Raw genomic sequence first — 42,761 nt, 5'->3', positions numbered from 1 at the left:
CTCAATATCTAATGTAACCATCACCAAGGATGAAAACGATATGGTACTTTCAGTCGGTGACGGCAGCGATACACTCCGTATCAAGACTCAGTATACCGACTACTATAACCGTATCGAAAGCTTTGAATTCGCAGACGGAACCATCGCTCACGTTGACCTTAATAAGTCAGAGTTCGTGATCGACGTAGAACCGGAAACAGAAGTTGTTGAACAGACACTTACGGAATATCTCACCAATATCTATACAGATGAGATGGCAGGCACTGAGCTTACAGCTGACAATACAGTCATAGCTGAAGCATCTGACATAATCAGTGTCGGAGAAGATAGCAGCGAGATCTCGGATATGAGCAATATCCAGGCAATGATACTTGCGGAGAATATGTCAGCATTCAGCAATGAGAGCCAGATATCCAACGGTATCAATATCGGCGATATTACAGCAGATTCTTCTGCTCTGGATCAGCTCCTTGTAAACGCTTCAATGCAGTAAGTTATATTTTAAATAAAGAAAAACGCAGCAGTTCACTTTTGAACTGCTGCACTTTTTTATAATATTATCATAAAACTAAGAAAACGAAAAATAGTCAAAGGATCATAATATAATTCTCTTAGAGAAGACACACGAAAAAGTGTGAAAACTCTAAGGGAATTATTTTATGCCCATACGAAGTAAACTGGCAGATGAAGGACGCATAGCTTATGTTCAGGAGTATAAGATAAAAAATGCTCAGTGACAACCTGAGCATTTATATTGTTATTTTGCAGAGTGATTCATAGGTTATTCATTTTAACAAGTTGAGTATCTTTTCTTCACTCCACAGTTCATTAGAAAAAATAGATATATCTTCCTTGTGCTTTCAGATTATTCTGACAGGTTCTTTATTATTATCCCTCTTCACACAGCAGAAGTCTATCAGCTATTCACGGAAGGTTATAAAACACATTGAACTGTTACCGAACGCAGGCAGTCTTTTCGTCATCCAACGGACAACGGTGTTGGGAGTATAGCCTGTTATCGCTGCAACATCTGATACTGCCAGTACATCGGCATATCTGACCATTTGTCAAGCAGCTGTTCGCGGAAGCCTTTGAAGCTGAATTCTTTTAGCGGATTTTTTTCGTATTTATCATCTATTTCCTTATCTTCTGCCTGTAATCTTCAAATTCTATCTCCCCGTTTCCACCTTAGAACTGAGCTCAATAGCATAATTCGCCCATTCGGTAAATTCAGCCTGTGTCATCTTCTTTTTCATATATCGTGTTCTTTAAGAGTTGTATTATAAAGGAGTATAATTGACACATCAATAATATTCCTTAATCTTTTGATGTATTTATAATATATACATATATATATAAATATATATTAGAAATATATAATTCCAATCTATTGATTGAAATTTCATTGGAATGTAGTGCATAATAAACAGACTCGTATCACCGGACTCAAAATCTATGCTAAAGATTGTATTTTGATTTGACGTTATTTGACGTTTTATCATCATTATTAAAAGAACGGACAATAATTCGCCTAAAAAGTCTCAAAATTAAAACCTTATATATAGTTATGAGGCGGCAATCCTCATAGTCATACTCGTCATCATTAATGATTGTTTTTTTTAAATTTAGTTAGGAGATGAAATATCATGTGTAATCAGGATATAAGAGCGTATGCACTTGAGAAAAACGTTTTTTGGTGGCAGATCGCAGATGTATTAAAAAAATCAGAAGCGTCCATGACAAGAATGCTTCGTCATGAACTCAAGGATACTGAGAAGGCAATGATCAGACTCATAATTGATGATCTTGCTAACGCTAGTAGAACTCCAAGATCCGAGAGCTGCCAAATATCCGGCTCTACTGAAGAAAGGATGTGATATGTATTAGTTTAACTATGACATTAGAAATTGCAGAATCAGTACTATTCATGTAGTTGTTGATTTTTTGCAACTAACCATGCTTTGGTGTACGGGATGTATATTCTATAGAAATTTACGCCCCAAACCTCAAGAGGGTGGTTCACTCGTTTTATAAGCATTGGTTTACAAGTAATGATGCAGCTAGAGTTTTGCATCTGAAATTTAATTAAGGAGGAAAAACTATGAATGTAATAGTTTCTTTAGATTCTCAATCCTTTACAAGCAAACCCCAGGTTGATGCTGAGGTAGGTACTATTCGAAACAGGCTGGGTTCAAGTACGACACATAGTAAGCTCACACTCGAGCAGCTTGGAGAGTATCTCCACCGTGGATATACTATACAAGGAGCTTTATTGCGTGATAATCAAAACGTCGATGAGAGCACCGAAGAACGTTTTTTAGAACAGCAGCTATTTTATGTCGTTATCGATAATACGTATATAAGCAAGCTGATTGGAGTGAAATATAAATCTCCAGAAGCTATCGAAACTCTTGAAGCGATACTCAAAATATGTCGCAGAGCGGGCGTTAAACCGTGCATCATATACGAGAGTTTCACAAGCGGATCTAAAGATTTGCATGGAGCTACAATAAAGAAGTTTCTTGTTATATTTGCTGCTGATGAGCACGTAACAGACTTTGAAACTTCAAGAAAGATTATAGAGGCTCTCATCAGTTTATTTCCCACAGCTGATAAAGCCTGTAGCGATCCAGCAAGTATTTTGTATGGTACGTCTCCGGACAAGCCGATTTATATTTATAATGAAGCTAATTCAATAGAAAGTCTATTGAACTGCTCATCTGCTACGAAAAAGAGTACTTCAAAGAGAAGGCACCGTAAGGAGGATTGCACCGTGGCTGATATCAAAGTCAAAAGGTTATGGTAGTAAGAAGGACATAATTATGATCCGAACATCCTTTTGCAGATGCTAGACACTAAAGCTTTAAGCTATGATGAATAGCCTATTGCTTCATCTTGTCCTTTATGTCCATGGTATGCATATATTATCAAATTTGATACATATCATTTGCCTGAACCTTACGTTCTGGATCTTATAACGTTTCACAGATTTATTCTTAATTACTGTGGACATTAGGACAATAACATCATCAAGCTCTATACATAGGCAAAAGTATTGACAGGACAAAACAGGACATATCGAGACATTGATCACATAATATACTGTCATGCTCTTTCATACGACTCCCTCATATGCTGAATAGATTAGGGGAGCTTCATATATAGTGGCCTTGAGTAAGGTGTACGTAATAGAGCTTCTCGTTCTGCTCCCTGTGAGTTCGTGTAAAATCTTTGCTCAATCATAATATATGCTCAAAGATCAGAAGTTATGCGTGAGTTCCATATGTTATTCCATTTACAGTGAGTATCGGTTCTCCATGTTCATTAACTAAAACACTTACATGGCATTTCCTGAGTTGCTTCACATGCGGCAGAAGCTCTCTCAGCTTTTCAAGAGATACCATGTCGGTATTCTTAGCAAGAGTGATACTGCCAATGTCTGTCGAGCCGTTAATGCTATTGTTGCGTATCAAGCGTAACATAGCTCAAAAAGCCACATTTCTGACATGATGTATAACAGAAGTACTTTAGTATCCCGGTCAGATACTGGATAGACAGGTTCATCATTCTTAGGGTTTAAGAGTTATGTACCTCCTGCTCCACTTCCTATACTAATATATAAGGTTTTTACTGTTTTTTTTGAATTACTTATTTCAGCTTTGAATGTTGAAAACTTTATGTTGCAGTATAAATGATCGGTACATAATTCCATTTTAGAGGAGGATTTCTTATGATATAACATCAATTCTCATCAAGTACCTGATATACTTACCGTTCCTAGGACGGCTAATTATATCAAAATATTAATCCAATATTTAAAGGAAGGAGGCATAATCATGACTACACCAAAGAGAAAAGTGCTTACAATCAAAGAGGCAGCGAAGCTTATCGATGGACTGACAGAATACCGTATAAGGCAGATGTGTATTTCGGGGCAGTTAAACTGTTTCATGGCTGGTAAGAAGTACCTCATTCCAGAGGAAGCTCTTATGAAAGCTGTATTCGGACACTACGAACCCGAAGACGGTGAAATGCATGAACAAATTTGAAAAGGTTCATGGAAGCATTATCATATGCAGCGGATAAAGCAGGCTCAGGAGAATACATAGAAGTTACTAAAACTATCCTGTTTAAGTTTCTCTGAGCAGAGCAGTCGTAGTTATTCGCAAAAGCTGGCAGTGGGCCTTTTCGTGCGATTATCATTTTACACCGACTGTAAGTATTGACTTTATAGTAATAGGATGATATAATCAGCATGGAAAGGTACGCTGTAATATTACCAAGGAGGAAATATTATGGCAAGTATCAAAAAAAGAGGCAGCAGTTACCTTATCAAGGTAAGCTGCGGCTATAATTGTAAAGGCAAGCAAATGGTTCAGACTATGACCTGGAAACCTGAACCGGGAATGTCAGTTAGACAAATAGAAAAGGAGGTCAACAGGCAGGCAGTTCTGTTTGAAGAAGCCTGCAAGAAGGGATACCAGAGTTCAGCAGTAAAGTTTGAAGTGATGGGGGAAGAGTGGTTTAAAAACTATGCAAGGATCAATCTCAGAAAAACCACAGAAGAAAGAATGCGCCGCTTGTGTCCAAGAGTGTATTCTGCAATAGGTCATCTCCGCATGGATAAGATCACGCCGCGTCATGTTCAGGCATTTATCAATTCGCTTTCTGAGAAAGGTGCTAATATGCTTAACGGAAACCCACTATCACCTAAAACAATCAGACACTATCACAGCTTTATATCAGAAGTTTTTACTTATGGTGAAAGAATGGGAGTAGTCAGCGCAAATCCGTGTGAGAAGGTTATCCTGCCAAAAATACAATACACGGAAAAGCAGATATACACATCAGACGATATACAAAGGATACTTGTATTGCTTGAAAAAGAACAGCTTCAGTTCAGAGTATTTTTCACACTTATGATATACAGTGGTTTCCGCCGCGGCGAAATGCTTGGCCTGGAATGGAAAGATGTTGATTTCGAGAACAATATCATCAGTATAAGACGTACAAGCAACTACCTTAAACAAATCGGAACATACACTGATACTACAAAAACACAGCGTTCTCAGAGGACTTTGAAGTTTCCGGAACAGATCATGGAACTTCTGAAGCTTTATAAAGAAGAACAGGATATGAAGATATTACAGTACGGTGATAAGTGGGTCGAAACCGACAGGTTGTTTGTAAAATGGAACGGAGAACCGATGTATAACGAAACACCATATTCATGGTTAAAGCGATTCTGCGAGCGAAATAATATACCGTTCTATGGAATACACTCTTTCAGGCACACCTTTGCTTCGATTCTTGTCAATCAGGGAGTAGATATTGTTACGGTATCAGGAGCGTTAGGACATTCGTTAGTTTCAACAACAAGCAATATTTACTGCCATATGCTTGATGAAGCAAGAGCAAAGATCACTGAAGCTGTCAGCGCTGCACTGGATTTTTCAAACAAAAAAATAGAGCCAACAGGTGCCTGACCTATTGGCTTCTGAAATGCTTGATTCTTAATAAAGAACAAATAAGGAACAGATTGCATATAAGCAGAATCTGAAATCATGGGAATGACGATATATAGCCATTCCCACAGTTTAAACCTGGTGGAGGCGAGGGGAATTGAACCCCTGTCCGAAAATCCATTCATGCAACTTTCTACGAGCGTATTTTACCTATTATGATTCCCTGTGACCACCGCCGATAAACGGGCTGAAGTCTCAGGTAGTCCGTATACAACTGACGGACACGGACACTTCCGACAGTCGTTCACCGCTCATCGATGCCCAGGCGAGAGCCGCGGTACTCCCTCGGTGGACAGAAGCTGACTTAAGCAGCTACCAGTACTCTATCGTTTGTAGATACTGTAATGTTATTTCTTGCGTTTATATTTAAACGTGGCGCAGGTTATGGAGATCACGCCATTCTCCGCTCGCTTATCACACTTCAAGACCCCCGTCGAAACCTTTACGCCCCCATAATAAATGAGGGGAGAGGTTGGAAGCTGAAATGCTTCTTATAATATTATACACTGTTTGCAACCGTTTGTCAATTGCAAACAGTGTCGTTATTTGTTACAGCAGAGTTATTTCCTGTCTTTCTGCGTCAACGTGGGCAATAGAGCCGTATGGCAGTATGGCTCTGGGCAGGGCATGACCGAAGTTGACATTATAAAGTATGGGAAGCTCAGGGTTATTCACGGTCTCACGCCATACGTTCTTGTATTCCTCGTAGTATTTCTCGTTCATGGGCTTGCCAATGATAATGCCGTTTATATTATCGAAAACGTCCTCTGCTCTGAGAGCTTCAAGGTATTCTCTCAGCATTTCGGGAGTCGGCATGACCTCGCTTGTTTCCGCAAAGAGTATCTTACCGCGCCATTCCTCGGCAGTCGGGAAGATATTGTATCTTCGTGTTATCTCCCTCTGGTTTATGAAGTCCTCTCTGAGCTGCGAACACTTCTCAAACTCAGCGGAGAGAATATCGCCAAAACGTTCTATATTGCCTGCTATGAGCATTTCGCCCATACTGTCGATACAGCCGCCGAGGAGCTCGCCCTCGAATACGGGAGCTCCCTGTAAGAGCTCATAGCCGTGTTCTTCCTTGTGGGGCACAGGCAAAGTACCCACAGCGTTTGCAGAGAAGTCTGTCCTCTCCTCATACCATATATCCGATGGAGTTATAACCCTGCCGTGAAATGGCGCAAAGCAGCTCTCGAACTGAGCCTTTGAGTAGGGGAGCATATCTCCCGAAAGTTCGGCAAGGTCGCACATAAAGGCCTGACCGTAGAAGGTCTGCAAGCCCAGCCTGCGTAACATGAAGTGGTTATTGGTGGTATCGGAAAAGCCCAGAAAGAACTTTGGGTGCTGCTTTACGGCGTTTCTGAATTCCTCGTCCTCCATGAGATACGGGAAAGTCCGGAAGGTCTCTATGCCTCCGATAGCGCATATGATACCCTTTACAGAGTCATCGAGGAAGGCTTCTTTAAGGTCAGCGGCGCGGGCTTCGGGGTGGGACATTATGTAGTCACTGCCCATTAAAGCGTGCTTGGTGAAAACGGGTTCAAGTTCCAGCTCGCGGAGCTTTTTCTCGCCCAGCTCTTTTTCGTGAACGCAGTAGGGCTCGCCTATAATCCCGCTTGAAAGACATATTACAGCGACCTTATCGCCTTTTTTCAGAGGTTTCGGGAATATCATAGCTAAGTCCTTTCGTTACTGGTTGCGTGATTTGAGATTGCGGTCTATTTCGCGGTTGGCGTCGCGCTTTGCGATATCGGCGCGCTTGTCATAGAGCTTCTTGCCCTTGCAGAGACCTACCTGCATTTTTACTCTTGAGTCCTTGAAGTAAAGGCTAAGTGGGATAAGTGACAGTCCCTCCTGCTTGAGAGTGCCGTACAGTTTATTTATCTCGCGTTTGTGCATGAGGAGCTTTCTCACTCTCATGGGATCGCGGTTGAAGATATTGCCTTTCTCATAGGGGGAGATGTGCATACCGCGGACGAAAAGCTCGCCCTTGTCGATAGAGCACCATGAGTCCTTGAGATTTACGCCGCCCTGACGAATGGATTTTACCTCTGTACCTACCAGCTCTATACCTGCTTCATAGGATTCGATCACAAAATAATCATGGCGTGCCTTGCGGTTCTCGGCAATGGTCTTAGTACCTTTTGAACGCATAATATCATCTCCTGTTCATGTAAAAATTATACACTATACAGGCAGAAATGTCAACAGCGCATTGGTGCGGATATTCGTGAAAAAGGGTGTATGTGCGCAGCTATTGCAAACGGTGTTTTTATGTGGTATAATGTATGTGCAGATCATTTGGGCATTATCAATAATGATATGGAAAAATGAAAGGGGTATTCTATGGGAAGAGGTTATGGATTTCTGGATTTTCTTTTTGAAGGTATAGTTGCAACTGCGGACTATATTGCGGACGAAAGGCGTGAAAAGCGAGGCGAAATGCAGAGAAATAATGCGTTTCTCGGAGATATAAGCGGAAACAGGACTCTCGATTTTGCAGAGCAGCTCCGTCTGGACATGGAAAACGAAAAGGCTATGCGTGAAGCAGCCGAGCAGCAGAAGAGAGATAAATACAATTTCACCAACAGGAACACTTCTATGGATGATCTGTACTTCGGAGGAAATAACGGAAGCGGCGGTCAGAACGGTGGCTTCGGCAGCGGTAATTTATAAAAAGCAGGAAGCTGCGGCTTTATAGCTGCGGTTTCTTTTTTTCAGATTTTATTTATATACTCGTTCCTGCAAAATATACGTGACAACAGAAAAGCCGCAGTATTTCCATTGGAAATGCCGCGGCTCATTGATTTTATTTGTTTTCCTGTGTATCGCCGATTGTCTGTCCTTCTGTGAGGACTTCCGATGATCCGTCTGCGGAAAGAGACTTGTATATATTCGAATCCTTTGAGGTTTTGAGAGCTTCCTTGAAAAGCTGACGGAATTTCTTCCTTCCCTTGTCTGAGGAAAGGTCTGTTTTTTTCAGCTCACCACGGAATACCATTGAGAGCAGCTGTATATATGCTTCTCCGAGGGCTATGGTTATCACAGCAGCCGTGGAACCTGATATCAGCCCTCCTGCCACCGCGCCTACTCCCGTAAGCTTCAGAAGATTGGAAACGACTGTCCTGCCAAGCAGGGTGGCTCCGCCTGTACCCAGTGCAGAGGAAAGTATGCCCATCATGACGCTCTTGTCTGCTTCAAATCCGAAGAGCACCGTTATCTTTGCTATCATGGCTATCTCGGCAGAGACCAGCAGAGGCGCGTCAGCAAAGGGGACAGGAGCTGCTCCGACTCCCAGCGCAGTCACCGCAGCAAGATTAACTACGCTCCTGCAGTTTTTTTGCTTCTGCTTCAGGCTGACTATCTGTACCGAGGTCAGCGTATCGGAAATAAATGGTGCAAGCTCTTCGGTCTTTTCCACCAGCTTGTCCATACCGAATGCCTTTACCGTGGTGCGGCTGTCTATGGCTTCTTCACGGGCGAGAACGGGTATAACGGCATTTGCAAGGCTGTCCGAGCTCTTTATGACCTTTGTCAGCTGGTCAGCGCGGCTTTTAACGATAGACTGGGTGAGAACTATAATAACGGGAACACTGCGTTTTTCGCCGTCGCTGCCGAATGCGGTGAGCTGACGGAGCTCGTTGATATAGTTTATCTCTTCCTGCTCTATCTTGCTTGCCATGGTATTGATGCAGTACCATATGCAGTGTATGCACCTGTCGTCATTTCCGTTGCCTGCATCTATGACGGACTTGATCTGCTCCTTTATGGAGCTGCGCTGTACGGCGTCCAGCTCAAAGCCGGGAGTGTCGTATATCCTCAGTGGTATATCCGTACGGAAGTTCTCGTCAGGGAACAGCCTTATCTCTGAGGTAACAGGGAAGCCGATGCCTGTATCCGCAAGATTTCCGCAGAAGACCGAGTTTATGAGTGTGCTCTTGCCGACACCTGTTTTTCCGCAGATTATAATATTAAGGTGACTGAGATCCTCCTTGTAGCTTTTCATCTTGCTGATTACCTTGTCGGCGAGTTCCTGCCCGGGGATACCCGCATCCTCTTTATCGGGAAGAACGTCCTTTTTCTTCAGCACCTTGCCTATGACCTTTTTTGTGAGCTGCGGGAGCTTTTTCTCCCTGCCGTCCTGTTTGTTCATCAGATTTTTTCCCCCCCGATCTTACATTCTGCCATTATAATATCACGAAAAATCCCTGATGTCAAGGGCAATGCACAAAAAGCGGCTCTCCGTTTTGCTGCGGAGAGCCTTGATACTATATATTATAGAGGAGTGAATTATTTTATCAGTCCGTTCAGGAGCTTCAGCTGTATAGCTACGGCATCCTGAATGGTAACTCCGTCGCCTGTGTCGTCAACATCGGCGTTATATCTTCCCTGAGCAGAGAGCTGGAACTTATCCGGCTGAGTGATAGCCTGAATGATAAGCAGAGCATCTGCCAGGTCTACCTTTCCGTCGCAGTTTGCGTCGCCGCTGCGTTCCGTCTCGGTATTATTCTTGCTGTTGTTATTGTTCCTGCGGGAGATGTTGCTGTGACTATACTTTGTCTTTGCACTTACGGACTCTGCTGTGCCGTCGCTTTCCGTATAGATGATATACATCTGTATGGTCATGATGTCGTAGAGGTCACCGCTTATGCCGTTGTGGTTGAAGTCACAGCTGCCCGTGATATTATCCCATATCTCTGAAGGCAGAGAAGTTGTCTTTTCATTTTTGTCGAGGATAATATCTGCCAGATAGGAGTCTGATAACAGATAATCCTGATGGTCGGCGACTCCGTCCCTGTTTACATCGGGAACGGGCTCTTTGCCCTTGAGAACGCCCTCATAGTAGTTCTTGAACTCCTTTTCAAAGGTAGCGGCATTGAAGCTGAGAAGGCGGTTGTAATTCGGGTCAAGTCCCAGCCTCTTGGTGCAGCCGTCCAGCTGATCGCCGATGCAGTACTCACTGGCATAGGGGATGATGTCCTCGTAATAGCTGTTGTCGTAATACTCGGGGAACATCGGCATATGCAGTATGAAGTAGTCTGCAATGAAGCTAAGCGTGTCGGAATAGAATCTGTTATTCCTGAATTCGCCGTATATATCCGTTGCGAAAACGGCTTCGCACTTGCTGCGGATATTCTCGGGAATGGATATGACATTGGGGCGGATCTCTTCAACGACGGTGCCGTTGATCCTTATATAGTAGGCACCGTGGTTATTGCCATAGATTATAAGGTAAGTAAGGTCGTTGATATTCACGATGCCGTTGCCGTCCACATCGAGGTCGATGTCGTTATTGTCGATCCTTTCCTCGACCAGATAGTAGGTGGCAAGGAGGGCATCTGCGTACTTATATAATTCAGAAGCGAATATATATCCGCTGCTTGTATTTTCGGGATTTTCTACGACAACTGAGCCATGGACATAATCGGGATCGTAGGTCTTCGGATCTATATCCTTCCTGCTTATCTTGTTATTCAGCAGATAATAATCAGATAAGATCCAGCGGTCGTCCTCGTCTATCCTGCCGTTGTTGTTATAGTCGGCATTTTCGGCGATATAACTGCTGCCCTCATCTGATACCCCGTTTGCACCGGAAGAATTTCCCGGCTCTATATATCTGCTTAGCAGATAGCAATCGGTCAGATCGAATACTCCGTCCCTGTTTAGGTCGGTTACCCGTTCGTCTTTTTCCAGCGCTTCGATATGATCTGCAAGATGTGAATATCTTGCGGGATCGATGGCGTAATCAGCATATGGTGCGGATGATAGGGAAGTCATAGAGACTGTGATTGCTGATAGGAAAGCTGATATGTTTTTCATATCGCTGCTCTTGTCTGACGAAGAGGCTGTGGTAGTTGTTATGCACGGCTCATTTGTCGCAGTCCTACTGCCTTGAACAGTTCTGTCCGCTGATGCCGGTCCTGGTGCTTCCAGTGCAGGAGAAGCCTTCTGACCGTTTACCGTAGAGCCCGTCTTGTCCGCAGTCTTGTTGGTGGTATAGGCTGCAGTTTCCGATGCCCTTGCAGTAGTTACGGCGGTGAGACCGTCTGATAAAGCAGTAGTTGTGATGTGCTGCGGTTCAACTGTTGTAGCTTCCGTATCGGTAGCTGCGGTAGTTTCCCCGCGGAAATCATTGCCGCTGATCTTGTCAGATCTGTCCAGGTTCGCCCACAGGCCCACAGCAAATATGCAGGCTGCAGCGGCAGCAGCGGCTCTGAAATATACCGGAACAGATCTTTTCCGCTTTTTGTCCTCGGCAGAGGCAACGTCTGCCCTCATAAGAAACTCGTATTTATGCTTTGTCTGAGGAAATCTGAAAGAATTCTCGATCTCCTTTTTTAATTTCTTATTCAAGCGTCAGTCCTCCTCTTTTTTAAGATCATTTTTCAGCTTGCTGAGTATTTTTCTGATACGCCTGCTTACAGCGAATCTTGACATACCGAAAAGGCTGCTCAGCACACCGATCGGAACTTCATTTATGTATCGGAGAATAATAAGCTCCTTATCCTCATCGGGAAGTTCCTTTATAGCGTTTCCGAGAGCGACATTCGTAAGAATGATGTCCTCGTAATCCTTATCGTCCGGAATACTCTCATCAAGATCTTCCCGTGGTCTTCGGTGGAAAGAATCCTTGCAGAGATTAGAGGCGATAGTATAAAGGTAATGAAGTTCTTTGCCGATGTCGTGATAATGAGGGCTTTCGAGGAACCGAAGAAAAGTCTCCTGTGTCAGGTCTTCCGCAAGATCACGATCATGGATTTTATAATAACAGTAGCGGAAAATTTTGTCATACTGATCGTTGATATCCACTGACACATTCAAACCTCCCTTCATAATGATTAACTGTAAAGGCACAGGAAATGTGCAGGAATAATTGTAAACTTTCTGTGAACGAATTATTTTCCACTATTATTATATCATATTTCGGCGCTCAAATCCATAGCTAAAGAAAAAAAGCTCTCCAAAAATTGGAGAGCTAGAGTGTATTATCTGCCGAATCCTGCGAATACCTTTGACAATTCGTCGGGATATTCCATATTTTCCGTACTTATGCTGTCTGTCATTTCCTGCCATTTGGCTTCCGATACTTCATTTCCGTTTATTGTCAGAGCTACCGAACCGTCGCCATTGTATTCCTTATTCATGTCGTAAATGAGTTTTACGCGGCCCTGACTGACGTAATATACTTTATAGTTCTGGGAATTCCACGGTGTCTGAGTGAAGACCAGACCGTCATGTGCGCCTGAGTTAACGGTGAGATAGTCATCGGAGGCGCAGCCGATCTCGTATCTCTCTCCGTTGAAGAAGTAAAGCTCGTAATGCTTTCCGCCATCACCCAGGGTATAGATGATGAACAGTTCGGGAATGCTGTCACCGTTTACATCGTATACGGTATAATCACCCGTTGCGAGGGAGCCGTCATACTTCTTCTCGAATTCGTACAGGCAGTCGGCAATGCAGCCGTCATACAGCGGCGCATCTGAAATATCATAGTCCGGTCTGTATGAATTTATCAGGTATGCGATCTCGTTTGCCCTTTCTTCAACCACACCGCAGGGGAGGCAGAACTGGCCGTTATAATATGATGTGCAGTTCCTGCGTGATACGTGTTTGCCGTCTATCCATACGGAAACCGGGAATATGCTGTCGTCACACATTTTTTTCTGTCCTTCGCTGTCGATATTCACTACGACTTCGTAATCATAATTAGACTCCTCGGAAGGTCTTATCACTTCGGCTGAGAGAACATTATCGCCTGTCAGCAGTATCTCTCCGTCCTTGTCTTCGCCTTTGCGGAAGACGATTTCCTGCGCTCTTTCGGGTGTGGGAGCTTCAAAAGCTGTATTTTCCGGAGCTTCCGTGACGGGTTCGGATATTTCGGTGATCTGCGACTCCGCGCCCTTGTGCCTTCTGAGCAATACGACGCCTCCTGCAAGACTGCCGATAACTGCAAGGCAGGCTGCTGCTGTACCGATGTATCTCCACAGAGAATGGCGGCGTCGGTAGGGCTCCGAGCCGCTGACTGTGTCATTGTCGGAAAAATCTGCGGCAATTATGTCATTTTTCCTTTTATCGTACTTTCTTATGCTCATTTCGAGAATATTCTTTTTGTCCCTTTCCCTGACGGGCGGGATATTCTCTGAGATATGTTCTATCTGCTCCATATCGGCATTTTCCAGATAGCCGAAATCTATTTCTTTTTTCATGATTCTGCCTCCTTCAGGTCTATGTCGAGCTCGGCAAGCTTGTTTTTCAGACGTCTTAATGCTCTTGTACAGCGTACTCTGACAGCGGGAGATTCCATGGAAACTATATCGGCGATCTCCGATGAACTGAGACCGTAGTAGTATTTCAGCATTATTATGGCAGTATCCGGATGTCCGAGCTCGTCGATGAGCTTCAGCAGCGTACTGCGCAGTTCAGCTCTTTCGGTGCTTTTTTCAAGGTCTGTGCTGTCCGCTATGCAGTCCGCACCCGAGCCTTCCATGGGGACGGTCCTGCCGCTTGCGGCTGAGATGCTGCGGAAAAAGCTGACAGCCCGCCTTGCGGCAACAGTGCCGATAAAGCCTTTTATATCGCCGCAGTATGATGTTTCGCTGTCAAAATGTTCAAATATATCCGCAAATACGTCGCTGACACATTCCTCGATGTCCTCTTTGGACGCACAGCTCCTCAGCTTGTTGAAGACTATGGCATAAACATAGCTGAAATACTCGCCGAACAGTCTGTTTTGTGCATCTCTTGTCGATTTTTCATATAGTTTGCGGTATTCCTTGTCTGTCATGGAGATATGCCTCCTTTATATAAAAAGTAGTTATGCGCATTTCCGCTTTCATAAACCTTACTCGCAGCAGATGGAAAAAGTGCAACACATTTCGGCAAAAAATTTTTACCTTGAGAAATGGCTGCTGTAACACAAAAAGACAGCCGCATCAAGCGGCTGTCGGTAATTGTTCAGTCCACAAATTCCATGGTGAAAAGCTTTGAGAGCAGACTGCCTGCGTAAGACTTCATAAGTGCCTCGTAATCTGCTGCCTTTACATCTCCGCCGACTCCGAGTATCTCGTATATCACATCGCCTTCGCGGAGCTTCCTGTGGAGCTCGCTGAAGCCGCAGCGGAGATAAAAGTCCTTTCGGCTGACGCGCTGCTGGTAATTATCGGAGTTTTCGTCAAGCTGCTCTATGGCGAGGAAAAGCCTGCGTCCCTTGTAGATCTTCCGTGCCGAGCGGAGAACGGCGCTGCCTATGCCTATCCCGCGGCATTCCTCGGAGACAGCAAGGTAGAATATATATGACAGGTCGCGGTGATTTACAATATAGAGCAGGCCTGCCCATTTGCCGTCGCAGCTTATGCTCCAGAAGTCAACGCCCTTTTTCTTTGCCTTCAGCACCAGCATCAGGAATGGCGCTCTCTCCTCGTCGGGAAAGGCTCTCATGTAAAGCTGCTTTATGCTGCGGAAATCGGGGCTGTTTGGTTTTAGCTTTGTAAAACTCAGTTTCATTGCTGACCTCCTTTCAGCTTCTTTCGATACAGTAGCAGACTTCTCCCTCGGGGGCAAGTCCCTGCTGTCTGAAGCGTTCGACATTATCTGTGATATGCATGGCTGATTTTTCCAGCACCCGTCCCGACTTTGTGTTTTCGGCACGGTGATAGGCTTCCAGCCGTCTGAAATCAGTGCTTTTGAATATGCTTCCGATCACTGCGGACAGAGCTTCTCCCGCATAGCCTCTGCCCTGAAAAGCAGTTCCTATGCAGTATTCTATCTCGGCGGTACAGAGCTCGTCATACACGCGGCAGAAGGCTATCTGGCCTATGTTCCTGCCGCTTTCCTTTTCGATTATCGCCCAGCGGTAGAAGCTTTCGGAGCTGTAGCCTTTTATATATCTGTCCAGCAGTTCCTGTGCAGCTTCAGCGGTAGTATATGCGGGTTCGCCGTATTCGGTCTGCACGGCAGGATCCCCGGCCCAGTTGAGGAGCATATCCCCGAGGTCGCAGGCCTCAAATCTGCGCAGCCGCAGCCTCTGAGTATCTATGGTCTGTGTGCCGCAGTGACGCATGACGTTCCCTCCTTTGAGTTCTTTCTTATTATCAGTATAACACATAATTATGAACAAAACAACCGTTGCAGCCGATATTATGGGTGTCGGAGATATGAAAAAGCTCCTCACGTTATGTGACGGTGAGGAGTAGCGTTTATTTCTTTATACGTACAAAGTAGCTGTCATCGGTCTCGTGGTGGATATAGCCGCCGTTTTTCAGCATTACCTTCAGTGAGGCGGGATTGCTTTTGAAAACATGGAGATAAATCTCGTCCTCGGGGACTGTCCTGCGGGCTTCTTCGAGGAGGAGCTTCAGTCCTGTCGAGGCACAGCCCTTTCCGCGGAACTGCGGAGCTATGTAGTATCCGATATGTCCCGAGCCGTTCACGAGGGACTCGCAGAGATGGTGGCGGAGCTGGAATTCGCCTATGATGATGCCGTTGTCCCAAAGATAATATGTGGTTGCGGGAACGTACCCTTCCGGAAGTCGTCTGCCCTCGGAATTTGCTATTATTATGTCAAGGGCGTCGTCAAAATCTTCCCGCTTTATCTGATAGTTGGTATTGATATATCCGTTTTCGTCACAGGGGATATTTCTGATGAAGAGAAATTCTTCTTCGGCGTCTTTCTTGTTTGCTGCTTTGAGGATCATGTCTTTCAGCCTCCTTTTCCTTTATTATAGCACTTTTCGGCGACTCTTGCAAGTGAGGGAGCGTGGATTATTTGTTTTACAGCAAACTTATTCAAATTATTGACAAAAGTAGTGGAAAGTGCTATAATAATATTATATGTAATATAATGACGTAGTAGTGCGTTTTTGTAAATTATTTTTCTTTTTGTCCGGCGAAAAAATGCTTTGTCGTGACGAAATGTTCAAGGGGTGAGATTATGGCAGGCGGCATCAGGACCAAACTTCTTTATCAGGACTGTGACTCTTTTATGCAGGCAGGTCTGAAAAAAAGAGATAGAATAAATGAGGAGCAGCTTAAGTTCATAAACAGCAGTAAGGATAAGGGATTCCTTCCGATAAGATGGGAAAAAACTTCGGCAAGGAATGTTCTGAGATATAATGTCAGCAATATGACGGCGCTTTCGGAATATGTAAAGCAGAATATGTCCCAGGATAAATACTTCGGTATAATATGTCAGTTTCAGAGGATATATGAGTTCTGCAGCAAGACGGAAGGATTATCTGTGGATAATCTTATCTTGAGCGATTTGAAGAATCTGTATTTCGATGTGGATAAGCAGAAGCTCTATGTGGCTTATCTTCCTCTGAACGAGCATCTGTACAAGTGCTCCAATGTGGTGAAGTTTCTCAGCAAGCTTCATAAAAGCGCAAGAGTCAGCGTGACAAACGGCGTTGTGATGCAGAAGTACAGATTCTTCCTTGAGGACAGTATGTCAAAGCAGACCAGCAAGTCTCCGAGAAACGGCGGACTTTCGTATGATCAGCTCTATTCTCTGCTCCATGACGTTCTCCTCCTGACGGTGGAAGAAGAGCAGAAGTCCATTGTTACCCAGGCTCCCAAGGAGGAGCCCGTTTCCACGGATACTGTCATTGTGGACAGGAATTCTGCGGATGATGAGGAGGGAGATCACACTGTACTTGTCAACAGGAAAAACGAAGAGTGCCTCGCCTTCCTTAAGGATGAGAACAACAGGGAGTATCCCATCGAACACGTTCCCTTTACTATCGGCAGACGTCAGGAAAATGACCTTCCGCTTACCGATAAGGGTACAGTTTCAAAGTTGCATGCGGCTATAACATTTGAAGACGGAAAATGGTACATAGAGGACAAGGGCTCTGCCAACGGCACCTTCCTCAATAACTTTGTCGAGAACAGTGAGAGAGTAACAAAGGATGAACTCGCAAGCGGCGATGTTATATACATATACGACGTTCCCTTTGTGTTCACAGTAAGCGGAAGCGACTCCGCAACGGTACCTGTGAACAGCGACGGAAGCAAGAAAGAACCTGCCAATAAGAAGGTCAAGAGGATAGCATATTTCATAAACAGCTCCAGCAAGGAAAAGATCCCCGTATTCGTCTATCCCTTTACCTGTGCAGAACTGTCGGGAGTCATTATTGACCGTGAGAATAACGGCAGCAGACATAGTATCTCTGTCGAGAATATAGCCTGCAATTCCCTCAGCGTTGAGGACGAAGCTGTCCCCGCAGGAAGCAGGACGAGCTTGTTCTCGGGCTGTAAGATACTTTATCACGGCATAACATATACATTTTACGAAGAGAACTGACGGTGAGCTCCTATGGATTATATTTTTTCGTATGTTACTACCGAGGGTGCGGTAAGGAAGGTTAATCAGGACTCTCTGTTTGCGGCGATAGCTGAATTCAGGGACGAAAAGATCTTCTTCGGCGCAGTCTGCGACGGCGTGGGCGGCCTTTCGTCCGGCGAAAAGGCCAGCGGTTTTGTATGCAAGCGCCTCAGTGAGTGGTTCGCTGATGACTTTGCCGATCTTATGAGGAAAAGCTCCTCCATACTGAAGATCAGAGAGTCGCTGGACAACAGGCTCCATGAGCTCAATGACGATATAAACGCCTATTCGGACAAACATTCCGCAGATATGGCCACTACCTTCACGGGTATACTCATAATACCCCAGCTGAAGCGTATGCTCATCGCTCATGTAGGCGATACTCGCCTGTACAGGATCACAGACAGCGATATTTCCATAATGACTTCTGACCATTCAATAGTTGCTCAGGAAGTCAGGGACGGTAAGATCACTGCCGAAATGGCAGAGAATGATCCACGTCAGAACCAGCTGACAAACTGTATAGGTGCAGGCCTTGACGATACCTCCTATGATTACAGCGTGGAGGACTACGGTACGGATCTGTGCTATATGCTCTGTACCGACGGCTTCAGGAAAAAGATAACTTCCGATGAGATGCAGAAGTCTCTGAAGCCTTCATCGGTAAAGGATGAAAAAGCCATCTCACATAATCTGGAAAATCTGAAAAATACGGTGATACAGAGGGGCGAAAAGGATAATATATCCGCCCTTATGGTCAAGATCTGCTGAAAGCGGGGAATTATATTTGCTTAATAAAGGTTTTATTCTTGAAAACAGATATAAGATCGTTAATGTTGCGGGAAAAGGCGGTACTTCCATCGTTTATAGGGCAGTTGATCTGAAAGCGAACAATGCTCAGCGAGCTGTAAAAGAAGTAATGAAGAGCAACGGCACCGACGCATACAATGCCCGTCAGGAGTCATTGCTTATAAAGAAATTCTTCGAGAAGGACGTAAAGAATTCGTTCTTCCCCAATATAATCGAGATAATAGACAATAATCCGGATGCCCTTTATATAGTTCAGGACTATATTGACGGCGTTTCGATGGAAAAACTGCTGGCTTACGATCCCTTCCGCCACAAGACCGTGCTGAGGTACGCTAAGGACATCTGCTCGGTAATGTCATTTATTCATAAGTGCGGAATGATCCACAGCGACATGAAGCCCGACAATATTATGGTCGTAAGGAACTATGATGATTTTGAGAACTCAAAGCGTCCCGATAAGTACGATACTCTTAAATTCATAGACTTCGGTTCAGTGATTGAACGCCGTCAGGGAACATTTGCTTATACTCCTGCCTATGCTGCTCCCGAGCAGTTCAATAAGGAGGAACTGGACGAGAGGACGGATATTTTCAATATAGGCGCTACCCTTTATCATATGATGACGGGAAAAAAGCCCCGGAATGTTTCTTCCAAGGGAAAGCTGGTAAGCTCTCAGGAAAGATTTGCTTTCGGAAATGGCATGAATGCTTCTCTTGTAAGAATAATCAAAAAATGTGTGAATGAGGACAGGGATAAGCGCTATCAGACCTGTGAAGAACTCTATGATGCTCTTGACAAGGCTGAAAATCATACATATGCAAGAACTTCGGCTTTATTTGCGGTACTTGCAGCTGTTTTTATCGCATTTTCTTTGTTTGCGGGAAATATGGCGGAGAAAAAAAGAGCTGCAGGTCTGAAGGAGCTTATTGAAGCGGCCGAGAATGCAACTGATGATGATGAAAAGCTCGAAAAATTCCAGGAAGTAATAAAGGCCGACGCTTCCTACGGAAATGCCTATCTTGAGATCATAAAGATCTATAAGCATGACAGGAAGTTCGACAATGAAGAGAACGCTCAGCTGGTACGGCTTGTGAACAGCAATATCAATGAGCTTGAAACATCGCCGGAATACGAGAAGGTTTGCTTCCAGATAGGAATCCTTTACTGGTTCTATTACAACTACGGAAGTGAAGAAGGTCAGGACAGCAGTACAGTCGGAAAGACAAAGTCCGTTAAATGGTTTGAGAATGCCCAGACCGAAAGATTCAAAAAATCCGATCCCAGTGATTATGAGGTCGCAAGAGTTTATCATGATATAGGTAATTTCTATGTTATATCACAGCAGAAGGAATTTGAGCTCGTAAAAGGCGATTATGCTAATGAGCTCTGGGATAATATCAATGAACTCAATGATCTTGCGGGCAAATCCGAAGCAGGTCCCGAAAAGCTGGTGCTTGAGACCTATAAGGCTATTCTCAATCTTGAGAACTCCAATATAAACTATTTTGCCAAAGCCGGCATTTCCTATGAAAAGCAGAGAGCTCTGGTAAATGATATCAGGAACAAAGCGGACGCTTACAATGCCGAAGACGAAGCCTATGCGGAAATAAAGGATTATATCCTGAAGTATTCCGAAAGGATACTCGAAAGCATTGACGGTTCGCAGTAAGGGGGTGCAGCGTGAATTCTTTTTACTGGCAGGTAATCTCGTATATCTCCCTCGGATTAGGTATCGTAATGATCCTGATAGCACTGTTTATAGCTGTCAGGTTCGGAGTTTTCGCAAATCTCTTCTCGGGATTGATGGCCAAGAAGACCATATCGGATCCGATCGCTGCCACAAATACCACTTCTAATATATTATCGCTCAAGACCGAAAGGGATATGTATGAGCGTGAAAAGGCAAGTGCGGACGAAGGTAAGGATGACGATATAATCACAGTTGTCATCGGAAAGAAAAGTAAGGAAAATATCAGCGATACTATCGTTGTTGCCAATGGTTCCGACAGTAACAGTGACTTCAGAATAATAAAAAATGTACTGTTAATAAATGCAGATGTAGATGTAATAGACGATCACAGGAGAAATAGATGAACAATCGTTGGTTAGCCGCTGGTGCGGCGGCAGTTATGCTGAGCTCTGCCGTGGGATCGGTAATAGCAGAAGCTGCTTATGAAGAACCGTCGGATATTCTTATAACGGCGGGCAGTGCTGAGCTCGGAAAAGATGATATGAACGGCGATACCGTAGCGGAGATACCCGTTTATATCAGTAATAATCCTGGTTTCACATGGATGGATCTGATATTTACCATTGATGACAGACTGAGATTCGACAGCGAAAAGGAGATAGCCTTCGATGATCATAAGATTGCAGGCGTCTATATGGTAAGGTGTGACGAATCGGGAAAAAGTATATATGCTTCTCTTGATGTATCGGATGAGATGGAAAACGGACGCTTTACCGAGAACGCTGAGATATGCAGACTGAGGATAATTGTTCCCGGAAATACACCGGGCGGCAGCTATCCTGTTGAAATAAAGAAAAATTTGAGACATTATGAGGCAAGTATCTATACCTATGATCATGAAGATGCAATGTTCGGCACCGAATGTTTTTCGGAGCCTGTGAGCGGCAGCATCAAGGTCAATAAACCGATAGTTACAGAACCGCCTCATCAGGATCCTCCGCCGCCGGAACAGAATACTCCCGGACAGGGAGGCCAGAGTGTACGGCAGGGAGGAAACAGCAATATCAGCAGAAATGAAAGCAGCAATGCTTCCGAAACACAGAATGATACAGAAAACAAAGCAGTGACAACTCAGGCAGCGACTAAAGCGACAACAAGCGAAAAGGTTACTGTCACCACGGCCTTAACGTCAAAAAAGACGGAGACTGCTACGACAGTAAGTACAACAAAAAAGGCAGACGAAACATCAGCGTCCGTATCTGAAACTACGGATGATACAGGCAGGAAACAAACAGCTGTAAAAGGGAATATACTGTTACCTGTGATCTGCGGGGCAATTCTGTTCCTGGTCGCGGCTGTAGGTCTTGCATCGAGAAAAAGGAGGTAATTCAGGATGGATAAGGGCATCTTTGATTTCAAAAAGAAAATAGCTTTTATAGCTGCGTTAACGGTGATCTCTCACTCGGCGCTTGCTTTGCCTGTTACAGAGGCTTCGGCAGCACCTAAAACGACTGCTTCAGATACGGAAAGCAGCTCGGGTTCGGGTGCGGATGAAGGTACAGCTTCCTCTGGCACTGCAGAAGGTGCAGCATCTTCTGACGCAGAAGAGGGTACAGCTTCCGGAGATGGAGAAGGAACAGCTCCTGATGACGAGACAGATGAAGGAGACTCTGCGCCTGATCCTGTTGTGGAAAAGGAATATACTATCACGTTAGCTAATCGACGAGTATCAGATGAAGGATTTAATGTAATTGTAAATACTTTAAGTAACGGTAAGGCTAAAGATATAAAACCAGAAAAAAATGATAAAATTGAAGGAATTGAAAAAGGTACATTTACATCCAGTGAGGTGGATTATGATAAAATTGCTGAACGTTATGGCAAGATCTATATAGTAGATAAGGATCAGTCTGATGATAGTAATATTGTATGCAACGTTTTTTGTAAAATGGATGGCTTAAAGAATATACTTGATAATGATCTGCCTTTTAAATTCACTAATGAAAGCCAAAATTATTTTTTATTACATGATGGTGAATACTATTACAGGAATAATACGAATTTAACACTGAATGTTAAGCAGGGATATATCGTAAATAATGATGCAACTATATCAAAGATCGATGTATATATTAATGATAATAAAACTATAAAATATTCTGATAAAAAACTTACAGTTAATAATTCAGATTATATTTTTGGAAGAAAAGCTATTAGTTTCGATCTTAAAGATGATATAAAAATAATTAAAGACAGACAAGAGGTATATTTCAGAGATTTCTACTTAGATACTATAGGTGCCTACAGCCTTTATTCAAAGAGTATTAAGGATTTCTATATTGAATGCGGTAATGAAACTTACAAATTCACTACTGAAGACGGTAAAGTGTCCTTGAGTTCGATTATTGAAAAGCTAAATTCTAATGGAAAAATATATGTCTCAAAGGGTAAGAAAGTCCAATCTTATTTTTATGAATATGGTGAAGAAACAGAAAGATTCAGAGAGAATGTCGATATTGAAATTGAAGATGGCGATAACAATAAAAGTAATATCATTGTGCCAAGTATACTCAAAGGCAAGTATTATTGTGCAGGATATTTTATAAACACTAAAGTTAATACAGTAAGTATTAATAACTTCGTAGATGAATGTATACAGCATGAGAAAATAAAGATCATCGGGTTGGATCCAGATCAGATAAAGAATATTCGTATCGTATATAAAACTCTTCCGTATGATGGCGGAAATGGACTGACACCGACTGCAAATGTTACCAAACACGCTGATAATGTTTATGCTGTTAATTCAAGTACTCCGAGTACGCAGTTTAAGTGCAACAAAAAGGAAACTGTGATAATTTATGATTATTTCAATAAGGACGGAGGATATGAACAAGGAGTTGCTAAACAGGATAACTTCTCACAAATGTTCACTAATAAAAGCTATAATTATTACAGAATAACAGACGTTATAATTAAAGGAACTGACGGCAATTATTCAAGTTGTCTTAAAGAACCAATCTATGTTTATTATGATAAAGACGCTCCGACGGTTTCAGAGACTAAGAGAGAGCATAGAAAATGGATAAACGGAAGCAATACTTATGAGCTTGAGATCAAGGAGGAAAACAAGCTTCCCGAAGACGCTCCTGCCGAGGCTAAGGAAGCTTATAATAAGATCATACCTGCTCTTAATAAGCCCGGAAATGTAAAAAGCATCATAATAGGCAATTATAAATTTGATCAGCCTTTAGACGGCTGGACCAGCGGCATGAGGTACGAAGGCGTTTCAGGTGATTATGTATCGGCTAAGAAAGATTTTTATGAGGCAGAGAAGGTATACCTTGAAGCTGTATCAGCGTACAATGACGCTTCTGCTGCTTACAAAAATGCAGTTGCTGATTTAACCGCTGCTAATTCAAAATATGAATTGGCTGATAAAAATGTTAAAAATGCTGTAAACGCCTTCGATGAGGCTACTGCTGTATATGAAGCTGCTAAGAGTGAGGGAAAAAGTGGGCTGGATACTCTTAAGACAAATAAGGATAAAGCTGAAAAAGCATTAAATGACGCTCGAACCGCATTAAAATCCGCTGATGCCGCATTAGAAACCGCTAAAAAAATAGAAAGCGATGCTAAATCGGCATTGACAGAAAAAACAACGAAAATGGAGGCTGCCAAAAAGGAGGCTGCTGTCAAGTATGAGGCTGTAAAGCAGGCATTAAAGGAATTGCCGTCTGATTATAGGGTCGCAGAAACAAATGAGATCGAGAATTTTTATAAATCAGATATTTCAACGACCGATTCCATAAATGCTAACATTGATTTAGCAAAAACTAAAATAAATGCATTAACAAGCGAAGCTGATTCTTTCAAAACATCCGGTGATTATAATTCTGTTCCTTCTTTGGAATATGATAATGGTAAGTTCAAAGTCATTTTATCAGCAGCTGAAGCCAATAAAAATAGCACCTTTATCGATAGAGTTAAACTGTCTGCTATTGATAGCGCCGGTAATCAATCGGATGTAATTACGTTGAAGGACTATAAGTACGACGGAACAGCACCTGTGATTGATGATGAGAAGTTCAGATGCGCTCCCGGAACGAATGAAAAAGATGTTTTGTACGCAAAAAACGGCAGTAATGTATCAGCTGTAGTAACCGATAAATATAGTGATGGCGATGCTTCCGGAGTTGAGAAAGTAAATATTGAATTTGTTGGCGGAAACAGCGGCGAAATGAAACTAAGCGATAATGAAGATGTGTACAAGTATAAAATCAGCGGTTTTGATCAGGATGAAAGCAGATCTTATGAACTTAAGTTCGTTGCAAGTGATAAGGCCGGAAACGTAACAGATGAAATCGCGGGACCAAAGATCATTGTCGATAATATCGTTCCTCTGAGCAGTATAACTTTAGCCGGAGCAAATGATGACGAGGAGAAGTGGTATAACGGCTTTGACAGCATAAAGATGGATCTTTTCGCTTCAGATAACAATGAAGGTAAGGAAGATTCCGGTATAAAAGAGCTTAATTTTGAGTATAATGACATAAATGAAAATGACAGACATAAGTATAAAACCCTGACCTTAAGTGATCTCGGCCTTAAAGAGGGCTTTGACGAGAATAATCTTAAGACCGGAGACCTTTATGTTGCATTCCGTCAGACAGATGACCAGGAGTATGAAGCTGTACTCAGAGGCGCTGCACTGGAAAAAGAAGTTGTTCTTTTCCAAAACAAGCTGGACAGCAAAAATAAGATCGATGTAACTTTCTATGTTGTGGATAAGGCAGGCAATTCTTCAGATAAGACACAGGCCAGTGCATGGGTTGATCTGTATGCCCCCAGGCTGAATGACATTTCAACAAGTGATGGTCAGAATATACAATACAATATCACTGAAAAAGTGCCGAAAGATGTATTTGGATATAATGCGTTCAGTAACAGTGGAACATTTGATATAGTCTTAAAATGTACAGCTGCATCGAAAATAAAGAACGTTGATATTGAGCTCTTTGATTCTTCGAATAATCCTGTTACAGACACATCGATCATATCCAAGGATATTGATGGAGAAAGAGTCAGAATTTCATTCCATAAGAACTTCAAGGGCTATATGAAGCTTGTTCTCAGGAACAGAGTCGATGTTGACGGCGAGATCATATATACGAATATGTTTATATATGAAAAGGATGCAACCCATAATCCTCCGAGAATAATCATTGTTGATCCAAAAGACGGCGACAAGAATGTTACGGACACAAACTTTGAGGACAAGGACGGAAATAAGCTCTATCAGGATGATGTAAAGGTCATTGTAATAGCTGAAGACAGCTTTTCGGGTGTTGAAAATGCTGCTGCAAGTATAATAAACCGCATATCAAATATTATACGTAATTCAGATGATAACTGGGAAGTTCTGGAAAGAGAATATAACATTGATAAGAGCGTTCAGACTACATTTACTGTAAGTGATAATGCCAACGGCTATGTAGTAAATGCAGATTTTACCGATAATGCAGGAAATCAAAGCGATCAGAGTTATTTCGGATTCGGTATTGATAAGGATGATCCCGAAATATCTGTAGATATCAATGATGGTATCTATAATACTGCAAAAACTGCAAATATCAGAGTAAAAGAACGCAATTTCGATAAGGATCTTGTACAGGTAAAGGTAAACGGCTCAAGACGTTCGCTGGAGTTCAATGAAAATGACGGCAATACTTCTTCCGATCCGAATTTACATCTCGATAAGATCGATTTTGACAGAGATGGAGTATATAGGATAGAGGCTGATTGTAAGGACAGAGCAGGCCGAAGTTCAAAAACGGTAAATAAAGAGATCACTATCGACCTTACAGATCCTGTAATTACTGCAAGTACCGATCAGGCTCTCCTGAATAATCATTATTACAGCGGCAAGACAACTCTGACCCTGAAGATCACAGAAAAGAACTTTGATGCTTCACTTATCAGCATAAGCGGTACATATAACGGAAGTACAGCAGGTTTCCCGAAGGCATCGGGCTGGACGAGAGTCGGCGACGATCATTTCAGCAGCATAACCTTTGCAAGGGACGGAGAGTATACTATCAGTGTTACAGGTAAGGATAAGGCAGGCAACGAGCTCAGACCTTATAACAGTACATTATGTATAGACTCTACTCCTCCGAAGCTTGTTATTGCAGACGTTGACAAGGCTAACAGCGGTACTGTAAGACCTACTATCCGTTTCACGGATACCAACCTCAACAAAGATACGATAAATATCACTCTTGAAGGTGCTAAGCGCGGAAAGGGACTTCCCGTAGACGGAAAGTTCAATAATACTTCCGATGGACTGGAATATCAGCTTAATGATTTCCCTGTAAAGCAGGAGTACGATGATATTTATACTCTCAGAGCAACTGCAAAGGATAACGCAAATAATGTTATAAGTGCTGAACAGCGCTTCTCTGTCAACAGATTCGGTTCCACTTTTGCTCAGGAGAACTCTACAAAGCTCATTGACGGAAAGTATATCTCCAAGGAGCAGGATGTAATATTTACCGAGGTAAATGCGGACAAGCATTCGGAGAAATGCACCGTCATCATTACCAAGGATTCGGATATGCACGAGCTCAAGGAGAATACCGATTATATCGTTGAGCATACAGGCGGAGGCGATACATGGTCACAGTACAAATATACTATCTTCGCTAAGAACTTCAAGGGCGATGCAAAGTATACTGTTTCCATTCATTCCGTTGACGCAGCAGGCAATATAAATATCAGTGATTCCGATAAGAAAAAGGCTGAGCTTACCTTCTTTGTAGATAAGACAAAGCCTCTCTGTGTTCCTATAAATATCAACGCAAACAGCACCTATAAGGGTGAGAGCTACACTGCACAGTTCAACGTATCAGATAATTTAAGCCTTAAAGACGTTGCGGTATATATTGACGGCGAAAAGGTTGATGTCAACAGAGACCCTGACAATGACGAATGTGTATTTGAGATACCTAATTCAAAGCGTTCGCAGAATGTCAGAATAGTTCTTACGGATATGGCTGATAACGAGATAGAGTATTCATATAAGAATATCCTTGTTACCACTAATGTTGTAAGACTTATGGTGCGCAAGACATGGTTCAAGTTTGCAGGAGGAGCTGCTATCCTTCTTGCCGGAACAGGTGCGTTCCTGATAAGGAGAAGAAAGAAGAGACTTCTGTAATATCAGAAACAGTGATATTTGATCCCTTATGTAAAAGTACCTCTTGTCATGCGAAACAAACCATAAAAAACGTACAATGATAAAAAAGACCTCCTATGGTATGATATAAACCATAGGAGGTTTTGTTTTTAGTCCCATTCGGCTTTTTTACCGACTGAAAGCGTTGAATAATAAGCCAGTATCTTTGAAGCATCCGAGCTGTCGATCTTACATTCGGGTTCGCTGCACATGGTGGCGGATTCTGTATCTATATCCGCTGCGAGGAAAGCAAGGCGTTCCATAAGTCCGTCGCAGCCTGTATTATCAGCGCTGGTAAAGCCCCATTCCTTTCCCACCGAGAGCTTTGCATAGCAGGCGAGAACGTTGCTGGCGTCAACGGAATTGACCTGTCCGTCCATATTTACGTCGCCCTTGAGTATCTCTGCGACCTGCGGAGCCGCCAGCAGTTCATCACCGAGGTATACGCTTACGCAGCATATAAAGGAGCTGCCCTTTCTGACGAATTCCAGTTCTGGCTCACCCGAGCTGCCGAAACTGAGCTTATCGGGCTCTATTGGCTTGCCGTTGCTTACAACTGCCGATACTATATCCTTTGGAGCAATACCCTTTCTGAGGATAATATCATGGGCAGCCGAATTGAGCTGTACAGGACAGACTGTAGTTTCCTGAGGAGCATCAGTAGTTGCAGATGTTGATGTAGTCGCGGCAGATGTTGTAGTGGTAGTAGTTGTAGTAGTAGTAGTAGTAGTTGTTGTTGTTGTTGTCGTTGTAGTTGTTGTGGTAGTAGTGGTTGAAGAGGTGGTGGTGATGACTATATCACGGACAATTTCATCTCCGAAGGGTATGACTACATATGTGTTCTTGTCAGAACAGCCATAGATAGGATTTATGCTGTTTTTCTGGTCGTAGAAATTGCTGTCTCCGAGAGTAGGTCCTGACTGCCACCATTTATCGGTATATCCGTTGCCTGTGTAGATACCGATATGGTGATTGTCCGACAGCTGACGCAGTCCGTTGAGACCTGTACCGCAGTAACCGTCAACGCACCATATTATATCTCCCTTGCGGAGAGCACCGCTGCTGAGCATTTCTGCCTTGGTTGAAAACTCATAGTATCGGATATTATAGCAGCTCAGGTAAGCCAGCCAGCCTCCGCCGCCGCCCCATGATCTGCGGGTGAACAGGGTGTTGAAGGTGTCATTGAAGGGCACGAGTGTTCCTGCATATTCGATGGAACAGCCTGTTTTGACGGATATACCCTGTGAAAGGGCGTGCCATACAAAAGCCATACAGTTCAGACCGCCGTCTGTCTCCGAGCCGCCCGTGTTAACGATTGTGGGCATACAGCCTTCCAGGTACTGCCATTTGTCCCCTCTCGGAGAGGCAGCGTAGAGCCATGTGGAATAGGGAGTATTTATGTAAAAGCTGTTGGCGGTATACTCGCTTATGAAGCTCTGCCACTGACTGAGGGATATGCTTGTCTGTCCGCCGCTTGCAGCCTTTATTCCGTCGTTAAAGTAAACTCCTTCGGGATTATTAAGTCCTTCTGTAACCGTTCTTGTACTTCTTTCACTGTATGTGACACCGCCTGAGACAGAAGTGGTAGTGACAGGCTGCTGCTGAATGGTTGTATTGGTTATGGTAGGCGTGGTCTGACCGCTGCTTACGCCGTCCCAGGGAAGAACTATGTAGGTATTGCTTACAGCGCAGCCATATATGGGATTTATACTGTTGAACTGCTGTGAAAAATCACCGTCCCCGGTGGTAGGCCCCGTCTGCCACCACAGGTCCGAGGAGCCGTCCCCCATGTATATGCCGAGGTGGTGGTTGTCCGCAGGTATGCTCAGACCGTTCATAAGCGTGCCTACCGCTCCGTCCACGCACCAGATTATATCACCCTTGGTGAGGACGCCGCTGGAGAGCATCTGGGACTTGGTAGTGAACTCATAATACTTTACGTTGTACTGCTTTATGAAGTCGTACCAGCGGTTATTGCCGCCGGACCAGCAGCGCCTTGAGAAGCCTGCATTGTTGAAGCCGTTCAGCATGGGCACCCATTGACCTGTCACTGACATATCCAGTCCAGAAGCCTCGGAGAGGCTCTTTGCAGCGGCGTGCCATACAAAGCCCGTGCTGTTCATGCCTCCCAGCTCAGAGGTGCCACCGCCCTGTATAAGACTGTTGCCGTAACCGTCGGCGATCTGCCATTTATCGCCCCGTGGAGAAGCAGAGTAAAGCCAGTAGTCAAAGGGCGTCCCCAGATAATAGTCGGTACGGGTATACTTATCAAGGAATTTTATCCACTGAGAGCGGGGCTCATGGTAAATGTTGCCGCCTGCGATATTGAAGGCTTCGCTGAGAAAAGCTCCGTTCGGATTATTAAGAACTGCCGCTGCATCGGCTGTCTTTGAGGACAAAGCGAATGAAGTGCAGAAAACGATCATGGTAAAAGAGATAAGCAGAGACACAGCTCTGCGCATAATGTTATAGGAATGAGCCATAAAAAAGCTCCTTTCACAAATTGTTCATAATTTATTATAGCATATTTATATGGGAATGTCAATATAAGCGATATTATAGAAATATTTTGCAGTATTTTGTGAAAATGGACGGCTTGTTATACGTTTTATCCACCAAATCTGCATTATGTCGGTTGAAGGACTTTGGTTAAAGTAGTAAAATATAAGTTGATAAGGAAGCTGAATTCGTTCAAATCTTACATATCGTGCATAATTGATCACGGATGACGGCTTCTGTTGTGACAAAAAGAAAATCAGGGGAAAATAATAAAAGGAGGAATTACTTATGAGGCATTTCCATGCAGGAAAAGCGGCACTTTCCGTGCTGCTGGCAGCAGCCGTTGCTTTTCCGGCGGCATCTTCCGCAGTGCGGGATGACAGTACAGCCGCAGCACAGACGACCACCGTATCAAATCCTGTAATATGGGCTGATGTTCCCGACGATGACGTAATAAGAGTGGGGGATACATATTACATGGTGAGCACCACCATGTTTTTCAGTCCGGGCGCTCCCATCATGAAGTCAAAGGATCTGGTGAACTGGGAGATATGCAGCTATGTATACGACAGACTGGCCGAGGGAGACGTACAGAACCTGAAAAACGGCAAGCATGATTACTCTCACGGACAGTGGGCTGCAAGTCTGCGCTACAACGAAAAGAAAGGAAAATACTACGTATTTTTCGGAAGCTACGGAACAAACAAGTCCTATATCTTCTCCACGGATGATATTGAAAACGGCGAGTGGTCGCGTGTTGAGCTCAACGGTATGTACCATGACGCTTCACTGCTCTTTGACGACGACGGAAGGAATTATCTTGTTTACGGCGGAGGCGAGATCAAGATCAAGGAGCTCAATTCCGATCTGACAGGCTTCAAGCAGGGCGGCGCTGACAAGACTCTTTTCAAGACCAATATCTCGGGATACGTAGCGGGTGAAGGCTCGCATATCCAGAAGATAGGCGACTATTACTATATATTCATCATCGCATGGCCAAGCAATACAGGCCGTGTGGAGATATGCTACAGAAGCAGGGAGCTCCTCGGTAACTATGAGAGCAAATACGTGTTTGATTCGGGGCTTGGATCCTATGGAAGCGGAGTTGCCCAGGGCGGTATAGTTGATACTCCCGACGGAAAGTGGTATGCTATGCTCTTCCAGGATCATGGCGCGGTAGGACGTATCCCCGTGCTTGTTCCCGTTACATGGCAGAATAACTGGCCTATGATGGGTGTTAACGGCAAGGCTCCTGTCAAGCTGGAGCTCCCCGTCGAAGACAGAGGCACAGATCTTGCAGGTGATGACTATTTTGACTACTCCTCCAACGATCTTGCACTTGAATGGCAGTGGAACCACAATCCGGACAACAGCGCATGGTCGGTGACCGAGCGTGAAGGCTGGCTCCGTCTGAAGAACAAGTCCACAGCCTCACATCTTCTGGATTCCCGCAATACTCTGACCATGCGAACGGAAGGTCCTGCGTGCAGCAGCTTCATCAAGCTTGATTCATCGAATATGAAGCCAGGCGACTATGCAGGTCTTTCGGCATTCCAGCTGAAGTACGGCTGTATCGGTGTCCGTGTGGATGACAGCGGAACCAGGAAGGTGTATATGTCCGTCAACGGCGGCGACGATATAGGAAACAGCTCCAACAAGATAGTTGCAGAGCAGAATATGAGCGGCGACGAGATATATCTCAAGGTAGATTTCAAATTTGCCAATGTAAGCTCTGACGGAAGCTCTTCAAATAACATCGACAAGGCGAACTTCTACTATTCTTATGACGGTCAGAGCTGGACAAAGCTTGGACAGGAGCTCTCCATGTCCTACGACCTCAAGCTCTTTACAGGCTACCGCAGCGGCATATACAGCTATGCTACAAAGACTACAGGCGGCTATGCGGATATCGACTTTTTCGAGTATGAACGCCAGAGCTGGAACGGCTGTGACGGAAGCAAGGTACTCAGCGGCCAGGCTGCGGTCATTGAGCCTGACGAAAACGGATACTACTTCCATAACACATTTGAAAACGGCTCCGAATCATGGCTGGGAAGAGGCTCTGCAATTGTTGAGACAAATAATAACGAGCATTATGCAGGCTCTGCTTCACTTGCCTGCACAGGCAGAGAAGCCAACTGGAACGGTGCTTCACGTACACTTCCTGCAAAGGTATTCAAGGCAGGAGAGGAGTACAGCTTCAGCACCGTGGTAAAATACGACGAGGGACCTGATTCGCAGACCTTCTATCTCACTCTTCAGTATGAAGACGGGTCTGACTCTGCAAAGTACGATAAGATAGCCATTGTCGAGAACGTTCCCAAGGGCGAGTGGATACAGCTCAGCAATACCAATTACAGGATACCTGAAAATGCCACAAATATGCAGTTCTACGTTGAAACAGCCGAGGACAAATACGGCTTCTATATTGATGAGGCTATCGGAGCTGTTGCGGGAACAGTAATAGACGGACCTAAGGCGGCTCAGCTGATACCGGGCGACGTCAACGGCGATGAGGTAGTTGACAGCTTTGATATGATAGCCGCAAGGAAGGCACTTATCAGCGAAAAATTTGCAGATTCCAGAGCTGAAAAGGCATATGATGTCAACAGGGACAAGGTATGCGGTGTAGCCGACCTGCTGCTCATACAGCAGTATGTTCTGGGCAAGATAACCGAGTTCCCGAAGGCTGAGATCAAGGAGGATGAAAAGCCTGCTCAGTACTCCATGGCGGACTATACCAGGCTCGTTGAGGCAAAGGTCGTCAATACAGAGCCGGATTCCTCACATCAGGAGAAGTCGGGAGTGAAGTACGGCACAATAAAGAGCGGTACATATTATTCCACCACCTGCAAGCGCAACAAGCCCTATAATATACTTCTTCCCGCCAATTATGACGAGAACAGAAAGTATCCCGTGCTCTACGCCATGCACGGCTACTGGGAGAACCAGGACAGAATGATAATCAAGGGCAACGGTACTATGTATACCCGCCAGATAATCGGTAACGCGATCGCAGAGGGCGAGGCAGAGGATATGATAGTTGTGTTCCCTTACATCTATTCAAGTGCCACACAGGAGAGTTGCTCGGGAATGGACGATGCCAACAATGCGGCATACGATAACTTCATCAACGACCTCACAAAGGATCTCATGCCCTATATCGAAAAGAACTACAGTGTAAAGAAAGGCAGGGACAATACTGCCATAACGGGCTTTTCCATGGGCGGACGAGAGTCTCTCCTGATAGGTATGCAGTGTCCCGATCTCTTCGGATATGTGGGAGCTATATGTCCTGCCCCGGGAGTTACGGGCAGCTTCAACTGGAAGAGCGGAGAGGAGCCTCACCTCCTTTTCATCACCGCAGGAAGCAATGACCAGACTGTATACGATATCCCCAGCGGATATAATGACAGCTTCACCAAGAATGGAGTTCCTCATATCTGGCACTACGTACAGGGCGGTTATCACGGTGATAATTCCATACACGCCCATTTCTACAATTTTGTACGTGCATTATTCAAGGCATAATGAGTAATTTCTCCTCTGAAAAGGAAAAGCCGCAGCTTCATTTACGAAGCTGCGGCTTTTCTTACTTATCGTCAACTATATTGTTTATCCAGATATTGCTGCGGACCATGAAATAGCCTATAGCCACCTTTATGATCTCGGAGAAGGTGACTGCTGCGAATACTATCCGTATGTCGAGGTCGGTGCAATAGGCGAGCACAGCTGCAAGGGGTATCATTATCAGCCATGTGAAGCCAAAGTCGAAAAGGAAGGTTATACCTGTTTTTCCGCCGCTTCTTAAAGTAAAATAGCAGGCGTTGGTATAGCTCCACATCGGAGTGGCCAGTGACTGGATGACTATCATGTATGCAGCAAGCGAGCGCACCGAAGGCTCGGTGTTGTACAGCTTCGGGAACAGCGGTGCGAGGGGGAGTATCAGTATACCTACCGCAGCAGCGGAAACGACTGCGAAGAAAAGCAGCTTGTTATCCGTATCGCGTGCTTCCTTCAGCTTGTTGGCGCCCAGTCTTGCGCCGACGATTATAGCTATGCAGGCTCCCATCTGAACGTATACAGAGTTAAAAAGGTTTGTCATTGTACTTGAGATATTTCTTGCAGCTACAACATCGGTGCTTCTTACGGAATAGCACTGCATAACTACCGACATTCCCAGTGACCAGAGAAATTCGTTCACAAGCATGGGAATGCCTTTTTTAGTCATATCAGCAATAAGCCTTCGTGGTATGTGGAAATCACGGAAAAGACCGATGATATACTTGTTTTTATCCTTATTGGTATGAGTCCATACAATTACCACAAGAGCCTCGGCGGTCTTTGCGATGACGGTTGCCCAGGCAGCTCCTTTCACACCCATGGCGGGGAAGCCCAGCTTGCCGAAGATAAGGCACCAGTCAAGCAGTATATTCAGTCCCACAGCCGACATGGCAGCTGCCATGGGAGCTTTTGTGTTGCCGCATTCGCGGGTGACGCTGGAATAGGCCTGACCGATACCGAAGGGGATAAAACCTATGATTATTATTTTTAGGTATTCCATACCGCTTGAAAGTATATGCTCAGCCTGTTCAACGTTGCTTTCCTTGCTGATGAAAAGGGAGATCAGCGGAGAACCGAAGGCTCTGCATACAAAAGCGGCGAGTATGATAATGGCAGCGCATACCAGCAGACGAAAGCGGAAGGTATGCTTCTGACCTGTATGATCGCCCTTTCCGAAGAACTGCGCTCCGAAAATGCTCGGACCGGCCACTGCGCCGAAAACCGTCACATTGAATACGAAAACAAACTGGTTGATTATGGAAACGCCGCTCATGGGTTCTGTGCCGAGTCTGCCCACCATTATATTATCTATAAGGCTGACAAGGTTAGTGACCATCATCTGCAATATCATCGGAATTGTCATGCTGAGCACCATTTTATAGAAAGCCCTGTTCCCTATGAATTTTTTCCTGAATCCTGACAACATATATATCCTCCTGCCTAATAGGAAACATTATATCACAGCTGCGGCAAAAAATCAAGTAAAAATAAATATAATGATGTGTAAAAAACTGATTGACTCGGACGTTAAAAAGTGGTATAATCTTTTTCAGTTGATCTGAAAGGAAGATAATATGAATAAGGAAACAAGGCTCCGCACACCTTTGACCGCCACAGGCGGAGTACAGAGGGCGTCAGTAAACGTCTGCACGAAAAAGGGAGCTGATCTGAAGCGTATAACAGGTTTTATCAAGGCACAGCCCGTACTGGTCATATCATTTGTACTGGCTCTGGTGACTATGATAGCGGTACCGCCCGATAAGGCGTACATGGGCTATTGCAACAGAACGGTGCTCATAGAGCTTTTCGCGCTTATGACGGCAGTAGCGGGATTCCGCACCATAGGGATATTCGACAAGGTTACGGGACAGCTTCTCAGGCGCACGGGAACAGTTCGCAGGCTTGGCGCGGTGCTTACGCTGATATGCTTTTTCAGTGCGATGCTGATCACCAACGATGTGGCGCTCATAACCTTTGTACCGCTGACACTGCTGATATACAGCGGTATAAAGGACGAAAAGAGCCTGATACTGACTATAGTGCTGGAGACGGCTGCTGCAAATCTCGGAAGCATGATGACTCCCGTAGGAAATCCGCAGAATCTGTTCCTTTACGATAAATACGGACTTACAGCCATGACGTTCCTGCGGACCATGCTGCCTGTGGGAGCTGTGGGACTTGCTGCGGTAATGCTGCTCACATTTTTATTGCCAAAGGACAAATGCGAGACCTCCGATGACAGCGGGGCAAAGGTGCCTGTGATAAAGGCAGCGGTGTATGCAGGACTGTTTCTGCTTTGCATAGCTGCGGTCTTCAGGCTTGTACCCGACTGGGTATGTCTTATAGCAGCACTGGCAGCCGCACTTGCCTGCGATAAAAAACTGCTGGCAAAGGTGGATTACTCACTGCTCGCCACATTTATATGCTTCTTTGTGTTTGTGGGAAATATAGCCCGCGTGGAAGCGGTCAGCGGCTTTTTCTCACGTATACTTGACGGACGGGAGCTGATAGTATCGGCTCTGCTCTCACAGTTCATAAGCAATGTACCTGCTGCGGTGATGCTTGCCGAGTTTACCGGCAAGGGCACTGAGCTCCTGCTTGGAGTAGATATAGGAGGCTTCGGAACTATCATAGCATCTCTTGCCAGCCTTATCTCGTTCCAGATCTACCGCAGGGAGGAGCGTGCAAAGGCAGGAAGGTATTTTGCGGTATTTACTGTCATAAATTTTGCATTGCTGATACTGCTGCTTGCGGTACAGTACATCATAACGATCATATAAAACATCTCAGGGAAGCTTTCGGGCTTCCTTTTTACTTTTTAAGAACAGGAAAAATATTTTGATAAAGGCTTGACAAATAAGTGAATAATGTATATAATGTATATATACACACGTGCAGGATGAAGCTGTGAAATAATTGACAACCCCTGTCCGAAGATGTATAATTAATATTGCGCTATATTTTAGCCACATTATATAACGTAATAATTATTGGAGGATTGAAATGAAGAAACACATGAAACTGTTTTCGTTTCTTCTTGCGCTGACAGTAACTGCGAGCTCGGCAGGATGTTCATTGTCAGGCAAGAAGAACAGCAGCACAAGCAGCAGCGTTCTTTCAGAAGATGACGAGGGCAACGAAGGTTCTGCCGACGGGGCGAAGGCAGATGAAAAAAAGACTGACGGGGATATAAGACCTCAGGATGACTTCTACGGATATGTCAATTATGCCACTCTGAAGGATGCCGAGATACCTTACGGTCAGTACGGCACATCAGTGTTTATGGATGAATCTGATGAAAGTCCATCCGAGAAGATCGTAAAGGAGATCGGAAAGTCAGACAAAAAGTATGCTCCGGGTACCAACGAACAGCTTATTCATGATATCTATGCCCAGGCTATAAGCTATAAGGACGACGGAACAGCTGAAAAGGAGATCATGGCAAACTGTGACAGGATACTCAATGCCGGGAACATCAGCGAGCTCATGTCTGTTTACGGCGATCTTACACTGAATTACGGATCTCCGTCCATTTTCCAGTTTGAAGTTATGCACGATTATAAGGACAGCAGCAGATATGCTATGTACCTTTATCCCATGCAGAGCTTCCTCGGAACCAGTCTTGAGTCCATTCACGATGAGATATCGAAATGTGAGGCTCCGAACAATATCGCAAGGGATATGTTCAGGATACAGGGCGACGACTATGATACTGCCGATGAGAAGGGCAGACAGATGGTATACATCGGCATGGACATTGCAAACAATACTGATTTTGAAGGCGCGAACGATATGGGTCATCTTCTTGCTCTGGAAAAGACGAGCTTTGAGGAGTTCGACAGCATCTTCTCAAATCTTGATGTGTCTCTTATCGATGTATTCTGTGCTGACGCAAAGAGCAGGGCAGACGGTCTGTATGTGATAGACCGCGGACAGTGCGAGAAGATCAACGAGCTCTTTACAGACGAGAATCTTGATAAATGGAAGGCCTATATCTATTCCACATACATTTCTTCGATGGGTTATTTTATACCTGACAGCAGCGAGATCCTTTCGGATTACTTCCCGAAGAGCAAGGAAGCCGAGGATGATCAGGCAGCCTCAGTGGTACTGAATTACCTTTCAAAGCAGGTAAGCGAGATATATACCGAGCGTTATTATACTCCCGAGCTTGACAAGGGAATACATGATATGTTCGATGAGATAATAGGCAGCTACCGCGAGCTCATTGCCAATGCCGACTGGTTATCTGCGGATACAAGAAAGGCACTCAGGAAAAAGCTTGATGGAATCAAGCTCATAACAGCTCCCGAGCCTCATAAGGTCAATGCCAAGGACGCAAAGCTTGTGGGCAGCAGCCTTTACGAGAGCGATAAGGCTCTGACCAGAAAAGTCATGGACGATAAGCTGGAGCTGCTTTCATCGCCCATGGACAGAATGAAGGCAATGATGCTTTCTACGGATGTAAACGCACAGTATCTCCCGTGCAATACCATAAATGTCACCGTAGCCATCATGCAGCCGCCCATGTTTGATCCCAAGGGCGACCATGCCGCAAATCTCGGCGGACTTGGTACAGTTATGGGACATGAGATAGGTCATGCCTTCGACTCCAACTGCATCAATTTCTCACCCGAAGGAAAATACGATCCTTCATGGCTGGGAGAGGAAGACAAGAAGATACTTGACGAGCGTGCAGACGTTCTTACCGATTATTACAGCAAATATACCATCATGGAGGTATTCCATGTTGACGGAAAGCTTACCAATGGAGAGAATTATGCCGATCTCAGCGGCGTTGAATGTGTCACAAATATACTTGACGATAAGGAAGAGCTGAAGAAGCTCTTTGAGAGCTATGCAAAGACATGGTGTTCTCTTTCAGTGGATTCCAGCGGTATCGAAAGACTCAAGACTGATGAACACAGTCCCGAGAAGATACGTGTAAATGCTGTCCTTGCCTCGAATAAGAAGTTCAATGAAGTATACGATATAAAGGAGGGCGACGGAATGTACGTTGCTCCCGAGGAAAGGGTAAGCAGGTGGTAAGCGATGAGACTGATATTCAAACATTTATTCAAGAACATCTGGGCTCATAAGTTCAGAACACTGCTGCTCATTCTCTGTATAATGATATGCAGCTTTACAGCAATGCTGTGCTTTGATATGAGCGGTTCACTGAGGAATATGCTGAGAGGCACACTTTCGTCGATGATGGGAAACACCGATCTCAATATAATCACAAAGAGCCCTGTTGGCGATGATTTTGCAGACGGAGCTCCCGAATGTACTTATGTGAAGTCGTCATCGAAATACACCTCATTTGACAGGCATATAGACTCGGATTATGCCTATGTCAACCGTAAGAGCCTTGAGGTGTACAGTATCGACATTCCCGCGGCAAAGAAGATGAACCTTGTCCGCAAGGAGCTGGAGCTCGGCGGCAAGAAGGCTGCTATCCCCGAGAACTTTGCAGATGAATACGGTTATAAGGTAGGCGATACTATAACCCTTCACGGTGATAATGACGTAGCTGTTGATTTCACGGTAGCAAGCATTGAAAAGAAGCAGGGAGTCTTCACTGACGAAAGCATCATCGTTATCGACCTCGAAGACGTCAAGGAGCTTTCCAAGGGCGGAAATATAGAGATCACCTCAATACTGGTAGACGTAGCGGATGACAAGGAGATCTCAAAGGCAGAGCAGTTCTTCAAGGACAAATACCCCACAGCCAATATAATAAACTATCTTGAAAGTGAGGACGTACAGCAGGCACTCGACCTGTTGACAAGGCTGTTCTTCGTTCTTTTTGCTCTTTGTATGCTTCTGGTAATATTCGTTACCATTTCTGTATCAGAGCGTATGATAGTTGACAAGATGTCGGTAGTCGGCACCTTCAGAAGTCTCGGTATCTCCTCACGGAAGACCACCACAGCACTTCTCTTTGAGAACGGATTTTTCGGACTGATAGGAGGAATCCTCGGAATACTGCTTTATCTGCTGGTAAAGAAGCCCTTCTTCAATTCGATGTTCATAGGCGTTGAGGACGCTATAAAGCCGGAGGTGCCCGCCCCCAAAGCATATCTGATCTTCATCGTGATCGCCGGAGCAGTACTGATCGAATGCCTCTGTCCTATCAAGGAGACTATAAAGGCGATCAAGACGCCGATCAGAGACATTATCTTCAATACAAAGGAAACGGAATACCGTTCCAGCAGGATCGCAACTATCGTGGGAGTTCTCCTCCTTGCAGCAGCTGCGGTAACATTCTTCTTCAATGAAAGCTTTATACTGACAATGATATGCTTTGTCTGCATCATTGCAGGCGTAGCCTTACTGTTCAACCATGTTGAGCGTTTTATCGCAAAGCTTCTTGCAAAGCTGTTTGAAAAGCTCAATTTCCCCATAGCACACCTTGGCGCAGTTGAGGCAGGCGCGAAGAAGAGTACCGTAGGAAGTTCGGTGCTCTGTGTAACAGCAGCAGCTCTCGCCATAGTAATATATATTTTCTCACATTCACTTTCGGCTATCAACGGACGCCAGATATTCAACTGCGATGTTATCAATATCATAGGCGGAACAAAATCCGATATGCTTTCTTACGTAGACCAGCTCGAAGGCGTTGAAAAGACCGAGTTCCTCTATTTCACACAGGACAAGGTCACATTCAACGACGATAAGTACGATTCGATAGTTTACGGCTGGCCTGACGGCGGAAAAGAGCTCATAGAGATGTTTGACGGGAATTTCGTAAATATCGGAGCCGACGAGGTATGCCTTGACAGACTGCTTCTCAGGAAGTACAAGCTGAAGGAAGGCGACACCGTTGATCTTACATTCATGACCGAAGGCTATCTCCCTGTGAAAAAGACCATGAAGATAACAGGTACAGTAACCACCGATTATTGCTGTGCTGCAGGCAATGCAGTAGTTATCAACGAAGATGTGTACAAGGAGATGTACAAGGATCACCCCATGTATATGTTCATAAAGGGCGATGATCCCAAGGGAATCAAGAAGACGATACAGGATCACTCGGCAGACCTTATCGCCCAGGTATTGACAACAAAGGAAATGAATATGCAGAGAGCCATAGCAAATGCTACTCTGACAGCTATCCTGAATATGCTCATACTCATCGGTGTGGGACTTACCTTTATCGGCGTAGTAAGCAACCAGCTCATCGGACTCGAAGGAAGAAAGCGTGAGTGCGCTGTAATGACATCAGTAGCAATGCCAAGGAGCAAGCTGTCCAAGATGTTCCTTATAGAGAATATGATCTCGGCAGGTACCGCGCTGCTGTTTGCGGTGCCGATAGGTATAGCGATGTCATACGTATTCATGCGCCTTATGGATCTTCTCCAGCAGGTAATGCCCATAGAGGTACCATGGATAAGGTGTATAATTTACGGAATATTCCTCTGGGGCATATTCGTACTTGTATCGCTCTTCCCGATAAGAGCTCTGAAGAAGATGGACGTAGTTTCACAGCTGAAATACGAATAAAGGAGAAAGTACAATGGCTAATGTAATAGAAGTAAACAATGTATATAAGGCTTTCGGCAAAGGCGAGAATATGACAAAGGTCCTTTCCGGAGCTTCACTGACAGTAGAAAAAGGCGAATTCGTATCACTTATGGGTGCATCGGGAAGCGGTAAGTCAACACTTCTCTATCTCATAGGCGGACTTGACAGATATTTCAACGGAAATATTTCGGTATGCGGCATGGACATCGGAAAGATGAAGGAAAAGGATCTTTCCGCAATGAGACTTGACAAGATAGGCTTTATATTCCAGTTCTACAACCTTGTTCAGAACCTCAATGTTGAGGACAATATCCTTCTTCCCTCAAGCGTGCAGGGCAAGAGCAAGGCAGAGATGGAAGCAAAGCTCACAGAGATACTGCGCATAACAGGACTTACCGAAAAGCGCAAGGCAAAGCCTTCCGAGCTTTCGGGCGGACAGCAGCAGAGAGTTGCCATAGCAAGGGCAGTTATCGGCGATCCCGAGATAATACTTGCCGACGAGCCCACAGGAAATCTTGATTCCAATGCAGGTGCTGAGATAATGAAGCTCTTCTCCGAGATAAACAAGGAGAAGGGGATAACCATACTCCAGGTAACCCACTCGCATAAATGCGCGGCATACGGTGACAGGATAGTTGAGCTTGTCAACGGACGTACAGACGCAGGCGCTGAAGAGGAAGCTCCCGCCGCAGAATAATGATAAAAAGAAAAGACACCTGAAAGGTGTCTTTTCCTTTATTATAATGATCGTTTTAAAGTTGAAAAAGTGATCATTCAGCCAGCTTCTGGTTGATAGCGTTTACCAGCTCATCTGCATTGACGCCGTGTACCATAGCAGCCTCCTCGATGGTCTCGCCCTGAGAAGCAGGACATCCGAGACAGTGCATACCAATGCTGAAGAGGATAGGAGAAACGTCCTTGTCCAGCTGAAGGAGCTCGCCGATCTTAGTTTCCTTAGTAATCTGTGCCATATAAAGTGACCTCCGTAATAATGATTAATGGGACTTGACAAATGTCTGTCCTCTTGTTATAATATTATCATAGTATCTGACAATTGTCAAGGCACTTGGATCAACTTTTACAAAGCGAGGTATTTTGTCAATGTATCAAGGGAGCAACAAATCTGCACTTCTGTCTCAGAAACTTATCTCGGAAGCTCTGCTGAGACTGCTTGAAGAGAAGAGTTTCAGTGAAATAAGCGTAAGCGACCTCTGCCGTGAAGCGCAGGTATCCAGACAGACTTTCTATTCATTGTTCGGAACAAAGGAAAACGTAATAATATACGAGCTGAAGAACAACTGCTGTTTTCTTCCCGAGGAGAAGAGCAATACGTGTCATTCCGCCATGTTCAGGAGCTTCTGCGAGGGATACAGCAAGTATATCGTAGATAAGAAGCACATAATCAGCCTGCTTGTACGCAACGACATGATACATTTTCTGTATGATGTGCAGTACAGTTCGCTTATGGAATGCAGGTATTTTATAAGCGACGTATCCGATGAGAGCAGGATATTCATAGTAGACTTCATAGCCAGCGGCATGAACAGTATAGCAAAGAACTATATACTTACAGGCGGCACATCGGACGTA

33 protein-coding genes and 1 other RNA gene (1 of these 34 only partly in view) are annotated in these 42,761 nt (G+C 44.5%); 18 read left to right on the top strand and 16 right to left on the bottom strand.

Translation table 11 applies throughout. From position 1 onward, the window contains the following. The coding region (locus tag RF007C_RS05525; protein WP_037297928.1) for a calcium-binding protein at positions 1-493 on the top strand (493 nt) is incomplete at its 5' end. A gap of 427 nt (positions 494-920) precedes the next feature. On the opposite strand, the gene RF007C_RS17450 is transcribed toward RF007C_RS05525, so the two are convergent. Then, on the bottom strand, positions 921-1,064 hold the full coding sequence (locus RF007C_RS17450; RefSeq protein ID WP_161634872.1) for a hypothetical protein: 144 nt from the start codon (positions 1,062-1,064) through the stop codon (positions 921-923). A 582-nt stretch (positions 1,065-1,646) separates the two neighbouring features. Between RF007C_RS17450 and RF007C_RS05520 the strand changes: the two genes are divergently transcribed. Further along, a complete protein-coding gene (locus RF007C_RS05520) occupies positions 1,647-1,877 on the top strand; it encodes a hypothetical protein (protein WP_019678245.1) in 231 nt (76 codons plus the stop codon). Positions 1,878-2,101: 224 nt separating this feature from the next. Continuing rightward, a complete protein-coding gene (locus tag RF007C_RS05515) occupies positions 2,102-2,806 on the top strand; it encodes a hypothetical protein (RefSeq protein ID WP_037297926.1) in 705 nt (234 codons plus the stop codon). A 460-nt stretch (positions 2,807-3,266) separates the two neighbouring features. On the opposite strand, the gene RF007C_RS17220 is transcribed toward RF007C_RS05515, so the two are convergent. Then, the gene (locus RF007C_RS17220; RefSeq protein WP_152537145.1) at positions 3,267-3,482 is read right to left on the bottom strand and encodes a hypothetical protein; all 216 of its coding nucleotides are present in this window, start codon (positions 3,480-3,482) and stop codon (positions 3,267-3,269) included. Positions 3,483-3,836: 354 nt separating this feature from the next. Between RF007C_RS17220 and RF007C_RS05510 the strand changes: the two genes are divergently transcribed. Both RF007C_RS05510 and RF007C_RS05505 read left to right on the top strand, forming a co-directional pair. Next, a complete protein-coding gene (locus tag RF007C_RS05510; RefSeq protein ID WP_051456531.1) occupies positions 3,837-4,049 on the top strand; it encodes a helix-turn-helix domain-containing protein in 213 nt (70 codons plus the stop codon). 246 nt (positions 4,050-4,295) lie between these two features. Beyond that, positions 4,296-5,486 carry a tyrosine-type recombinase/integrase gene (locus tag RF007C_RS05505; RefSeq protein WP_037297924.1) on the top strand — a complete coding sequence of 397 codons (1,191 nt, stop codon included), beginning with the start codon at positions 4,296-4,298 and terminating at the stop codon, positions 5,484-5,486. A gap of 118 nt (positions 5,487-5,604) precedes the next feature. Here the strand turns inward: RF007C_RS05505 and ssrA are convergent. The 3 genes from ssrA to smpB all read right to left on the bottom strand — a co-directional run bounded on the left by ssrA (position 5,605) and on the right by smpB (position 7,676). Beyond that, positions 5,605-5,977: a transfer-messenger RNA gene (gene ssrA, locus RF007C_RS16915) on the bottom strand. A 97-nt stretch (positions 5,978-6,074) separates the two neighbouring features. Continuing rightward, positions 6,075-7,196 (bottom strand): S66 family peptidase, encoded by a 1,122-nt coding sequence (locus RF007C_RS05500; RefSeq protein WP_037297921.1) that lies wholly within the window; start codon positions 7,194-7,196, stop codon positions 6,075-6,077. Between the two features lie 15 nt (positions 7,197-7,211). Next, complete coding sequence (smpB, locus tag RF007C_RS05495; protein ID WP_019678241.1) at positions 7,212-7,676, bottom strand: SsrA-binding protein SmpB; 465 nt, start codon at positions 7,674-7,676, stop codon at positions 7,212-7,214. 192 nt (positions 7,677-7,868) lie between these two features. Between smpB and RF007C_RS05490 the strand changes: the two genes are divergently transcribed. Further along, positions 7,869-8,198, top strand: a complete 330-nt coding sequence (locus RF007C_RS05490) for a hypothetical protein (protein WP_037297919.1) — start codon at positions 7,869-7,871, stop codon at positions 8,196-8,198. A gap of 133 nt (positions 8,199-8,331) precedes the next feature. On the opposite strand, the gene RF007C_RS05485 is transcribed toward RF007C_RS05490, so the two are convergent. The 8 genes from RF007C_RS05485 to RF007C_RS05450 all read right to left on the bottom strand — a co-directional run bounded on the left by RF007C_RS05485 (position 8,332) and on the right by RF007C_RS05450 (position 16,216). After that, positions 8,332-9,675, bottom strand: coding sequence for a YcjF family protein (locus tag RF007C_RS05485; protein WP_051456530.1), 1,344 nt, complete (start codon positions 9,673-9,675; stop codon positions 8,332-8,334). 137 nt (positions 9,676-9,812) lie between these two features. Beyond that, positions 9,813-11,876 carry a dockerin type I domain-containing protein gene (locus tag RF007C_RS05480; protein WP_037297917.1) on the bottom strand — a complete coding sequence of 688 codons (2,064 nt, stop codon included), beginning with the start codon at positions 11,874-11,876 and terminating at the stop codon, positions 9,813-9,815. A 3-nt stretch (positions 11,877-11,879) separates the two neighbouring features. Next, complete coding sequence (locus RF007C_RS05475) at positions 11,880-12,338, bottom strand: RNA polymerase sigma factor (RefSeq protein WP_019678235.1); 459 nt, start codon at positions 12,336-12,338, stop codon at positions 11,880-11,882. A gap of 170 nt (positions 12,339-12,508) precedes the next feature. After that, a complete protein-coding gene (locus RF007C_RS05470) occupies positions 12,509-13,729 on the bottom strand; it encodes a hypothetical protein (RefSeq protein ID WP_037297915.1) in 1,221 nt (406 codons plus the stop codon). Continuing rightward, positions 13,726-14,307, bottom strand: coding sequence for an RNA polymerase sigma factor (locus RF007C_RS05465; RefSeq protein WP_037297913.1), 582 nt, complete (start codon positions 14,305-14,307; stop codon positions 13,726-13,728). Before RF007C_RS05465 ends, RF007C_RS05470 begins: the two co-directional genes overlap by 4 nt. A 170-nt stretch (positions 14,308-14,477) precedes the next feature. Then, positions 14,478-15,026 carry a GNAT family N-acetyltransferase gene (locus RF007C_RS05460; RefSeq protein ID WP_051456529.1) on the bottom strand — a complete coding sequence of 183 codons (549 nt, stop codon included), beginning with the start codon at positions 15,024-15,026 and terminating at the stop codon, positions 14,478-14,480. A gap of 13 nt (positions 15,027-15,039) precedes the next feature. Further along, positions 15,040-15,582, bottom strand: a complete 543-nt coding sequence (locus RF007C_RS05455; RefSeq protein WP_037297911.1) for a GNAT family N-acetyltransferase — start codon at positions 15,580-15,582, stop codon at positions 15,040-15,042. A 136-nt stretch (positions 15,583-15,718) separates the two neighbouring features. Beyond that, positions 15,719-16,216: a GNAT family N-acetyltransferase gene (locus tag RF007C_RS05450; RefSeq protein ID WP_037297909.1), complete on the bottom strand. Its 498-nt coding sequence runs from the start codon at positions 16,214-16,216 to the stop codon at positions 15,719-15,721. A 236-nt stretch (positions 16,217-16,452) separates the two neighbouring features. Between RF007C_RS05450 and RF007C_RS16355 the strand changes: the two genes are divergently transcribed. Genes RF007C_RS16355 through RF007C_RS05420 form a run of 6 tightly spaced genes read left to right on the top strand, consistent with a single transcriptional unit; the run spans position 16,453 to position 27,563 of the window. Continuing rightward, positions 16,453-17,823 (top strand): FHA domain-containing protein, encoded by a 1,371-nt coding sequence (locus RF007C_RS16355; protein ID WP_051456528.1) that lies wholly within the window; start codon positions 16,453-16,455, stop codon positions 17,821-17,823. A 12-nt stretch (positions 17,824-17,835) separates the two neighbouring features. After that, on the top strand, positions 17,836-18,615 hold the full coding sequence (locus tag RF007C_RS05440) for a PP2C family protein-serine/threonine phosphatase (protein WP_037297908.1): 780 nt from the start codon (positions 17,836-17,838) through the stop codon (positions 18,613-18,615). Positions 18,616-18,631: 16 nt separating this feature from the next. After that, positions 18,632-20,323 carry a serine/threonine-protein kinase gene (locus RF007C_RS05435; RefSeq protein ID WP_037297906.1) on the top strand — a complete coding sequence of 564 codons (1,692 nt, stop codon included), beginning with the start codon at positions 18,632-18,634 and terminating at the stop codon, positions 20,321-20,323. Between the two features lie 11 nt (positions 20,324-20,334). Continuing rightward, complete coding sequence (locus RF007C_RS05430) at positions 20,335-20,748, top strand: hypothetical protein (RefSeq protein WP_019678226.1); 414 nt, start codon at positions 20,335-20,337, stop codon at positions 20,746-20,748. Beyond that, on the top strand, positions 20,745-21,731 hold the full coding sequence (locus tag RF007C_RS05425; RefSeq protein ID WP_037297903.1) for a hypothetical protein: 987 nt from the start codon (positions 20,745-20,747) through the stop codon (positions 21,729-21,731). Before RF007C_RS05430 ends, RF007C_RS05425 begins: the two co-directional genes overlap by 4 nt. Before the next feature lie 6 nt (positions 21,732-21,737). Then, positions 21,738-27,563, top strand: coding sequence for a hypothetical protein (locus tag RF007C_RS05420; RefSeq protein ID WP_037297901.1), 5,826 nt, complete (start codon positions 21,738-21,740; stop codon positions 27,561-27,563). Positions 27,564-27,691: 128 nt separating this feature from the next. On the opposite strand, the gene RF007C_RS17715 is transcribed toward RF007C_RS05420, so the two are convergent. Further along, a complete protein-coding gene (locus tag RF007C_RS17715) occupies positions 27,692-30,064 on the bottom strand; it encodes a hypothetical protein (protein WP_037297899.1) in 2,373 nt (790 codons plus the stop codon). 304 nt (positions 30,065-30,368) lie between these two features. Between RF007C_RS17715 and RF007C_RS05410 the strand changes: the two genes are divergently transcribed. Then, positions 30,369-33,611, top strand: coding sequence for a family 43 glycosylhydrolase (locus RF007C_RS05410; RefSeq protein WP_037297898.1), 3,243 nt, complete (start codon positions 30,369-30,371; stop codon positions 33,609-33,611). A gap of 61 nt (positions 33,612-33,672) precedes the next feature. Here RF007C_RS05410 and RF007C_RS05405 read toward each other — a convergent pair whose 3' ends face one another. After that, positions 33,673-35,070, bottom strand: a complete 1,398-nt coding sequence (locus tag RF007C_RS05405) for an MATE family efflux transporter (RefSeq protein WP_037297896.1) — start codon at positions 35,068-35,070, stop codon at positions 33,673-33,675. A gap of 148 nt (positions 35,071-35,218) precedes the next feature. On the opposite strand from RF007C_RS05405, the gene RF007C_RS05400 reads away from it, so the two are divergent. From RF007C_RS05400 to RF007C_RS05385, 4 genes are all read left to right on the top strand, one after another. Further along, the gene (locus RF007C_RS05400; RefSeq protein ID WP_051456527.1) at positions 35,219-36,424 is read left to right on the top strand and encodes an SLC13 family permease; all 1,206 of its coding nucleotides are present in this window, start codon (positions 35,219-35,221) and stop codon (positions 36,422-36,424) included. Between the two features lie 223 nt (positions 36,425-36,647). Continuing rightward, entirely contained in the window at positions 36,648-38,693 is a 2,046-nt protein-coding gene (locus tag RF007C_RS05395) for a M13 family metallopeptidase (protein WP_037297895.1), read from the top strand. Positions 38,694-38,696: 3 nt separating this feature from the next. Next, positions 38,697-41,150 carry an ABC transporter permease gene (locus RF007C_RS05390; protein ID WP_037297893.1) on the top strand — a complete coding sequence of 818 codons (2,454 nt, stop codon included), beginning with the start codon at positions 38,697-38,699 and terminating at the stop codon, positions 41,148-41,150. A 13-nt stretch (positions 41,151-41,163) separates the two neighbouring features. Then, on the top strand, positions 41,164-41,868 hold the full coding sequence (locus RF007C_RS05385) for an ABC transporter ATP-binding protein (RefSeq protein WP_037297891.1): 705 nt from the start codon (positions 41,164-41,166) through the stop codon (positions 41,866-41,868). A 73-nt stretch (positions 41,869-41,941) separates the two neighbouring features. Here the strand turns inward: RF007C_RS05385 and RF007C_RS05380 are convergent, their stop codons facing one another. Continuing rightward, positions 41,942-42,142, bottom strand: a complete 201-nt coding sequence (locus RF007C_RS05380; RefSeq protein WP_019678215.1) for a DUF1858 domain-containing protein — start codon at positions 42,140-42,142, stop codon at positions 41,942-41,944. 130 nt (positions 42,143-42,272) lie between these two features. Between RF007C_RS05380 and RF007C_RS05375 the strand changes: the two genes are divergently transcribed. Further along, on the top strand, positions 42,273-42,761 hold the 5' portion of the coding sequence (locus RF007C_RS05375; protein WP_019678214.1) for a TetR/AcrR family transcriptional regulator. The gene runs 63 nt beyond the window's last position; 489 of the gene's 552 nt are visible here — the first part of the coding sequence; its start codon is at positions 42,273-42,275; the stop codon falls past the right edge of the window.

The organism is Ruminococcus flavefaciens 007c, from assembly GCF_000571935.1.
Lineage (GTDB): Bacteria > Bacillota > Clostridia > Oscillospirales > Ruminococcaceae > Ruminococcus > Ruminococcus flavefaciens_F.
Note: the sequence above shows the minus strand (reverse complement) of the source record. Positions and strands in the feature narration are given on the sequence as shown.

Excerpts from the sequence above, each read along its gene's own strand:
- RF007C_RS17450 (WP_161634872.1), bottom strand. The coding sequence starts at position 1,064 with ATGGTCAGATATGCCGATGTACTGGCAGTATCAGATGTTGCAGCGATA.
- RF007C_RS05520 (WP_019678245.1), top strand. The coding sequence starts at position 1,647 with ATGTGTAATCAGGATATAAGAGCGTATGCACTTGAGAAAAACGTTTTT.
- RF007C_RS05515 (WP_037297926.1), top strand. The coding sequence starts at position 2,102 with ATGAATGTAATAGTTTCTTTAGATTCTCAATCCTTTACAAGCAAACCC.
- RF007C_RS17220 (WP_152537145.1), bottom strand. The coding sequence starts at position 3,482 with ATGTTACGCTTGATACGCAACAATAGCATTAACGGCTCGACAGACATT.
- RF007C_RS05510 (WP_051456531.1), top strand. The coding sequence starts at position 3,837 with ATGACTACACCAAAGAGAAAAGTGCTTACAATCAAAGAGGCAGCGAAG.
- RF007C_RS05505 (WP_037297924.1), top strand. The coding sequence starts at position 4,296 with ATGGCAAGTATCAAAAAAAGAGGCAGCAGTTACCTTATCAAGGTAAGC.
- RF007C_RS05500 (WP_037297921.1), bottom strand. The coding sequence starts at position 7,196 with ATGATATTCCCGAAACCTCTGAAAAAAGGCGATAAGGTCGCTGTAATA.
- smpB (WP_019678241.1), bottom strand. The coding sequence starts at position 7,676 with ATGCGTTCAAAAGGTACTAAGACCATTGCCGAGAACCGCAAGGCACGC.
- RF007C_RS05490 (WP_037297919.1), top strand. The coding sequence starts at position 7,869 with ATGGGAAGAGGTTATGGATTTCTGGATTTTCTTTTTGAAGGTATAGTT.
- RF007C_RS05485 (WP_051456530.1), bottom strand. The coding sequence starts at position 9,675 with ATGAACAAACAGGACGGCAGGGAGAAAAAGCTCCCGCAGCTCACAAAA.
- RF007C_RS05470 (WP_037297915.1), bottom strand. The coding sequence starts at position 13,729 with ATGAAAAAAGAAATAGATTTCGGCTATCTGGAAAATGCCGATATGGAG.
- RF007C_RS05465 (WP_037297913.1), bottom strand. The coding sequence starts at position 14,307 with ATGACAGACAAGGAATACCGCAAACTATATGAAAAATCGACAAGAGAT.
- RF007C_RS05460 (WP_051456529.1), bottom strand. The coding sequence starts at position 15,026 with ATGAAACTGAGTTTTACAAAGCTAAAACCAAACAGCCCCGATTTCCGC.
- RF007C_RS05455 (WP_037297911.1), bottom strand. The coding sequence starts at position 15,582 with ATGCGTCACTGCGGCACACAGACCATAGATACTCAGAGGCTGCGGCTG.
- RF007C_RS05450 (WP_037297909.1), bottom strand. The coding sequence starts at position 16,216 with ATGATCCTCAAAGCAGCAAACAAGAAAGACGCCGAAGAAGAATTTCTC.
- RF007C_RS16355 (WP_051456528.1), top strand. The coding sequence starts at position 16,453 with ATGGCAGGCGGCATCAGGACCAAACTTCTTTATCAGGACTGTGACTCT.
- RF007C_RS05440 (WP_037297908.1), top strand. The coding sequence starts at position 17,836 with ATGGATTATATTTTTTCGTATGTTACTACCGAGGGTGCGGTAAGGAAG.
- RF007C_RS05425 (WP_037297903.1), top strand. The coding sequence starts at position 20,745 with ATGAACAATCGTTGGTTAGCCGCTGGTGCGGCGGCAGTTATGCTGAGC.
- RF007C_RS05420 (WP_037297901.1), top strand. The coding sequence starts at position 21,738 with ATGGATAAGGGCATCTTTGATTTCAAAAAGAAAATAGCTTTTATAGCT.
- RF007C_RS17715 (WP_037297899.1), bottom strand. The coding sequence starts at position 30,064 with ATGGCTCATTCCTATAACATTATGCGCAGAGCTGTGTCTCTGCTTATC.
- RF007C_RS05410 (WP_037297898.1), top strand. The coding sequence starts at position 30,369 with ATGAGGCATTTCCATGCAGGAAAAGCGGCACTTTCCGTGCTGCTGGCA.
- RF007C_RS05405 (WP_037297896.1), bottom strand. The coding sequence starts at position 35,070 with ATGTTGTCAGGATTCAGGAAAAAATTCATAGGGAACAGGGCTTTCTAT.
- RF007C_RS05400 (WP_051456527.1), top strand. The coding sequence starts at position 35,219 with ATGAATAAGGAAACAAGGCTCCGCACACCTTTGACCGCCACAGGCGGA.
- RF007C_RS05395 (WP_037297895.1), top strand. The coding sequence starts at position 36,648 with ATGAAGAAACACATGAAACTGTTTTCGTTTCTTCTTGCGCTGACAGTA.
- RF007C_RS05390 (WP_037297893.1), top strand. The coding sequence starts at position 38,697 with ATGAGACTGATATTCAAACATTTATTCAAGAACATCTGGGCTCATAAG.
- RF007C_RS05385 (WP_037297891.1), top strand. The coding sequence starts at position 41,164 with ATGGCTAATGTAATAGAAGTAAACAATGTATATAAGGCTTTCGGCAAA.
- RF007C_RS05380 (WP_019678215.1), bottom strand. The coding sequence starts at position 42,142 with ATGGCACAGATTACTAAGGAAACTAAGATCGGCGAGCTCCTTCAGCTG.